At 63.7% G+C, this 57,671-nt stretch carries 48 protein-coding genes and 1 riboswitch (2 of these 49 running past the window's edge); of the genes, 13 read left to right on the plus strand and 35 right to left on the minus strand.

Annotated features, from left to right (window positions below; all coding sequences use genetic code 11):
* The 3 genes from asd to FFS60_RS04070 form a co-directional block, all read left to right on the plus strand.
* Window positions 1-606, plus strand: the 3' portion of a protein-coding gene (gene asd, locus FFS60_RS04060; protein ID WP_137821208.1) for an archaetidylserine decarboxylase. The gene continues 258 nt to the left of window position 1, outside the view; 606 of the gene's 864 nt are visible here — the last part of the coding sequence; the start codon falls outside the window, past its left edge; the stop codon is at window positions 604-606.
* Between the two features lie 189 nt (window positions 607-795).
* On the plus strand, window positions 796-2,622 hold the full coding sequence (locus tag FFS60_RS04065) for a molecular chaperone (RefSeq protein WP_137821209.1): 1,827 nt from the start codon (window positions 796-798) through the stop codon (window positions 2,620-2,622).
* Window positions 2,623-2,681: 59 nt separating this feature from the next.
* A complete protein-coding gene (locus FFS60_RS04070) occupies window positions 2,682-4,751 on the plus strand; it encodes an EAL domain-containing protein (protein WP_028630637.1) in 2,070 nt (689 codons plus the stop codon).
* 87 nt (window positions 4,752-4,838) lie between these two features.
* On the opposite strand, the gene serB is transcribed toward FFS60_RS04070, so the two are convergent.
* Complete coding sequence (gene serB, locus FFS60_RS04075) at window positions 4,839-6,053, minus strand: phosphoserine phosphatase SerB (RefSeq protein WP_028630636.1); 1,215 nt, start codon at window positions 6,051-6,053, stop codon at window positions 4,839-4,841.
* Window positions 6,054-6,189: 136 nt separating this feature from the next.
* On the opposite strand from serB, the gene FFS60_RS04080 reads away from it, so the two are divergent.
* On the plus strand, window positions 6,190-7,692 hold the full coding sequence (locus tag FFS60_RS04080) for an AhpA/YtjB family protein (RefSeq protein ID WP_137821210.1): 1,503 nt from the start codon (window positions 6,190-6,192) through the stop codon (window positions 7,690-7,692).
* A 297-nt stretch (window positions 7,693-7,989) separates the two neighbouring features.
* On the opposite strand, the gene FFS60_RS04085 is transcribed toward FFS60_RS04080, so the two are convergent.
* The 9 genes from FFS60_RS04085 to FFS60_RS04125 all read right to left on the minus strand — a co-directional run bounded on the left by FFS60_RS04085 (window position 7,990) and on the right by FFS60_RS04125 (window position 17,208).
* Entirely contained in the window at window positions 7,990-8,703 is a 714-nt protein-coding gene (locus FFS60_RS04085; RefSeq protein WP_137821245.1) for a membrane integrity-associated transporter subunit PqiC, read from the minus strand.
* Window positions 8,704-8,843: 140 nt separating this feature from the next.
* On the minus strand, window positions 8,844-11,102 hold the full coding sequence (gene parC / locus FFS60_RS04090; RefSeq protein ID WP_137821211.1) for a DNA topoisomerase IV subunit A: 2,259 nt from the start codon (window positions 11,100-11,102) through the stop codon (window positions 8,844-8,846).
* A gap of 7 nt (window positions 11,103-11,109) precedes the next feature.
* On the minus strand, window positions 11,110-11,634 hold the full coding sequence (locus FFS60_RS04095; protein ID WP_137821212.1) for a TIGR02281 family clan AA aspartic protease: 525 nt from the start codon (window positions 11,632-11,634) through the stop codon (window positions 11,110-11,112).
* On the minus strand, window positions 11,631-12,614 hold the full coding sequence (locus FFS60_RS04100; RefSeq protein WP_171016480.1) for an esterase-like activity of phytase family protein: 984 nt from the start codon (window positions 12,612-12,614) through the stop codon (window positions 11,631-11,633). The genes FFS60_RS04095 and FFS60_RS04100 overlap by 4 nt, the downstream gene beginning before the upstream one ends.
* Window positions 12,611-14,500 carry a DNA topoisomerase IV subunit B gene (gene parE, locus FFS60_RS04105; protein ID WP_137821213.1) on the minus strand — a complete coding sequence of 630 codons (1,890 nt, stop codon included), beginning with the start codon at window positions 14,498-14,500 and terminating at the stop codon, window positions 12,611-12,613. The genes FFS60_RS04100 and parE overlap by 4 nt, the downstream gene beginning before the upstream one ends.
* 14 nt (window positions 14,501-14,514) lie before the next feature.
* A complete protein-coding gene (locus FFS60_RS04110; RefSeq protein WP_171016481.1) occupies window positions 14,515-15,132 on the minus strand; it encodes a YqiA/YcfP family alpha/beta fold hydrolase in 618 nt (205 codons plus the stop codon).
* Between the two features lie 58 nt (window positions 15,133-15,190).
* On the minus strand, window positions 15,191-16,006 hold the full coding sequence (gene cpdA / locus FFS60_RS04115) for a 3',5'-cyclic-AMP phosphodiesterase (protein WP_028630628.1): 816 nt from the start codon (window positions 16,004-16,006) through the stop codon (window positions 15,191-15,193).
* Between the two features lie 138 nt (window positions 16,007-16,144).
* The gene (locus tag FFS60_RS04120) at window positions 16,145-16,600 is read right to left on the minus strand and encodes a DUF1249 domain-containing protein (RefSeq protein ID WP_028630627.1); all 456 of its coding nucleotides are present in this window, start codon (window positions 16,598-16,600) and stop codon (window positions 16,145-16,147) included.
* Window positions 16,591-17,208 carry an NUDIX domain-containing protein gene (locus FFS60_RS04125; protein WP_028630626.1) on the minus strand — a complete coding sequence of 206 codons (618 nt, stop codon included), beginning with the start codon at window positions 17,206-17,208 and terminating at the stop codon, window positions 16,591-16,593. The genes FFS60_RS04120 and FFS60_RS04125 overlap by 10 nt, the downstream gene beginning before the upstream one ends.
* Window positions 17,209-17,403: 195 nt before the next feature.
* Here FFS60_RS04125 and FFS60_RS04130 point away from each other — a divergent pair, with 195 nt between their 5' ends.
* A complete protein-coding gene (locus FFS60_RS04130; RefSeq protein ID WP_028630625.1) occupies window positions 17,404-18,144 on the plus strand; it encodes a DUF3298 and DUF4163 domain-containing protein in 741 nt (246 codons plus the stop codon).
* Here the strand turns inward: FFS60_RS04130 and cytX are convergent.
* Both cytX and thiC read right to left on the minus strand, forming a co-directional pair.
* Window positions 18,101-19,402 (minus strand): putative hydroxymethylpyrimidine transporter CytX, encoded by a 1,302-nt coding sequence (gene cytX, locus FFS60_RS04135; protein ID WP_137821214.1) that lies wholly within the window; start codon window positions 19,400-19,402, stop codon window positions 18,101-18,103. The genes FFS60_RS04130 and cytX overlap by 44 nt on opposite strands.
* Window positions 19,403-19,528: 126 nt before the next feature.
* On the minus strand, window positions 19,529-21,412 hold the full coding sequence (gene thiC / locus FFS60_RS04140) for a phosphomethylpyrimidine synthase ThiC (protein WP_028630623.1): 1,884 nt from the start codon (window positions 21,410-21,412) through the stop codon (window positions 19,529-19,531).
* 88 nt (window positions 21,413-21,500) lie between these two features.
* Window positions 21,501-21,607, minus strand: a riboswitch (TPP riboswitch).
* Window positions 21,608-21,825: 218 nt separating this feature from the next.
* Between thiC and FFS60_RS04145 the strand changes: the two genes are divergently transcribed.
* The 3 genes from FFS60_RS04145 (at window position 21,826) to FFS60_RS04155 (ending at window position 26,096) form a co-directional block, all read left to right on the plus strand.
* On the plus strand, window positions 21,826-23,265 hold the full coding sequence (locus tag FFS60_RS04145; protein ID WP_028630622.1) for a TolC family outer membrane protein: 1,440 nt from the start codon (window positions 21,826-21,828) through the stop codon (window positions 23,263-23,265).
* A gap of 223 nt (window positions 23,266-23,488) precedes the next feature.
* Window positions 23,489-25,444: an FAD-dependent oxidoreductase gene (locus FFS60_RS04150; RefSeq protein ID WP_137821215.1), complete on the plus strand. Its 1,956-nt coding sequence runs from the start codon at window positions 23,489-23,491 to the stop codon at window positions 25,442-25,444.
* Window positions 25,445-25,505: 61 nt separating this feature from the next.
* Window positions 25,506-26,096 carry a cupin domain-containing protein gene (locus FFS60_RS04155; protein ID WP_036997819.1) on the plus strand — a complete coding sequence of 197 codons (591 nt, stop codon included), beginning with the start codon at window positions 25,506-25,508 and terminating at the stop codon, window positions 26,094-26,096.
* Window positions 26,097-26,166: 70 nt separating this feature from the next.
* Here FFS60_RS04155 and waaA read toward each other — a convergent pair whose 3' ends face one another.
* Window positions 26,167-27,432, minus strand: coding sequence for a lipid IV(A) 3-deoxy-D-manno-octulosonic acid transferase (gene waaA, locus FFS60_RS04160; RefSeq protein ID WP_137821216.1), 1,266 nt, complete (start codon window positions 27,430-27,432; stop codon window positions 26,167-26,169).
* Between the two features lie 36 nt (window positions 27,433-27,468).
* Window positions 27,469-28,353 carry a LysR family transcriptional regulator gene (locus tag FFS60_RS04165; RefSeq protein WP_028630618.1) on the minus strand — a complete coding sequence of 295 codons (885 nt, stop codon included), beginning with the start codon at window positions 28,351-28,353 and terminating at the stop codon, window positions 27,469-27,471.
* Between the two features lie 92 nt (window positions 28,354-28,445).
* On the opposite strand from FFS60_RS04165, the gene FFS60_RS04170 reads away from it, so the two are divergent.
* From FFS60_RS04170 to FFS60_RS04185, 4 genes are all read left to right on the plus strand, one after another.
* The gene (locus FFS60_RS04170; protein WP_028630617.1) at window positions 28,446-28,778 is read left to right on the plus strand and encodes a multidrug efflux SMR transporter; all 333 of its coding nucleotides are present in this window, start codon (window positions 28,446-28,448) and stop codon (window positions 28,776-28,778) included.
* 73 nt (window positions 28,779-28,851) lie between these two features.
* The gene (locus tag FFS60_RS04175) at window positions 28,852-30,027 is read left to right on the plus strand and encodes an FAD-binding oxidoreductase (protein WP_137821217.1); all 1,176 of its coding nucleotides are present in this window, start codon (window positions 28,852-28,854) and stop codon (window positions 30,025-30,027) included.
* Complete coding sequence (locus tag FFS60_RS04180; protein WP_028630615.1) at window positions 30,024-30,833, plus strand: aldo/keto reductase; 810 nt, start codon at window positions 30,024-30,026, stop codon at window positions 30,831-30,833. Before FFS60_RS04175 ends, FFS60_RS04180 begins: the two co-directional genes overlap by 4 nt.
* A 26-nt stretch (window positions 30,834-30,859) precedes the next feature.
* Window positions 30,860-31,765 carry a hypothetical protein gene (locus tag FFS60_RS04185; protein WP_028630614.1) on the plus strand — a complete coding sequence of 302 codons (906 nt, stop codon included), beginning with the start codon at window positions 30,860-30,862 and terminating at the stop codon, window positions 31,763-31,765.
* Between the two features lie 59 nt (window positions 31,766-31,824).
* Here FFS60_RS04185 and FFS60_RS04190 read toward each other — a convergent pair whose 3' ends face one another.
* The 6 genes from FFS60_RS04190 to msbA form a co-directional block, all read right to left on the minus strand.
* On the minus strand, window positions 31,825-33,030 hold the full coding sequence (locus tag FFS60_RS04190) for an acyl-CoA dehydrogenase family protein (protein ID WP_137821218.1): 1,206 nt from the start codon (window positions 33,028-33,030) through the stop codon (window positions 31,825-31,827).
* Window positions 33,031-33,040: 10 nt separating this feature from the next.
* A complete protein-coding gene (locus tag FFS60_RS04195; RefSeq protein WP_137821219.1) occupies window positions 33,041-34,321 on the minus strand; it encodes an acyl-CoA dehydrogenase family protein in 1,281 nt (426 codons plus the stop codon).
* Between the two features lie 105 nt (window positions 34,322-34,426).
* On the minus strand, window positions 34,427-35,848 hold the full coding sequence (gene hldE / locus FFS60_RS04200) for a bifunctional D-glycero-beta-D-manno-heptose-7-phosphate kinase/D-glycero-beta-D-manno-heptose 1-phosphate adenylyltransferase HldE (RefSeq protein WP_137821220.1): 1,422 nt from the start codon (window positions 35,846-35,848) through the stop codon (window positions 34,427-34,429).
* A gap of 45 nt (window positions 35,849-35,893) precedes the next feature.
* Complete coding sequence (locus FFS60_RS04205; RefSeq protein ID WP_137821221.1) at window positions 35,894-37,330, minus strand: PIG-L deacetylase family protein; 1,437 nt, start codon at window positions 37,328-37,330, stop codon at window positions 35,894-35,896.
* A gap of 4 nt (window positions 37,331-37,334) precedes the next feature.
* Complete coding sequence (locus FFS60_RS04210) at window positions 37,335-38,231, minus strand: GNAT family N-acetyltransferase (RefSeq protein WP_028630609.1); 897 nt, start codon at window positions 38,229-38,231, stop codon at window positions 37,335-37,337.
* Between the two features lie 61 nt (window positions 38,232-38,292).
* A complete protein-coding gene (gene msbA / locus FFS60_RS04215) occupies window positions 38,293-40,089 on the minus strand; it encodes a lipid A export permease/ATP-binding protein MsbA (RefSeq protein WP_137821222.1) in 1,797 nt (598 codons plus the stop codon).
* Between the two features lie 32 nt (window positions 40,090-40,121).
* On the opposite strand from msbA, the gene FFS60_RS04220 reads away from it, so the two are divergent.
* Window positions 40,122-40,742, plus strand: coding sequence for a lipopolysaccharide kinase InaA family protein (locus tag FFS60_RS04220; RefSeq protein WP_137821223.1), 621 nt, complete (start codon window positions 40,122-40,124; stop codon window positions 40,740-40,742).
* Window positions 40,743-40,795: 53 nt separating this feature from the next.
* On the opposite strand, the gene FFS60_RS04225 is transcribed toward FFS60_RS04220, so the two are convergent.
* The 15 genes from FFS60_RS04225 to glnE all read right to left on the minus strand — a co-directional run.
* The gene (locus tag FFS60_RS04225) at window positions 40,796-42,013 is read right to left on the minus strand and encodes an O-antigen ligase (protein ID WP_256658035.1); all 1,218 of its coding nucleotides are present in this window, start codon (window positions 42,011-42,013) and stop codon (window positions 40,796-40,798) included.
* Complete coding sequence (locus tag FFS60_RS04230) at window positions 42,013-43,014, minus strand: glycosyltransferase family 2 protein (protein ID WP_137821224.1); 1,002 nt, start codon at window positions 43,012-43,014, stop codon at window positions 42,013-42,015. The genes FFS60_RS04225 and FFS60_RS04230 overlap by 1 nt, the downstream gene beginning before the upstream one ends.
* 1 nt (window position 43,015) lies before the next feature.
* The gene (locus FFS60_RS04235; RefSeq protein WP_137821225.1) at window positions 43,016-43,894 is read right to left on the minus strand and encodes a glycosyltransferase; all 879 of its coding nucleotides are present in this window, start codon (window positions 43,892-43,894) and stop codon (window positions 43,016-43,018) included.
* A gap of 11 nt (window positions 43,895-43,905) precedes the next feature.
* On the minus strand, window positions 43,906-44,862 hold the full coding sequence (locus FFS60_RS04240; RefSeq protein ID WP_137821226.1) for a glycosyltransferase: 957 nt from the start codon (window positions 44,860-44,862) through the stop codon (window positions 43,906-43,908).
* Window positions 44,859-45,767: a glycosyltransferase family 2 protein gene (locus FFS60_RS04245; protein WP_137821227.1), complete on the minus strand. Its 909-nt coding sequence runs from the start codon at window positions 45,765-45,767 to the stop codon at window positions 44,859-44,861. Before FFS60_RS04245 ends, FFS60_RS04240 begins: the two co-directional genes overlap by 4 nt.
* Window positions 45,757-47,514: a carbamoyltransferase gene (locus FFS60_RS04250; protein WP_028630602.1), complete on the minus strand. Its 1,758-nt coding sequence runs from the start codon at window positions 47,512-47,514 to the stop codon at window positions 45,757-45,759. The genes FFS60_RS04245 and FFS60_RS04250 overlap by 11 nt, the downstream gene beginning before the upstream one ends.
* A 4-nt stretch (window positions 47,515-47,518) precedes the next feature.
* On the minus strand, window positions 47,519-48,976 hold the full coding sequence (locus FFS60_RS04255; RefSeq protein WP_137821228.1) for a lipopolysaccharide kinase InaA family protein: 1,458 nt from the start codon (window positions 48,974-48,976) through the stop codon (window positions 47,519-47,521).
* On the minus strand, window positions 48,973-49,728 hold the full coding sequence (locus FFS60_RS04260; RefSeq protein WP_137821229.1) for a lipopolysaccharide kinase InaA family protein: 756 nt from the start codon (window positions 49,726-49,728) through the stop codon (window positions 48,973-48,975). Before FFS60_RS04260 ends, FFS60_RS04255 begins: the two co-directional genes overlap by 4 nt.
* The gene (locus FFS60_RS04265) at window positions 49,725-50,462 is read right to left on the minus strand and encodes a lipopolysaccharide kinase InaA family protein (RefSeq protein WP_137821230.1); all 738 of its coding nucleotides are present in this window, start codon (window positions 50,460-50,462) and stop codon (window positions 49,725-49,727) included. The genes FFS60_RS04260 and FFS60_RS04265 overlap by 4 nt, the downstream gene beginning before the upstream one ends.
* Complete coding sequence (gene rfaP, locus FFS60_RS04270) at window positions 50,459-51,274, minus strand: lipopolysaccharide core heptose(I) kinase RfaP (protein ID WP_137821231.1); 816 nt, start codon at window positions 51,272-51,274, stop codon at window positions 50,459-50,461. Before rfaP ends, FFS60_RS04265 begins: the two co-directional genes overlap by 4 nt.
* Window positions 51,271-52,392: a glycosyltransferase family 4 protein gene (locus FFS60_RS04275; protein WP_137821232.1), complete on the minus strand. Its 1,122-nt coding sequence runs from the start codon at window positions 52,390-52,392 to the stop codon at window positions 51,271-51,273. Before FFS60_RS04275 ends, rfaP begins: the two co-directional genes overlap by 4 nt.
* Window positions 52,392-53,453: a lipopolysaccharide heptosyltransferase I gene (gene waaC, locus FFS60_RS04280; protein ID WP_137821233.1), complete on the minus strand. Its 1,062-nt coding sequence runs from the start codon at window positions 53,451-53,453 to the stop codon at window positions 52,392-52,394. Before waaC ends, FFS60_RS04275 begins: the two co-directional genes overlap by 1 nt.
* The gene (gene waaF / locus FFS60_RS04285) at window positions 53,454-54,497 is read right to left on the minus strand and encodes a lipopolysaccharide heptosyltransferase II (protein ID WP_137821234.1); all 1,044 of its coding nucleotides are present in this window, start codon (window positions 54,495-54,497) and stop codon (window positions 53,454-53,456) included.
* A 93-nt stretch (window positions 54,498-54,590) separates the two neighbouring features.
* Window positions 54,591-55,514 (minus strand): branched-chain amino acid transaminase, encoded by a 924-nt coding sequence (locus FFS60_RS04290; RefSeq protein WP_028630594.1) that lies wholly within the window; start codon window positions 55,512-55,514, stop codon window positions 54,591-54,593.
* 42 nt (window positions 55,515-55,556) lie between these two features.
* A protein-coding gene (gene glnE, locus FFS60_RS04295; protein ID WP_137821235.1) for a bifunctional [glutamate--ammonia ligase]-adenylyl-L-tyrosine phosphorylase/[glutamate--ammonia-ligase] adenylyltransferase crosses the window boundary here: on the minus strand, window positions 55,557-57,671 show its 3' portion. The gene runs 819 nt beyond the window's last position; the window shows 2,115 of its 2,934 coding nt (coding positions 820-2,934); the start codon falls outside the window, past its right edge — the gene reads right to left on this strand; it ends in the stop codon at window positions 55,557-55,559.

Here is a 57,671-nt window from a genome sequence, read left to right on the forward strand (position 1 = left end):
TGCCCGGCCGATGGCGCCATCAGCCAGATGGGTCCGATCGAGCACGGCCGCTGCTTCCAGGCAAAAGGCCACAGCTTCAGCGTACTGGAGCTGCTGGGTGGCGACGCCGAGCGCGCCGCGCCCTTCATGGGCGGCGAGTTCGCCACTGTCTACCTTTCGCCCAAGGACTATCACCGTGTGCATGCGCCCCTGGGCGGCACGTTGCGGGAGATGGTCTATGTACCGGGTCGGCTGTTCTCGGTAAACCAGAGCACCGCCGAAAACGTGCCTGAGCTCTTCGCCCGCAACGAGCGCGTGGTGTGCATCTTCGATACCGAGCGCGGCCCGATGGCCTTGGTGCTGGTGGGCGCGATGATCGTCGCCTCGATCGAAACCACTTGGGCCGGCCTGGTCACGCCGCCGAAGCGCGAGCTGAAGACCTTCAGCTATGACGAAGCGGCGCGCGCGCCCATCAAGCTGGAGAAGGGCGACGAGCTCGGTCGTTTCAAGCTGGGTTCCACCGCGATTGTCCTGTTCGGCCCGGACCAGGTTCGCTGGTCCGAGAACGCCTGGCCCGGCAGCCAGGTACGCATGGGCCAGTTGCTGGCCCTGCCCAAGGACGCCTGATCGAAGCGAATCCTGGCCGGACCGTCCGGTTCGGCCAGGCGCCTATCAGCCAATCACTGCGCACGGCCAAACGGCCAACCCGTCCACAGGCCGACCCTTTGGATAGGCTGCCAGCGCGCAAGGATGCTGATAGAGTGCTGAGATCCAGCCCAATACACCCCACACGAGAAATCGGAGAAACCGATCCGGATGGACCACCAGAGCCCTCACCTGCTGTTGCGTGCACCCGCGCCTAGCAAACAGAGCCTGTCCTTCTGCGATGCCACCCCTCGTGAGCTGAAACGCTGGATCTCCCACCTGCCCAAGGCCAACCTCGGCGAAACCGCTCGCCAGCTCTATCAGGCCCTGGTGGAACTCAACCAGTTGATCACCCCGACCGAGAACCGCCTGCAACTTCTCGAGTTGATGCGTCCGGAAGTGCATTTCGTCTGCCAGCACCTGGAACGGCACTTCATTGGCCAGTCCATCGTCCTGGACGAGCGCCCGCGCAAGGTTGCCAACCTCTGCCAGGCCCTGCAGAACCACCTGGCCATCGGCTACAAACTGATCATCGTGCAGGAGTCGCCGCGCCCCAGCCGTGACCGCGAGCGCGCACAGCTCCTCGCCATTGCCCTGCAACGGGCAACCCACAGCCTGAACGGCCCACTGATCCGCTCCAGCCAGCTCTACTGCCCGGTCCCCGAAGGCCTCTGGCTGGAACTGCACCAGCTCTATCAGTTGGCTCAGAGCCGCCAACTCCATCGAGTCGCCGTGCGCGACCCGCTTGCACGCCACACGCAAGGGCTCAGCGTTGAGCAGACCTACCTGGTGGCACTGCTGCTGGGTTGCGCCCGCTGCAACCAGATGCGCCAGAACGGCATCGCCCGCCTGGCGGAAATCCTCGAACCCTGGAGCACGCTGGTGAAACTTCAGCCGGCCGAGCTGCCCTCCAGCCTCTTCGCCGTGGCACCCCAACTGGACGGGCCACCGCGCTACAAGTCGCTGTTCCAGGAAGTCGACCCACGCACGCTGCTGGGCCTCGACCCGCTGCCGCTGGTGGATGCCATCAAGGAATACCTGATCCTGCCAGCCGAACAGCGCAACCAGGCGCGCCTACCGCTGCCTGAGGGCCTGACCCTCGATCTACTGCAGCACCTGAGTTCAGCCTGGGGCGATATTTCCGAGCGCACCTTCCAGCGCAACCCCGGCCAGGGCGGCCTGACCCTGTGCATCGGCATGAGCGCGCTACACTTCTTCCTGGCAGGCAGTCGCTCTTTCAGCGAAGTGCTCAAGCTGCCCGAGGATGTCGGCCAGGCGGTGTTCGACACGCTCGGCAAGAAACCTGCAAAAGACATCTGGGCCAACGCCTTCGACGCGCAACCCACCCAGGGCTGGCAGCCGGGCATGCCGATGGAAGAAATCGAATACACCAGGCCCGTTTCCGATAGCAGCCCCCCTCCGCCCCAGGCCAGCACGGCACCGGAAAGCTATCCGACCTTCAACGTCGCGGTGGTCAACCACAGCCCAGGCGGTTACTGCCTGAGCTGGCCCAAGGAAGTCCCCAGCCAGCTACAGGCCGGCGAGCTGCTCGGTGTTCAGGACGCGCCCGACCAGGGTTGGAGCATCGCCGTAGTGCGCTGGATTCGCCAGGTGAGAGGCGGCGGCACCCAGATGGGCATCGAACTGGTGGCACCCCAGGCGCAGTCCTGCGGCGTGCTGCTGATGCGCAAAGGCGAACAGAACAGCCATTACCTGCGCGCCCTGCTGCTGCCGGCCATTGGCGCGATTTCCCGTCCAGCAACCCTGATCACCCCGCGCCTGCCCTTCCAGGAAGGCAACAAAGTGCAGATCAACCTGCACGGCGATGAACACCGCGCGGTACTCACCCGACGCCTGACCAGTACCGGCAGTTTCAACCAGTTCGAGTACCGGATTTTCGAACAACCGACACCGCCGCAAGGGAAACCTGTCACAGGTCCAGGCAGCGTGACGCAAGGCAGCGAGGAAGATTTTGACTCGCTATGGAAGTCGCTGTAGATTCCCGACTCACCACCATTCGTCGCCTATTCGCGCTCGTTCGGCGCTAAGCACAGGCCATGGCCATCGAAAAGAAAACGATCCGCCTGCTGATCCTGGAAGACTCGCAGAACGAAGCCGAGCGCCTGGTCAGCCTGTTTCGCAACTCAGGCCGCGCGACTCGCGTTCATCGCATCATTTCCGCTGACGACCTCAACGAGGTCCTGCAACAAAGCTGGGACCTCCTGATCGCCGCGCCCGACAGCGAGCACCTGAGCCCGGGCGAAGCCCTCAACAGCATCCGCCGCCAGTCCAAGGACATCCCGTTCATCCAACTGGTGCAGGACAACGACTCCGACCTCATCACCGAAGCTCTGGCGCTAGGCGCCCAGGACGCCCTGCCCCAGGGCGAAGACGAGCGCCTGGTACTGGTCGCCAACCGCGAGCTGGCCAACCTCGAGCAACGCCGCGCCCGCCGCGCCGCCGAAGTCAGCCTGCGGGAAGCCGAGAAACGCTGCCAGCTGTTGCTGGACAGCTCGGTTGACGCCATCGCCTATGTCCACGACGGCATGCACATCTATGCCAACCGCGCCTACGTCGAGATGTTCGGTTACGACGATGGCGACGAACTCGAAGGCATGCCGATGATCGACCTGATCGCCGGCGTCGACCAGGCCGGTTTCAAGGACTTCCTGAAGAACTACCGCGACGACGAAGGCAGCGGCGAACTCACCTGCAATGGCTGCAAAGTGGACGGCCAGAGCTTCCAGGCACGCATGAATTTCTCCCCTGCCACCTACGATGGGGAGCCCTGCATCCAGGTGGTCATCCGCGCCGAGACCGACAGTGCCGAGCTGGAGGAAAAACTGCGCGAGATCAGCAGCCAGGACCTGGTCACTGGCCTGTTCAACCGCTCCCACTTCAACGAAATGCTCGACACCGCGGCCGAGCGCGCGGTCAAGACCAGTCAGCCTTCGAGCGTCGCGTACATCCGCGTAACCCGCTACTCCAGCCTGCTCGCCGAAGTCGGCATTGCCGGTGTCGACCTGTTGCTCACCGACCTCGCCAATCTGCTGCGTGCCCACTTCGCTGGCGATGCGCAACTCGCCCGTTACGGCGACGACGTATTCGGTGTCCTGCAACAGGGCATTACCCCGGAACAGGCCGAGGAAAGCCTGCAGAACCTGCTGAAGAAGATCGACGTCCACCTCTTCGACGTCAGCAACCGCACCGTGCAGGTCAGCCTGTGCATCGGCGTTGCCGGCCTAAGCGAGACTACCCCCAAGGCCCAGGACGTGGTGGACCGCGCCCATCGCTGCGCCGACGAACTGGGTGACGAGAACGGCCTCAAGCTGTACAACCCAGCCGATGAGCTGGCCGCTGCGGCCAACCGTGGCAGCCTGGTGGCAATGGTCCAGCAGGCCCTGGAGAACAACAGCTTCCGCCTGCTGTTCCAACCGATCATCAGCCTGCGCGGCGACAGCTTCGAGCACTACGAAGTGCTACTGCGTCTGCTCAGCCCCCAAGGCGAGGAAGTGCCGCCCGCCGATTTCCTCGACGCCGCCAAGGAAGCAGGCCTGGCGGAGAAGATCGACCGCTGGGTGATCCTCAACTCCATCAAGCTGCTCGCCGAACACCGCACCAAGGGGCACAACACCCGACTCTTCGTCCACCTGTCCGGCGCCAGCCTGCAGGACCAGACGCTGCTGCCGTGGCTCAGCGTGGCGCTGAAGGCGGCGCGCCTACCGTCCGATGCCCTGATCTTCCAGTTCAGCGAGCCCGACGCCATCGCCTATCTGAAGCAAGCCAAGGCGCTTACCCAAGGCCTGGCCGAACTGCACTGCCAGGTCGCCCTAAGCCAGTTCGGCTGCGCGTTGAACCCGTTCAATACCCTCAAACATCTCTCCATCGACTTCGTGAAGGTGGATGGCTCCTTTACCCAGGACCTCAGCCGTGCAGAGAACCAGGAGGCCCTCAAGACCCAACTGGCAAGCCTGCACGCCCAGGCCAAGATGACCATCGTGCCTTTCGTCGAGACAGCCAGCGTCCTGGCCACCCTATGGCAGGCCGGCGTGAACTACATCCAGGGTTATTACCTGCAAGGTCCCAGCCAGGCGATGGACTACGACTTCTCCTCCGGAGACGAGTAGCGCATTCATTGGCCCGCCAGGCCAAGGCCAGCCGTTAGCCCACGAAAAAGCCGCCCTAAGGCGGCTTTTCTATTTCCGGCACGACATTCAGTCCCTGCCGTCGCGGTCGCGGAAACCCAGCAGGTAGAGGATGCCATCCAGGCCCAGCGTGGAAATGGCTTGCTTGGCCGACTGCTTGACCAGCGGCTTGGCGCGGAAGGCCACGCCCAGCCCAGCCAGACCGAGCATTGGCAAGTCATTCGCACCATCGCCGACAGCGATGGTCTGCTCCAGGCGCAAGCCCTCTTTCTCCGCCAGCTCGCGCAGCAGATCGGCCTTGCGCTGGGCGTCGACGATGGGCTCGATAGCCACACCGGTCAGCTTGCCATCGACAATCTGCAGCTCGTTGGCGAACACATAGTCGATGCCCAACTTGGCCTGCAATTGCTTGGCAAAGTAGCTGAAGCCGCCAGAGAGGATAGCGGTCTTGTAACCCAGGCGCTTGAGCTCGGCGAACAGGGTTTCCGCGCCTTCGGTGAGTCGCAGGGAGGCGCCGATCTCTTCCAGCACGTCCTCGGGCAATCCCTTGAGCAGCCCCAGACGCTCCTTGAAGCTGGCACGGAAGTCCAGCTCGCCGCGCATCGCACGCTCGGTGATCTCGGCAACCTGGTCGCCCACACCGGCAGCCTTGGCCAGTTCGTCGATCACCTCGGCCTCGATCAGCGTCGAGTCCATGTCGAACACCGCCAGGCGACGGTTGCGACGGAACAGCGAATCACGCTGGAAGGCAATGTCGACATTCAATTCCTGAGCCACGCTGAGGAACTCGGCACGCAGGGCCACCGGATCCGCCGGCTCGCCGCGCACGGAAAACTCGATGCAGCCCTTGCTTTGGTCCGCGGGCGTATCCAGATGCATGCGGCCCGACAGACGGTCGATGTGGTCGATATTGAGGCCGTATTTGGCAGTGATGGAGCTCACCCGCTGCAACTGCTCGGCGGTCACCTTGCGGGTCAGCAGGGTGACGATGTAACGGCTCTTGCCCTGGCCGTCCACCCACTGCTGGTAGTCCGCCTCGGGTACCGGGGTAAAGCGCACCTGCTGATCCAGCTTGTAGGCAGTGAACAGCACGTCCTTGAGCACGGCCGAGGCTTCGGCGTTATCCGGAATTTCCACCAGGATGCCGAACGACAGCGTGTCGTGAATCACCGCCTGGCCGATATCCAGGATGTTCACACCGCCCTGGGCCAGCGCACCGGTAATAGCCGCCGTCAGACCGGGACGATCCTCGCCCGTGATGTTGATCAGGACAATCTCGCGCAAGGCGCACCTCACTCAACGCATGAAAAGGCGCACATTCTACCCACTTTCGCAGCCCCCGCAGCATGCCCGGCGCTTTGCCCTGCAAGGGGCGCTCGCTATACTGCGCCACAATTTCGTCCGAGAAGAGCCGCGCTCTGTGAACCGGCCCACGCCTGTCAAACCCGACAATTTCTTCCTGCTGATCTTCCACGCCCTGCGCCAGCGGCGCGTGCCGATTGCCTTGCGCATTGCCAGCCACAGCCTGTTGCTGGTAGCCCTGGCCCTGGTGATCTACGCCTGGGTCATGGGTATGCAATTCAAGCAGGCCATGCAACAGCAAGCCGATGCCCTGGGCCAGAGCCTGACCGCGCAGACCGCGGCCTCGGCCACCGAGCTGCTGGTGTCCAACGACATCCTCAGCCTCAACGTGCTGCTCAACAATCTGGTGAAGAACCCGCTGGTGGCCCACGCGGCGATCTACAGCGTGGACAACCGCATCCTTGCTGAAGCCGGTTCGCGGCCCAAGCAGGGCCTGTTGGGCGAGACCGAGGGCCTGTACTCCACCCCCATCACCTTCCAGGAAGTGATCGCCGGCCATCTGCGCCTGAGCCTGGACATGGAGCAATTCCAGCAGCCGATGACCATCAGCCTGCAGAGCATGGGGCTGCTCAGTCTGATCCTGCTGGCCCTGACCCTGTCGCTGAGCCTGCGTCTTGGCCGGCACATCTCGACGCCCCTGTTGCAACTGCGCGTCTGGCTGCGCGACCCGGATGACCCTGCCCCAGGCGCCGGTCGCCAGGACGAGATCGGCGACCTGGCTCGCCAACTTCAGGCTCGACTGGTGCCGGAGAAGCCGGAACCCATCCCGGAGGAAGACTACGCCGAGGTCGACGAGGACTACCTGGAGGACGAGCAGGACGACCAGGAGCACTTCGAGATCCGCGACCTGCGCGATGACAGCTTCGACGGCGAGGACGAATCCCCGAGCGAGCTGTTCACCCCGGACGAGGAGGACCCTTTCGCCGACCTGCGCGAGGAAATGGCCGAGCCCGCTCCTGCACCCGCGCCCGTTGCTCCGGATGAACGGCATAGCAGTGCCGTCCTGGCCATTCAGCTGGGCGCCCAGGACCAACTGCGTCGCCTGCCACGCGCGCGCCTGATGGATCTGCTGCAACGCTATCGCGACTGCCTCGACCAGGCCTCCCGCCTATACCACGGCCAGTTGCTGACCCTGAATGACGGCAGCAGCCTCATGCTCTTCCACAGCCAGGACGGCGGCGAGGATTACCTGACCCACGCGCTGTGCTGCGGCGAGCTGCTGCGAGCCCTGGGACATGCCCTGCAGATTGAAGTTGCCGACAGTGGCATCACCCTTCAACTGCAGCTGGGACTGACTCTGGGTGACGATCTGTCCGGCCTCGGCCAGGGCGATCTGCTGCTCAACGACACCACCCAGAATGCGCTGGCGCTGAGCCAGCACAGCCGCAACTTGCTGCTGGTGGAACGCGCCGTTGCCGAGGACGACCTGGTTCGCCAGCGTGCCCGCATCCGCGCTATCACCAGCCCGGAAGGTGCCTGCTGCGTCGAGCGCCTGCTGGAACCCTATCCTTCGCTGCTGGAGCGCCAATTGGCGCGCATGCACGAAGCCCGGGCACACTGAACACCCGAACGGCGAGAAAGCCCGCGGATGCGGGCTTTTTTGTGTCCGATCGAATCGTACTGCCTGGCGATTGAGTTTCCTCAAAGGGCAATTACCAGGGCGGCAGGGACTGTTGCGGCTGGGCAACGCGGCGCGCCATGTATCGATTCCAGACGGGACTCCTTGCAGGGCCGCGCTGCACGAGGAGCCACGATACGGGGCCGCATATCCGCTGCCAGAGCTGGTCGGCAGCGGAGAGCCTCGATGAGCAGGCAGAAAGAAGCCCGCATGTAGCGGGCTTCTTTCAACATCCGGCGATCAGAAGCGGAAGACTTCCACGTCGGTGCGCACTGGCGCCGCCATGGGGATCTTCGGCGGCAGGGCCTCTTTGGCCTTTGCCGGGGCCGCAGGAGCAGCCGGTTTGCGCGGGGCCTCAACGGCGACTGGCTGACCTTCCAGCGGCTTGACCGCTGCAGCCAATTGCTCGGCCAGCTGCTGCAGCAATTGGCTCTGGGCCCGTACCTGATCGGCTGCGGTGCCGACATGCGGCTCTTCCAGGCGCACCAGGCGGCTGTCACGCAGCTGACCGGCGCGGTCCAGCAGGCGCCATTGCGCCTCCAGCACAGCCGGGCGCTGGGGGCCAGAATCCAGGCGACTGATGGTCAGCAACACCTGAACTTCGGGCGTAAAGCCGGGATTGCCGGGAGCCAGCACCAGGCGCTGGCTGTCCAGGCGCCAGGACAACTGACGCAGCAGCACCTGGTCGATGTCCGCGGCCAGGCTGCCGGCCCAGCGGCCATCAGGGGCTGCAGTCAGGCTGCCATCGGTCTGGCGCTGCAGGAGGGTTTCACGCTGAAGGTAGTCCGCCACGGTCACCGGACCGAGCAGTACCTGCATCCCAGCCTTTTTTGACGGCACCTCTGGGGTGCCGGCATCGAGTTGGAACATTGGAATCGGGGGACTATGCACACAGCCGGCGAGGCCCAGAAGGCCCACCAGCATCACAGCCAGGGGAAAACGCACGGTCATCAATCTCACCCACGGCCGCCTTTTGGGCAGCCTGCAGTCGAATTCATTCGTCCTCACCACCATCAGGGAATGGCGAGGGGACATATCATCCGTCAATGTGACGCAGGACTCCAGAGCCCCACGTCAATTCGCCGCCTCCAGCGTCAGGCCAGCGGCTCCACCTGCAGCGCATCGACCCGCTGGAAGCCGCGCGGAAGCTTGTTACCACGGCGGCCGCGCTCACCCTTGTAGTGTTCCAGATCGTCCGCCTTGAGTGACAAGGTGCGCTTGCCAGCCTGCAGAACCAGGGTTGCACCAGCCGGCAGCACCGCCAGATCGGTGAGGTACTCCTCACGGCTGGCCACGCGATCGCCGGGGATGCCGATGATCTTGTTGCCCTTGCCCTTGGCCAGTTGCGGCAGATCGGCAACCTTGAACAGCAGCAGGCGACCTTCGGTGGTCACCGCCGCCAGCCAGTCTTCTTCGACGCTCTGCACCGGCCGCGGCGGCACCACCTTGGCACCGTTCGGCAGGCTGAGCAGGGTCTTGCCGGCCTTGTTCTTGGCCTGCAGGTCCGCACCCTTGACCACGAAGCCGTAGCCAGCGTCCGAAGCGATGACGTACGTGGCGGCGTCCTCAGGCAACAACACGCACTCGAAACTCGCCCCCGGCGGTGGCGTCAACCGGCCGGTGAGCGGCTCACCCTGGCCACGGGCCGAAGGCAACGAGTGGGCCGCCAGCGAGTAACTGCGCCCCGTGGAATCGATGAACACCGCGTACTGGTTCGAACGACCCGGCGCAGCGGCCTTGAAACCATCCCCGGCCTTGTAGGACAGTCCGGTGGCGTCGATATCGTGCCCCTTGGCGCAGCGTACCCAGCCCTTCTCGGACAGCACCACGGTCACCGGCTCGGTAGGCATCAGCTCGGTTTCCGACAGGGCGCGCGCCTCGGCGCGAGCGACAATGGGCGAACGACGATTGTCGCCGTAGGTCTCGGCGTCCTTGATCAGTTCGTCACGCACCAGCTTCTTCAGTTTGGCGTCGCTGCCCAGCAGGGCCAGCAGGCGCTTCTGCTCCTTCAGCAACTCGTCCTGCTCGCCGCGAATCTTCATCTCTTCCAGTCGCGCCAGCTGACGCAGACGGGTGTCGAGGATGTAGTCGGCCTGGATCTCGGTGAGGCTGAAGCGCTCCATCAACACCGACTTGGGCTGGTCCTCGGTACGGATGATGTGAATCACTTCATCCAGGTTGAGGAAAGCGATCAGCAAGCCGTCCAACAGGTGCAGGCGCTTTTCCACCTTGTCCAGGCGGAACTGTAAGCGCCGGCGCACGGTGCCGATGCGGTAGGTCAGCCATTCGCTGAGCAGGGTCCGCAGGTCCTTGACCTGGGGCTTGCCGTCCAGGCCGATGACGTTGGTGTTGACCCGGTAGCTGGACTCCAGGTCGGTGGTGGCGAACAAGTGCTGCATCAGCTCATCGGCATCCACGCGATTGGAGCGCGGGATGATGACGATGCGGGTAGGGTTCTCGTGATCCGATTCGTCACGCAGGTCGGCCACCATGGGCAGCTTCTTGGCCTGCATCTGGCCGGCGATCTGCTCCAGGACCTTGGACCCGGAGACCTGGTGCGGCAGCGCGGTGACCACGATGTCGCCGTCTTCCACTCGGTATACGGCGCGCATGCGCACCGAACCACGACCGGTTTCGTAGATCTTCAGCAGTTCGGCACGGGGCGTGATCACCTCCGCTTCGGTGGGGAAGTCAGGCCCGAGAATATGTTCGCAGAGCTGCTCCACCGTGGCGTTCGGCTCATCCAGCAGGCGTACGCAGGCGGCGGCCACTTCCCGCAAGTTGTGCGGCGGCACATCGGTAGCCATGCCCACGGCGATGCCGGTGGTGCCATTGAGCAGCAGGTTCGGCAGGCGCGCCGGCAGGGTGGCGGGTTCGTTCAGGGTGCCGTCGAAGTTCGGCACCCAGTCCACGGTTCCCTGCCCGAGTTCGGACAGCAGCACTTCCGAGTAACGCGACAGGCGCGCTTCGGTATAGCGCATGGCGGCGAAAGACTTGGGATCGTCCGGGGCACCCCAGTTCCCCTGGCCATCCACCAGCGTGTAGCGATAGCTGAACGGCTGGGCCATGAGCACCATGGCCTCATAGCAGGCCGAATCGCCGTGGGGGTGGAACTTGCCGAGCACGTCGCCGACGGTACGCGCCGACTTCTTGTGCTTGGAGTCGGCGTCCAGGCCCAGCTCGCTCATGGCGTAGATGATGCGGCGCTGTACGGGCTTCAGACCGTCGCCAATATGCGGCAGGGCGCGGTCCATGATCACGTACATGGAGTAGTTGAGGTAGGCCTGTTCGGTGAAATCGGCCAGAGAGCGGCGCTCAACGCCTTCCAGGCTCAGATCGAGGGATTCGCTCATGCGTGCCTCACGGAGAAGTGACTTGGCGCAGCACCAGGGTGCCGTCGCGCTGGGTGAATTCGAGTTGTTTGAGGGCGCTCATGCCGAGCAGCACCTCATCGCCGTCCATGCCCGGCACAATGATCGCCGGCACCTGGGTCAGGCGGATGTCACCCAGGCGCAGTTCCTGCAACTGGGTGCGCCGGCCGGTGACACGGCCGTTGGCGGTACTCAAGGTGACAGACGCACCGGGCGCCAGGCCGAGGCGCTCGGCCAGCCGGGCGGGCACGGCCACCTGGGTAGCACCAGTGTCGAGCAGGAAGGTCACGCCCTGGCCGTCGATGCGGCCATTCAGCAGATAGTGGCCCTGGCGACTGCTCGCCAACCGCACTTCGACGTAGCCGTCGCCGTGCACCGACGTAGGCTCGCGATTGGGGTTGTGCTGACGTTCCTCCCAGATGCCGAAGAAACGCGCGGCCAGGATCAGACCGATGCCCCAGGCGAGCACCAGCATGACCCTTCCCGCACGTCTGCCCGGCGTCTGCGTGGTCATTTCGCGCTCCAACCGCCCTTGGGCGCGGTGAAGCGCCAGACGATGGGACGACGTTCGCCATCGGCGCGGATCTTGCCACCGTTATCGAGGCCGACCCAGGCGCCTTCGGCATCTATCCACAGGCCTTCGGACACACCGAAGGGCACACCGTAGCGGCGGGTGTCGGCCAGTGCTTCCTCGGCGAAGGACCAGCAGCGCTCGACCTCTCCATTGCTCGGCTTGCGCCGGCAAATCTGGTGCGCCAGACGCTCCAGGGTAAAGAGTTTCTCTTCATGGAAGGCCACGTCGGAAAAGTCGCGCGGCATCTGCTGTTCGCTGCCAATAGGTGCTGGCGGACGTTCAGTACCGGCTTCGCTGAAGATCACGCAACCGCCGGTGCAGCGCCAGGTGGATTGTTGTTTGTGCAGGACCATCAGGCCACGGCGCTCGCGCTCGGCGGCGAGCCAGAGCCGCTCGCCCTTGGGATCGACAGCGATCCCCTCCAGCAGGGCGTTGAAGTGCAGCAACATGCCGCTGGCGCGGGCCTGGCGGACCAGGTTGTCCGGCAGCAGCAGCCAGTTGGGCTCTCCGGCCACGGGCACTTGCAGTACCGCCGCATGGGTCTCGCTCACCAGGTAGCGGTTACCGGCGGCATCGCAACTGATGCCTTCAAAGTCCAGCTCGTTACCCCTCACCATGCTGATGAGCCAGGAACGCGCGCGCACGCCCCAGGGCAGGCTGCTCGGCGGTGCCGGCGGTGCATGGAATATTTCGGCCTCGGCCTGGAGCACGCCGCCAATGGGCTTGAGCCGATACAGCTGGTGGTCGACGCGGTCGGACACGGCCAGCAGCTCATTGCCACAGCGCGCCAGTCCGGAGAGGTTGCCCTGGGGCATGCCCTCCACCGGGTACTCGGCAGCCAGACGCAATTGCTCCGGGTCGTCAGCGGCCCAGAGCGGTGCACAGGACAGCAGGCCAAGGAGAATCAGGGCTCCCCTCACACCATGACCTCGGCCAGGTTGCCCTTGGATTCCAGCCAGGACTTGCGGTCACCGGCACGCTTCTTCGCCAGTAGCATGTCCATGATTTCCACCGTGCCTTCGGTGTCTTCCAGGGTCAGTTGGACCAGGCGGCGGGTGTTCGGGTCCATGGTGGTCTCGCGCAGCTGCGGCGGGTTCATCTCGCCCAGGCCCTTGAATCGGGTGACCTGGGGCTTGCCACGCTTCTTCTCGGCCACCAGGCGGTCGAGGATGCCGTCACGCTCAGCTTCGTCCAGGGCGTAGTAGATCTCCTTGCCCAGATCGATGCGGTACAGGGGCGGCATGGCCACGTAGACGTGCCCGGCCTCGACCAGTGGGCGGAAGTGACGGACGAACAGGGCGCACAGCAGGGTGGCGATGTGCAGACCATCGGAGTCGGCGTCGGCGAGGATGCAGACCTTGCCATAACGCAGCTGGCTCAGGTCTGCAGCACCGGGATCGACGCCGATGGCGACGGCGATGTCATGGACCTCCTGGGAGGCCAGCACTTCACCGCCGTCCACTTCCCAGGTGTTCAGGATCTTGCCGCGCAACGGCATGATCGCCTGGAATTCTTTGTCCCGCGCCTGCTTGGCCGATCCGCCGGCGGAGTCACCCTCCACGAGGAAAAGCTCGGAGCGCATCGGGTCCTGGCCGGCGCAATCCGCCAGCTTGCCTGGAAGGGCCGGGCCTTGTGTGATGCGCTTGCGTTCGACCTTCTTGCTCGCTTTCAGACGACGGCCGGCATTGCTGATGGCCAGTTCGGCCAATTGCATGCCCAGCTCCGGGTGAGCATTGAGCCAGAGGCTGAAGGCATCCTTGACCACGCCGGAAACGAAAGCGGCCGCCTCGCGGGAAGACAGGCGCTCCTTGGTCTGGCCGGAGAACTGCGGTTCTTGCATCTTCATCGAGAGGACGAAGGCGATGCGCTCCCAGACGTCCTCCGGCGCCAGCTTGACCCCTCGCGGCAACAGATTGCGGAACTCGCAGAACTCGCGCATGGCGTCCAGCAGGCCCTGACGCAGTCCGTTGACGTGGGTGCCGCCCTGGGCGGTCGGGATCAGGTTGACGTAGCTTTCCTGAACGCTATCGCCGCCCTCGGGTAGCCATAGCAGCGCCCAGTCCACTGCCTCCTTGTTTCCGGCCAGGCTGCCGCAGAACGGCTCGCTTGGCAGCCGTTCGAACTCGCTGACGGCATCCTCCAGGTAGGAACGCAGGCCATCTTCGTAGTGCCACTCGACGCGCTCGCCACTGGCTTTGTCTTCGAAGGTGACCGACAACCCCGGGCAGAGCACTGCCTTGGCCTTGAGCACATGCTTGAGGCGGCTGACGGAGAACTTGTGTGAGTCAAAATACTTGGCATCCGGCCAGAAGTGCACGCTGGTGCCGGTGTTGCGTTTGCCGACGCTGCCCACGACCTCCAGCTCGCTGGCCTTGAAGCCATCGGCGAAGGTCATCATGTACTCGTTGCCCTCGCGCTTGACCCGCACTTCGACGCGCGTCGACAGGGCGTTCACGACCGAGATGCCTACACCGTGGAGACCACCGGAGAACTGGTAGTTCTTGTTGGAGAACTTGCCGCCGGCATGCAGCTTGGTGAGGATCAGCTCGACGCCGGGCACCCCTTCTTCGGGGTGGATATCCACCGGCATGCCGCGACCGTCGTCGATCACCTGCAGGGAATTGTCCTCGTGGAGGATCACCTGCACGCTCTTGGCGTGGCCGGCCAGGGCCTCGTCCACGCTGTTGTCGATGACTTCCTGGGCCAGGTGGTTGGGGCGAGTGGTGTCGGTGTACATGCCCGGTCGCTTGCGCACCGGGTCGAGGCCGGAGAGGACTTCGATGGCATCCGCGTTGTAAGTAGCCATGGATTCCCTTTCAGTCAGAGGTCGGAAAAGTCGATGTCACGCCACAGCTGCGCGGGAAAGCCGGCAAAGGCCAGCAAGGCGGGCAGATGGGCAGGGAAGTTCTGGAAACCGTGGTCGCCGCCTGCCTCGATGCGCAAGGCGCAGGCGCGGTAGTAGCGCTCCGCCTGGCGGTAGTCGAGGGTTTCGTCGGCCGTCTGCAACCACACCTGGTAGCGGGCCGGATCCTGTGGTGGCGGCACTTCCAGTTCGGCCAGTGCCATCACGTGCTCCAGCGTCAGCTCCCAGGTTTCGTCGCTGTAATAGTTCTTCTGTGGACCAAGCCGGCCTTCGAACAACCGATGCGGGGCTACCGCCGGGTTGATCAGCACGGCCTTCAGGCCGTGGCGCTCGGCCAAGTGGGTCGCATAGTAGCCGCCCAGGGAGCTGCCGACCAGCACCGGGCGCCCCAGCTCGGCAATGGCGGCCTCGAGCTGGCCAATGGCCTGGCGCGGATGGTGGTGCAGTGCGGGTACCTGCAGTTGCCCGGCCAGCCCGAGGCGTTGCATGAGCACGCTGAGCTGGCGCGCCTTGAACGAAGACGGCGAGCTGTTGAATCCGTGGATATAGAGAAGGCTGGGTTGCGAGCTGGACACGCGGCTTCCTGGCAGGTCGGGGGAAAGTTGTACTTCTTGCCGTGCCGCGGCGCGAAGGTCAATAACCCTTGACGCTGTAATCCACTTCGAAGGTGATTCCGGTGACCCGCGAAACTCCGGTTTCAACGCGTCCGTCGCGCATCAGGCGCAACCAGCGATACCCCGGCGCCTCGTTGCCGACGCAGAAGTCCTCGCTGCCCGGCGCGAACTGCACGCAGGTGGACGGCGACGCCAGCAGGCGCACGCCATTGCGCAGTTGGTCGAACTCCTGGTGGACGTGACCCCAGAGCAGCACCCGCACCTGTGGATAACGATCCAGCACGGCGAACAGGCTCTCGGCGTTGCGCACGCCGATAGGGTCCATCCAGGCGCAACCGATAGGTACCGGATGATGGTGAAAGCTGACCAGCACATGACGCTCGCCGGCACCTTCGAGGGCGCTTTCCAGCAGCTCCAGTTGCTCGGCGGGGAAATGTCCGGGCACGGCGCCGGCGATGGTGGAATCCATCAGCACCAGGCGCCAGTGGGGGAAGTCGACGATGGGTTCCAGCGCCGAGGTTCCAACGCAAACCTCCTGCATCACCGGGACTTCGTCATGGTTGCCGGGGAACCACCGGGCCGGCGCAGGGATGTTCGCAACCAGCTCGAGAAAAGCTTGGTAGGACGCTGCCGAACCGTCCTGGGACAGGTCGCCCGTGGCCAGCACCAGATCGATACTCGGCTGCTCCTGCAGCACCTGTTCAATCACCCGCTGCAAGCTGTCGCGGGTCTCCATGCCCAGCAGCTTGCCGTTCGCTTCAGCGAACAGGTGGCTGTCGGAGAGCTGCACCAGCAGCACCGACTCGTCAGCGGCAAGAGGGAGTGGATTGGGCAAGGCCTTCTCCTTGGGCGAGGTGTTCGGATTATGGTTGCTGCGCGCACAACGGGTAAACCCGCGAAGCGGGAATGGTTCACAGTTAACGGCTGTTGATCGCAGTAGGCCGACGAGTCGCCAGCCAAATTCGAAGCGAACCTAGAGGACGACCGGTTCCAGCTCGTGGCCACAAGCCAGGCAATGACTCAGCCATTCACCGAGGAACAGGTTGAGTTGGCTCTTCTCGTCGGGCTGGTGCATATCGGCATTGGGATAGGCATACACGCTACGAAAACGCCGTGCATTCTCGGCACCGACCACTTCCGCCATGCGCGCGTCATGGTAGACCCGCACCTCCAGTTGCGGCGACGGCAACCAGGGCAGGCTGTGCTCCTGCCGCACTTGCAGCGTGGTGGTGTAGGGGCAGGCTTCGACCACTTCCAGGGCCAGCACACCGAGCAGGCGCTCACCCTGGCTCAACGCGACGCGACGGGAACCGCGCACCTCACGCATCTGCGGGAGCAGACGCATCAGGCGCGCGTAGTTCGCCTCGCAGGCGGCTTGCAGCCCGACGAGATCGACCCGGTAGCGATCGCGCAGCAGATTCACGTCCACAACCCCCTGACTTCAGTACGGTTCAGCGCCAGCCACTGCAGGGCCAGCATGCTTGCGGCGTTGTCCAGCCGCCCTTCGCGCATCAAGGCGAGGGCGTCTTCCAGCGGCAGTACGTGCACGCGGATGTCTTCGCCCTCTTCCGCCAGCCCGTGTACCCCCCCTGCGCCGCTGCTTTCGCATCGCCCGAGGAACAAATGCACACGCTCATTGGAGCCCCCTGGTGAAGGATAGTAGGTGGTGATCGGCCATAGCGAAGTCAATTGCAGATCGGCTTCTTCGATGGCTTCCCGACGGGCGACATCCTCCGGCTCTTCGTCCTTGTCGATCAGCCCGGCCACCAGTTCCAGCAGCCAGGGGCTCTCGCTCTTGCCATAGGCGCCGACACGGAACTGTTCGATCAGCACCACTTCATCCCGCTGCGGATCATAGGGCAGCACGCAGACAGCATCATGACGGACGAAGAGTTCCCGATGGATGACCGGGCCCATGGCGCCGGAGAACAACCGATGACGCAGACTCAGACGGTCCAGGCGGTAGAAACCCTGGAAACAGGTTTCTCGTTCGACCACCTCGACGGCGTCGGGGCCCGGTTTGAAAGTTTCGGCCATGGGAAAGTCTCATTGATTGCGGAAGGCTTTGATCCGCGCATCCTACCCCTTGGCCGCATGGGCTGCAGCCTCTTTGCAGATGGGGCGCAGGCTGGGAAGATGCGCGGCGAAAGGCTGCCCCGCCAGCGCGAACTCATGGCCGGGGTGGCAGTCGAAGCCTGCACTTTTCCGGAACAAGCCCCGACGATGAAACCGATGCCCCTTGCCAGACTCCTCGCCGCCGCCAGCCTCGGCGTCCTGCTCAGCGCCTGCCAGATGCTGCCCGGTGGCAGCGACAAGCTGGAGCCGCAGCGCCACGCCTGGGAACACCTGAAACCCGGCTGCCAGGGCGAGGCTTGCCCGCTGGTGAACATCGACACCATCAGTTTCGAAGGCGAACCGCAGCTCAATGCGCTGATCAACCAGCGCCTGCTGCAGATGACCCAGGACAGCCCGGGAGCTCCGTTACCGGCTTCGCTCGAATCCTACGAGAAGGATTTCCTTGCCAGCGCCGACCCGGGCTGGAGCAGCTACCTGCAAGCCAAGGTGCTGGAGCAGCACGACAAACTGGTGCTGGTGGAACTATCCAGCTACCTCTTTACCGGCGGTGCCCACGGCATGCCGGGGCGCGGCTTCATCAATTACGACCGCAAGCTGGAGAAGCCGCTGAGCCTCGGCGACATGCTGCTCCCCGGCCAGGAAGACGCCTTCTGGAAGGTCGCGGAGCAGGCCCACCGCCGCTGGCTCACAGCCAACAAGCTCGACCAGGACCCCGACTTCATCAAGACCTGGCCGTTCGAACGCACTGCCAACGTGGGCCTGGGCTTTGGCGCCATGCTGCTCAAGTACGACGTCTACAGCATCGCGCCCTACTCCAGCGGTCATCCGGAGATCCGCATCCCCTATCCGCAACTCAACGGAATACTGAAGCCCCAGTATTTCCCCGGACGCGGTTGAAGCGCCCCAACACCCACTGCAACCCGCCGGCCGCCAGCAACGCCGGCAGGGTTGCACCCAGTTCCGGCCAGCGATTGGCCAACAGGTGATAGATCGCGACGCCGCAGCCCCAGGCCAGCAGCGTGTCCCAGCGCAGCGCCACACGCGGTGCCAGCTCGGCACGACGACGACGCAGGATGAAGTGATCCACCAGCACCACGCCGAACAAGGGCGCGAACACCGAGCCAATCAGCAGCAGGAAGTTCTGGTACTCGGCCAGCGGTGCGAACCAGGCGATCAGCGTGCAGAGAACGCCGATGGCCAGGGCCAGTTGCTCCACCTTGAGCGGTAGCAGAATGCCGCTGGATACCGCCGCCGAGTGGATATCGGCGAAGGCCTTTTCCGACTCGTCCAGCAGGATCAGCAGCAGCGGAATGCCCATGCCGGCGCCAGCCAGGGCCAGGAGCAAGGTGTTGGCATCACTGCCCTCGGCAAAGGCCAAGGTGTAGGCCACGCCCAGGCCCATCAGCCACAGGCAGCCGATGAAGAAGCCCAGCGCGGAACCCACGAATACGCCACCACCGCGACGGCCGAAGCGCGAGTAGTCGGCGATCAGCGGCAGCCAGGACAACGGCATGGCGATGGCAATGTCGAACCCCAGGGCGAAGCTCATTGAACCGTCGCCGGCGCGCGCCATCAGGGCCGTGAAATCGGCACGATTCAACAGGTCCCAGGTCAGCCAGACGCAGGCGCCCAGCAGCAGCCAGATGCCCCAGCGCCGCAGGATACGCCGCACGAAGGCCAGCGGGCCGGCTACCGCCAGCAAGGTGGCCAAGGCGCCAAACACCAGGGTCCAGAGTGTAGGCGAGGCCCACAGGCTGTCTTGGCCCAGGCCGCGAGCCACCAGCAGTCCAGCGGCGTCACGCATGACGATGATCTCGAAGGCGCCCCAACCGACCAGTTGCAGCAGGTTGAGCAAGGCCGGCAGGGTTGCACCCGCCGAACCCAGGCTGAGCCTCATAGATGCCATGGCGGCCAGGCCCGTGTCGCTACCGATCATCGCCGCCGAACCCAGTAGCAGCACCCCGACACCGGTACCGAGGAGGATCGCCAGCAGCGCGTCGCTGGTACCCAGACCCGGCGCCAGCAGCGCACCGGTCTGCAGCACCATCAAGCCGAGGCCGAGGGAGAACCAGAGAGAGAACAGATCGCGCGTGCCGAGAACGCGCTGGTCGAAGGCGACCGGAATGGACGGCGAGTAGCTGGAGGGGGTGTTCACGTTGGCAGGCGTCCCGCTTGGACTGTAGTTATCGAGTTATCCACAAACCGAAAAGCCGGGCGCGAGGCCCGGCTTCCAGCTTGGGTGTGACAGGTCAGCGCCTGTCCAGGGTCACATGGCAGGTCGTTACACCTGCTTGTAGATCACCGAACCCTCTTCCTTGAAGCGTCCAGACTGCTCGGCGAAACCGGCCTCGATGGCCTTCTGTTCGTCGGTCAGGCCGTTTTCCTTGGCGTAGTCGCGGACTTCCTGGGTGATCTTCATGGAGCAGAACTTCGGCCCGCACATGGAGCAGAAGTGTGCCACCTTGGCCGAGTCCTTCGGCAGGGTTTCGTCGTGGAAGGCACGCGCAGTATCCGGGTCCAGGCCAAGGTTGAACTGGTCTTCCCAGCGGAACTCGAAGCGCGCCTTGCTCAGCGCGTTGTCGCGGATCTGCGCACCCGGATGGCCCTTGGCAAGGTCGGCGGCATGGGCGGCGATCTTGTAGGTGATGATGCCGGTCTTCACGTCATCCTTGTTCGGCAGGCCCAGGTGTTCCTTCGGGGTCACGTAGCAGAGCATGGCGCAACCGAACCAGCCGATCATCGCGGCACCGATGCCGGAGGTGATGTGGTCGTAGCCGGGCGCGATGTCAGTGGTCAGCGGGCCGAGGGTGTAGAACGGCGCCTCGTCGCAGCACTCCAGTTGCTTGTCCATGTTCTCTTTGATCAGGTGCATCGGCACGTGGCCGGGGCCCTCGATCATGGTCTGCACATCGTGCTTCCAGGCGATCTTGGTCAGCTCGCCCAAGGTTTCCAGCTCGCCAAATTGCGCGGCATCGTTGGCGTCGGCGATGGAACCCGGACGCAGGCCATCGCCCAGCGAGAAGCTGACGTCGTAGGCCTTCATGATTTCGCAGATTTCCTCGAAATGGGTGTAGAGGAAATTCTCCTTGTGGTGAGCCAGGCACCACTTGGCCATGATCGAGCCGCCACGGGAGACGATGCCGGTGACGCGCTTGGCGGTCAGCGGCACGTAGCGCAGCAACACGCCGGCGTGGATGGTGAAGTAGTCCACGCCTTGCTCGGCCTGCTCGATCAGGGTGTCGCGGAACAGCTCCCAGGTCAGGTCCTCGGCGATACCGCCGACTTTTTCCAGCGCCTGGTAGACCGGCACGGTGCCGATGGGTACCGGCGAGTTGCGGATGATCCACTCGCGGGTTTCATGGATGTGCTTGCCGGTGGACAGGTCCATCACGGTGTCCGAGCCCCAACGAATACCCCAGGTCAGCTTTGCCACTTCTTCCTCAATGGAGGAGCCCAGGGCCGAGTTGCCGATGTTGCCGTTGATCTTCACCAGGAAGTTGCGGCCGATGATCATCGGCTCCAGCTCCACATGGTTGATGTTGGCCGGGATGATGGCGCGACCGCGAGCGATCTCCTCGCGGACGAACTCGGGGGTGATTTCGTTCGGGATGCTGGCACCGAAGCTTTGCCCCGGATGCTGATCCTTCAGCAAGCCGGCGGCACGCGCCTCGGCCAGCTTCATGTTCTCGCGGATGGCGACGTATTCCATTTCGGGCGTGATGATGCCCTGCTTCGCATAGTGCATCTGAGTGACGTTGCGACCTGCCTTGGCCCGGCGCGGGTTGCGCACGTGGGCGAAGCGCATCGCCGACAGCTCGGCATCCGCCAGGCGACGCTGGCCAAATTCGGAGGTCAGGCCGGGCAGGCGTTCGGTGTCGCCGCGATCGTCGATCCACGGCGAACGCACATCCGCCAACCCCTTGCGCACATCGATGGTGACGCTCGGGTCGGTGTAGGGGCCGGAGGTGTCATAGACGGTAACCGGGGCATTGATCTCGCCACCAAAGGCGGTCGGCGTCACGTCCAGGCTGATCTCGCGCATGGGCACGCGGATATCCGGGCGGGAGCCCTGCACATAAACTTTTTGCGAACGGGGGAAAGGCTGGATGGATTGCTGGTCGACCTGGGCGCTTTCGCTCAGGTTCTTTTGTTGTTTTGCGGTCATCGGCTGGCTCCTGGGGAAGATGTCGGAGCGAACCTGAAGGCAGAGTGCACCGTGGCTGGTGCCGAGAGGGCCTCCCGGAGTACGGGGTGGGGAGGCACATCTTGTTCCCTACGCAGGCCTTAACCTGATCAGGTTCAACGGGATCCGGAACTCTCCGATCTCAGCCTCCGATTCGAGGCACCCCGACAAGAACTCGCGCAGTCTAAACAAGCCTGATGGATAAAACCAACCCGGCGGTCAGAATAATATGACCACTGCGTCGTGAAGTGACGCAACGCGCTCAAACGCAAACGATTGTTGCAAGCACGCAACATAGCTTGTCGCAAACTACACTTCGGCCGCCGGTGGGGCGTCTTGACCCGCCTCCAGCGGCCCCGTAGCCTTGCCCGACACCTCAGAATCCAGGATTGATCATGCTGAGCAGACTCTCGCTGGCCATCGCCGTGGCATCCGCATTTGCCGGAACCGCCTGGGCCGTAGATGCCCCCCTGTCAGCCAAGACGGACCTCGTGACCGTCTACAAGGACGCCGTCGACAACAATGCCGACCTCGCCGCCGCTCGTGCCAACTACGAAGCGCAACGCGAGGCCGTACCCCAGGCTCGTTCCGGCCTGCTGCCGCAGATAAACGGCGGCGCCACGGCCGACGACACCCGGACCAAGCTGGACGACCCTTCCAGCACCTCCTCGCGCAGCGGCCTCGCCTACCAGGCGACCCTGAGCCAACCGATCTTCCGTGCCGACCGCTGGTTCCAGCTGAAGGCCGCCGAGTCCAGCACCGAACAGGCCTCCCTGGACTTCTCCGCGACCCAGCAGAACCTGATCCTGCAGACCGCCGAAACCTACTTCGCCGTGCTGCGCGCCCAGGACAACCTGGCTTCGACCAAGGCCGAGGAAGCGGCGTTCAAGCGCCAGCTCGACCAGGCCAACGAACGTTTCGACGTCGGCCTCTCGGACAAGACCGACGTACTGGAAGCCCAGGCCGGTTATGACACGTCCCGCGCCAACCGGATAATCGCCGAACGCAACGTGGAAGACGCCTTCCAGGCCGTGGTGACCCTGACCAACCGCGAGTACGCCTCGCTCGAGGGCATCCTCCACACCCTTCCGGTCGTGGTGCCTGCGCCCAACGACGCCAAGGCCTGGGTCGACACCGCTGCCCAGCAGAACCTCAACCTGCAGGCCGCCAACTACGCCGTCGATGCCGCCGAAGAGACCCTGCGCCAGCGCAAGGCCGGCCATGCACCGACCCTGGACGCGGTCGCCAGCTACCAGAAAGGCGACAACGACAGCCTGGGCTTCAGCAACACGCCCGGCAGCACCCAGCAATTCAGTGGCGACGTCGAACAGCGCAGCATTGGCCTGCAGCTGAACATTCCAATCTACAGCGGTGGCCTGACCAGTTCTCAGGTGCGCGAGTCCTACCAGCGCCTGAATCAGACCGAGCAGCAACGCGAAAGCCTGCGCCGCACTGTGGTGCAGAACACTCGCAACTTCCACCGCGCGGTGAACACCGACGTCGAACAGGTGAAGGCACGCAAGCAGTCGATCATCTCCAACCAGAGCGCCCTGGAAGCCACCGAAATCGGCTACCAGGTGGGTACCCGCAACATCGTCGACGTGCTTGACGCCCAGCGTCAGTTGTACAGCTCCGTGCGCGACTACAACAACGCCCGCTACGACTACATTCTCGACAACCTGCGCCTGAAACAGGCCGCCGGCACTCTCAGTCCGGGCGACCTGGAAGCCCTGGCCAGTTTCCTCAAGCCGGACTACGACCCGGACAAGGACTTCCTCCCGCCCGATCTGGCCAAGGCGGCAGAAGCGAGCCTGCGCGGCGACCCGGAGTACTGAGTCCTGCTGCAACACCAAGAAGCCCGGCATCACCGCCGGGCTTTTTCATTCTGTGCGCTGACGCGAAGTCTCCCTGTGAGCACCACCGCCTGCCGTCAGAAAACTCTGCAATCTCGGATTGAGTCCAACCCGACAAGTAAATAAACGAGTTGATTTTTTACTGTTAGTAAATTTTCATGGCGCAACGAGAACGAGTCGGACCATCAGGTCCTCAGGAGCCTCCATGTCCAGCGCCACCTTCCCACGCCTCTTCGAGCCCCTGGAAATCCGCGGCAAACGCCTGAAGAACCGCATCATGTCCAGCGGACACGACACCTCGATGCCCGCCGACAACCTGGTCAACGACCAACTCGTCGCCTACCACCGCGCCCGAGCCAAGGGCGGCGTTGGCCTGATCGTGCTGCAGGTGGCCGGGGTGCACGACAGCGCGCGTTACACCTCCCACGTACTGATGGCCACCGACGATGCCTGCATCAAGGGCTACCGCCGCCTGGCCGAGGCCTGCCATGCCGAGGGCACCGTGGTGTTGTCCCAGGTGTTCCACCCGGGCCGGGAGATCATGGAGTCCGGCGACGGCCTGCTGGCAGTGGCCTGGTCTGCCTCGGCCTCGCCCAACGAGCGCTTCCGGGTAATGCCGCGAGCCCTGGACCAGCCGATGATCGACGAGATAGTCGCCGGCTACGGTGCCGCCGCCCGCCGTCTGTACGAGGCCGGACTCGACGGCGTGGAAATAGTCGCCAGCCATGGCTACCTGCCAGCGCAATTCCTGAACCCCCGGGTAAATCGCCGCGAGGACGGCTACAACGGCGATCTGGACGCCCGCCTGCGATTCCTCCGCGAAGTGATCCTGGCCGTGCGCACCCACTGCAACGAAGACTTCATCGTCGGCCTGCGCATCTCCGCCGACGAACGTGACCCGGAAGGCCTGACCGAAGACGAATCCCTGGCCGCCGTGCTTGCACTGCAGGGGCAGCTCGATTATGTGCACCTGGTCGCCGGTACTTCGGCTTCTTTCGGCGGCGCCATCCACATCGTGCCGCCCATGGCGATCGAGGCCGCCTACCTGGCGCCCACCGCGGGAAGCTTCAAGGCACGCCTGGACATCCCGCTCTTCGTCACGGGGCGAATCAACCAGCCCCAGGAAGCGGAAACCATTCTTGCTCGCGGGCAGGCCGACGTCTGCGGCATGACCCGCGCGCTGATCTGCGACCCGCAAATGCCAAACAAGGCCGCCGCTGGCCGCAGCGATGACGTTCGCGCCTGCATTGCCTGCAACCAGGCCTGCATCGGCCACTTCCACCGCGGCTACCCCATCTCCTGCATCCAGCACCCGGAAACCGGCCGTGAACTCACCTACGACGCGCCCAAGCCGGCCAGCGTGCGCAAGCGTGTGATGGTGGTGGGCGGCGGCCCCGCAGGAATGAAGGCGGCCGCAGTGGCCGCCCAACGCGGCCACGAGGTAACGCTGTATGAAGCCGGGAGCCAACTCGGCGGCCAGGTCCTGCTGGCCCAGCTGCTGCCCCGGCGGGCGGAGTTCGGCGGGGCAGCCACCAACCTGCAACGGGAGATGGAACTGGCCGGTGTGCAGGTGCAACGCAACGTCCGCGTCGACCGCAGCCTGGTAGAGCGCGAACGTCCCGACCTGGTGATCCTCGCCACCGGCGCCAGACCCTATTGGCCAGCATTCGAGCGCGGCGGCGAGCTGCAGGTGGTGGACGCCTGGCAGGTCCTGCGCGACGAAGTGCAGTTGGGTCGATCGGTGCTGGTGACCGACTGGCGCGGCGACTGGATTGCCCCCGGCATTGCCGAGCGCCTGGCGCGCAATGGCCATCAGGTGCGCCTGGCGGTGAACGGCCCTCACTGTGGCGAGAGCCTGCCGCTCTATGTGCGCGACCAGATGGCCGGCGAGCTGCACAAGCTGGGCATCCCGATCACGCCCTATTCGCGCCTTTACGGCTGCGACGACAGCACGGTGTACATGATGCACGCCACCTGCGGCGTGCCGATGCTGTTCGAAGAGGTGGACACCCTGGTGCTCTGCCAGGGCCACGAACCGGTGGATGATCTGGGCAGCGAACTGGAAGGCCTGGTGGACTTCCGCCGAATCGGCGACTGCCTGGCCCCGCGCACTGTCGAAGAAGCCATTTACGAGGGACTGAAGCTGGCCTGGGATATCTGAGTGTCGCCGGCGATCGTCGCTGCCATACAATGCCGCGATCCCGTGCCCCATGGAGGGAACCATGAGCCCCAGCCTGCCATCGCCGAACGCCAACGCCGAGAGCCAATTCCTCGGCACGCGCATCCGCGCGCTGCGCAAACGCCGGGGCATGACCCTCAGTGAGCTGGCCGAACAGAGCAAGCTCACCGCCGGCTATATCAGCCAGTTGGAACGCAACCTGGCGTATCCCTCGATCCCGGCACTGTTCAATATCGCCCGTAGCCTGGGCGTGACCATCCAGTGGTTCTTCGCCAGCGAAGCTCCCACCAGCGAAGCCGACCGTGGCTACGTGGTGCGCCGCAATGCCCGCACCAGCCTGCACTACGAAGACGGCATCACTGACGAATTGCTCAGCCCGCAGCCGCTGCGCCAGTTGGAGATGCTCCACTCACGCTTCCCCCCCGGTACCTACAGTGAAGAGAGTTACAGCCACGAGGGCGAGGAAGCCGGCTACGTGTTGAGCGGCGAGTTCGAGCTCTGGGTCGGCGAGCGCCACTTCCACCTGCAGGAAGGCGACAGTTTCAGCTTCTCCAGCCAGGAGCCGCACCGCTACGGCAATCCCGGCGAGAAGGATGCGCTGATCCTGTGGGTAATCACCCCGCCGACATTCTGAGGCGCTGCATCTGTAGGGGCGAACTCATTTGCCAAGCAGGCCGGAGGTCTGCCCTTCAAGCCCTGCGGGGTCACAGCAACCGCGCAATCCCGCCCAATAACCGCTCCAGCGCGCCCTGGTTGGCCTTGAGCACACCCAGCCCCGCTTCACGCATGGCCTCGGCACGGCCGGTATCGATCCAGAGCGCCCCCACCTGTGCCGCCAGCTGATCGGCATCAGCCACCTCGGCCAGCGCCCCGGCGTCACGCAGCTGCGCGGCGATTTCGAGGAAGTTGAACAGGTGCGGCCCCGACAGCACCGGCTTGCCCAGCGCTGCGGGCTCCAGCAAGTTGTGGCCACCATTGGGCACCAGGCTGCCACCGACGAAGGCGATGTCCGCCAGCGCGTAGAGGAACAGCAGTTCGCCCATGGTGTCGCCGACCAGCACTGAATCGGTTTGCGCCACCAACGCGCCGCTGGAGCGGCGAACGGCCGCCAGGCCTTCGCGACGGCATAGTTCGAACACCGGACCGAAACGCTCCGGATGACGTGGTACCAGGATCAACAGGGCATCAGGACGCTGCGCCAACAGCGTCTTGTGGGCGGCGAGAACGACTTCGTCCTCCCCCGCGTGGGTACTGGCGGCAATCCACACCGGCCGGGCTCCGGCGCCCCACTGGCTGCGAAGCGCGCCGGCACGTTGCAACAGCGCCGGGTCAATGCGCAGGTCGTACTTGATCGAACCTGTGACGCCCACACATTCAGAACGCGCGCCCAGGGCGCGGAAGCGCGCAGCTTCAGCCTCAGTCTGCACCGCGATCCAGCTCAGCTCGGCCAGCATGGGCGCGGTCAGTTTGCCAAAGCGTGCATAGCCGCGCGCCGATCGCTCGGAAAGCCGCGCGTTGGCCAGCACCACCGGAACGCCACGGCGGGCGCACTGGTGAATGTGGTTGGGCCAGAGTTCGGTTTCCATGATCACCGCCAGCTTCGGCCGCACCCGGTCAAGGAAGCGCGCCGCTGCCCAAGGCAGGTCATAGGGCAGGTAGCAATGTTGCACCCGGTCACCGAACAGGGCACGGATGCGCTCGGAACCGGTGGGGGTCATGCAGGTGATCGTGATGGGCAGGTCCGGGTAGCGCTCCAGCAGGGCACGGACCATGGGCGCTGCGGCGATACTTTCGCCCACCGACACCGCATGGACCCAGATACCCCCCGGCCTGATAGCCGGCAGGCCGAAGGCGAAGCGCTCGCCGATACGCCGCGCGTAAGCGGGCGCTCGCCAGGCACGCCAGGCCAGGCGCAGGGCCACCAGCGGCAGACCGAGATGAAACAACAGGGTATAGAGGGTGCGATTCATGGGCGCGGAGCTTAGCGTGACTCGCCGCTGATCGCACTAGCCCATAGCCTGCAGATGCTCTGCCAGGCTATCGGCCAGCCAGAGCGCCGCCGGCCCCAGGGCCGTATCACGACGGCAGACCAGCTCCACCACCAGTGAGGGAGGCGTCCAGTCACTGCGCAGCTCCACCAATTGCCCCTGATAGGCCGGGTACTGCGCCACGTGACGCGGTAACCACGCCCAACCCAACCCCCGCATTACCAGCTCCGCCATGACGTAGAAGCTGTCGGCGCGCCAGACCTGCGGGCCGAGTTGCTCCCCGCCCGTATAGTGGCTGTCCTGGGGTGCCATCAGGATCTGCCGGTGCCGCACCAGTTCGCGCCGCTCCGCATGGCCTTGCGCTGCCAGGATGTGGCCGGCGCCGCAAACCGTAACCATTTCAATGGTGCCCAGCCGCTGGCGCTCCAGCGCGTCGGGCATTTGCTCGTGGTGGAACAGCAGGCCGAGGTCGGCACGGCGCTCCAGCAGCTTGCGCGCCACGTCGCCCTGGGCGCTGCTGGCCAGCTGCACTTCCAGCATGGGAAAGGCCGTCCCCAGAGCCTCAAGGCTGGCCAGGACCGGCTGATAGGGCATGGCTTCATCCTGGGCCAACCTCAGTCGGGCTTCTTCCCCCCCGGCCAACCCCAGGGCCCGTGCATCCAGGCGCTGGCACTGGCGCAGCACTTCCCGAGCCTCCTCCAGCAGCGCACGGCCAGCCGCTGTCAAACGTGGCTGGCGGCCGCTGCTGCGCTCGAACAACAACACGCCCAGGTCTTCCTCCAGCAGCGCGATGCCGCTGCTCACGGCGGACTGGGCACGCCGGAGCTGGCGCGCGGCGGCGGAAAAGGACTGACCTTCGGCGACGCCGACGAACAGGCGAATCTGCTCCAGACTCCATTGCATGGCGAAAAACCTATCTCCAATACAGATAGGTAATCACTTTATCCCATCAGCGGAAGTCTTAGAATTCGCGCCATTACACAGGAGGCCCGACCATGACCGGCTACATCTACCTTGCTATCGCCATTGCCGCCGAAGTGATCGCCACCACCTCGATGAAAGCCATCGACGGCTTCAACAAACCTCTGCCACTGATTCTGGTGATCGGTGGCTACGCCATCGCCTTCTGGATGCTGACCCTGGTGGTGCGCAGTATCCCCGTGGGCATCGCTTACGCCATCTGGGCCGGACTCGGCATCGTGCTGGTCAGTGTCGCCGCCCTGGTGCTCTACCAGCAGAAGCTGGACGTCCCCGCCGTGCTCGGCATGGGGCTGATCGTCTCCGGCGTCGTGGTGATCCAGCTCTTCTCGAACAGCACCGGGCACTGAAGCCAGTTGCTCATCGGCGGAACGACAGGGGCGCTATACTGCGCCCCTGTTTTTTTCGAGGCGCCTGCGACCCATGGCCGAATCCCTTTCCACCGATGTGCTCATCCTGGGCGGCGGCATCGCCGGCCTCTGGCTCAACGCCCGTCTGCGCAAGCAAGGCTTCGCCACCCTGCTGGTGGAAAACGCCAGCCTCGGCGGCGGACAGAGCGTGAAGTCCCAGGGGATCATCCACGGTGGCGCCAAGTACGCCCTGCACGGCGCCCTGACCGGCGCCTCCGAAGCCATCGCCGACATGCCACGGCGCTGGCGCGAGGCCCTGGCCGGTAACGGCGAACTGGACCTCAGCGGCGTACGCCTGCTCTCCGATGCCCATTACCTCTGGTCGCCCGGCACCCTCGCCGGCAACCTCACCAGCTTCTTCGCCAGCAAGGCGGTGCGCGGCCGCGTCGACCAGGTCAAAGGCAGCGACCTGCCACCGGCACTGCAGCACCCGAAGTTCAAGGGCAAGGTCTACCGCCTCGCCGAACTGGTACTGGATGTCCCCAGCCTGATCACGCGCCTGGCCGACCTGGCTGGCGACAGCCTGCTGGCCGCCCACGAGTTCGAGCCCCTGAACGACGACGGCCAGCGTGTCGGATTACGCATCGACGGCCGTGAAGTCCGCGCACAACGCATCGTCTTCAGCGCCGGCGCCGGCAACCAGGCACTGCTCGAGACCCTGGGCCTGAGCCAACCAACCATGCAGCGCCGCCCACTGCATATGGTGATGGTCAAGGCGCCCAGCCTGAAACCGCTCTACGCCCACTGCCTGGGCGGCGGGCCCAAGCCACGTATTACCGTCACCAGTCACCCGGCCGCCGACGGCCAGTGGGTCTGGTACCTGGGCGGCGACCTGGCCGAGGCCGAGGGCGTGGCGCGCAACGAAGCGGAGCAAATTGCCGCTGCCGAACAGGAGCTGCGCCAGTTACTGCCCTGGGTCGACCTGTCGGCTGCACAGTGGGCCACCCTGCGGGTGGATCGCGCCGAGCCGGCCCAAAGCGGCCTGGTACGCCCAGACAACGCCTTCCTCAGCGAACACCGCCACTTGCTGGTGGGCTGGCCGACCAAACTGGCCCTGGCGCCTGACTTCGCCGACCGCGTGCTGGCCGCCTTCGAGCGCGACGGCCTGCGCCCGGCCGCACACCACGCGCTGCCCCCCCTGCCTCGCCCGCCCGTGGCGCAACCGGCCTGGGAGGAGCTGCTGGGATGAACGGTCTGCACACTTTCCACCGCCCGCTGGGCAACACCGGCCTGGTGGTTTCCCCACTCGGCCTGGGCACCGTCAAGCTGGGGCGGGACCAGGGCGTGAAGTACCCCAACGGTTTCACCATCCCCGACGATAGCGAAGCCCTTCGACTGCTGGCCTTGGCCCGCGACCTCGGCATCAACCTGATCGACACCGCGCCAGCCTACGGTCGCAGCGAGGAGCGCCTGGGTCCGTTGCTGCGCGGTCAGCGCCAGCAATGGGTGATCGTCAGCAAGGTGGGCGAGGAGTTCGAGGGCGGCGTCTCGCGATTCGACTTCAGCCCCGAACACACGCGCTTCTCCGTCGAACGCAGCCTGAAGCGCCTGGAAACCGACTTCATCGATCTGGTTCTGGTGCACTCTGACGGCAACGACCTGGCCATCCTGCGTGACAGCGGCGTCTACGAAACCCTCGCCGAACTCAAGCAAGCCGGAAAGATCCGTGCCTTTGGACTGTCCGGCAAGACCGTTGAGGGTGGCCTGCTGGCCCTGGAACAGGGTGATTGCGCCATGGTCACCTACAACCTCAACGAGCAGGACGAGAAGCCGGTGATCGACTTCGCGGTGCAACAGAACAAGGGCATCCTGATCAAGAAAGGCCTGGCCAGCGGCCACGCCTGCCTCGGCGCAGGCATTGACCCGGTGCGTGCCAGCTTCGAACTGATCTTCGGTCATCCCGGGGTGACCAGCGCGATAATCGGGACCATCAACCCGCTGCATCTGTCCCATAATGTCGCGACGGCCGCCAACGTCATCGGGGGTCGTTGCTAGCCGACCCCTACCCTGAAGGAGCCGACATGCCGCGAATCCTCGCCCGCAAGGACCCCAACGCGTTCAAGACCCTCCCGTTGCATGTCGAAGCCAGTGCCGACGCCCTGAACTACCAGAGCCTGGGTCGCCCGCTGAACTTCACCCAGATGCTGGAGCGCCGCCGCCCGGTGCAGGTCAACGACAGCCGGCGCTTCGCGGTGGAGCTGGCGAACCTCGGCGTTTCGGTGCGGCTGACCCTGAACCTGCAAGGTCGCGATTACTGGCTGCTGGTGCGCCAGCGCCGGCAGGACCGCGGCGACACTGTTCTCAAGCTGATTTCCGGCTACGTCCCGGCCCATGAGCTGAACCTGCCGCTGCTCACCGCCATTCAGGAAGTCGCCGAGGAATGCCTGATCGAGACACCGGAAGGCTGGCTCGCCGGACGCTTCGCCGATACCTGGCTGCCCACGCCCTATCAGCGGCACCTGCGATACCGCGAAGCCAACCACTTCCGCCTCAGCCCCCTGTCCGGGGCAGCGCGCCCCGTGCGCAACGGCAAATTGACGTTGCTGGAGCGCCCCGAAGCCTATGTCCACCTGCCTACCGCATCCCTGCAACTGGTCTACGACCTGCGCCTGGACTTGCCGCGGGAAAGCCACCAGATCAGCCTCTTCCATGTCGACGAGGTGCTGCAGGGCGGCCAACTGGTGGCCAGCCTGGAGCGACGTCGACCCGATATCTACCTGCTGCCACTGCGCCAGGGCCTGCCCACCGGCGAGCTGCTGACCCTGCGCAACGGCGAGTTCAAGGCCGCCAGTACGCGTGGAGTCTGGCTCTCGGAGAGTTTCGCGGAGCAGGACGGCTGGCTGGTGCACGAAGAGCGTGTGCGCTGGCGGGACTGGCTGGCGCGGGTAGGGACGGCCCAACCGTTGGGAAAGAGGGTCGCCTGCTGAACGATGGGGCGCCCAAGCCGCCCCATCGTCGCTGAAGCCGTATCCCATTAGGGCCATCGTCATTTCAGCTCGCTTGAACTCTTGCCCAGCAATCGCCTCGCCACGATCAGCAGTTGGATCTGCTGGGTACCTTCGAAGATGTCGAGGATCTTCGAATCCCGCGCCCATTTCTCCAGCAGTTCGTCTTCGCCATAGCCCAGGGCACCGGCCAGCTCCACGCACTTGAGGGTGATTTCGTTGGCCACGCGCCCGGCCTTCGCCTTGGCGATAGAGGCTTCCTTGGAGTTAGGTAACCGGTTGTCGGCCATCCAGGCGGCCTTCAAGGTCAGCAGGCGTGCGGCCTCCCACTCGGCCTCCAGGCGGTAGAGCGTCGCTTCGGCGTGGCTGGCGGCAAGCAATGGTGTGCGGTAGTCGAACCGGCAGCCGGCTCCGGCCAGCAGCTCGCGCGTCCGGTCCAGGGCCGCTTTGGCGACCCCAACCGCCATCCCTGCCACCAGCGGGCGGGTGTTGTCGAAGGTTTCCATCACCCCGGCAAAACCCTTCTGCACATCGATCTCGGCATTGCCCAGCAGGTTCGTCGCCGGCACCCGGCAGTCGTTGAAACTGATCGACGCGGTGTCCGAGGCCTTGATACCGAGCTTTTTCTCCAGGCGTGTAACGCGCATGCCGGGAGTCCCCTTCTCCACCACGAAGGACTTGATCGCCGCACGCCCCAGGTTGCGGTCCAGGGTCGCCCACACGACCACCGCGTCGGCACGCTCGCCCGAGGTGACGAAGATCTTCTCGCCATTGAGCACGTAATGGTCGCCATCCTTCACCGCCGTGGTGCGGATCGCCGCCGAGTCCGAGCCGCAACCAGGTTCGGTGATCGCCATGGCCGCCCAGGTGCCGCGGAAACGCTCGAGCTGCTCCGCGTTGGCCACGGCGGCTATTGCAGCATTTCCCAGGCCTTGGCGTGGCATGGCCAGGAGCAGGCCGACATCGCCCCAGCAAAGCTCCATCACGCCGACCAGCGCGGAAAGGTTGCCGCCATTGCGCACCCCCTCTTCCGCACCGACGCCACGCTTGCTCGCAGAACCCGCGCCCACGGACTCCGGAGAACCGGCGTTCATGCCGTCCAGCAGCGCGGACAGCAGGTCCAGCTCACGGGGATAGGCATGTTCAGCCTTGTCGTACTTGCGCGATAGAGGCCGAAAGTACTCGGCTGCAACCTGATGGGCCTGGTTGCTCAGTGCGCGGAGTTTCTTCGGGAGTTCCAGATTCATGCTGCCATCCTCACAGGTGCAGGCCGCCGCTCATCAAGGCAACGGCGCGCAGGTCGCGGTACCAGCGCTCGGCCGGGTGTTCCTGGGTAAAACCATGGCCACCGAGCAATTGCACGGCGTCGGTGCCGATCTTCATGGCCTTTTCGGCGCAGAGCAGGCGTGCCAAGTAGGCCTCGCGCTGGTACGTCTCCCCCCGGTCAGCCAGGGCGCAGGCACGCCAGACCATCAGGCGCATGGCATCCAGTTCGATGGCGATGTCCGCGACCATGAACGCCACGCCCTGGCGGTGGCTGATGGGCTCGCCAAAGGCCGTCCGCTCATTGCAGTAGTCGATCACATAGTCCAGGGCGGCCTGGGCGGTCCCCAGGGCCAGAGCGCACCAGGCCAGGTGGCCAAGATCGAGAAATCGCCGGTAGTCGAAATCGATGGCAGCCAGCCGATTCTCGGCCGGAACCTTCACCCCCTTCAGGCGGACTCTCGCCGTACCACAGGCCTTGAGGCCCATGGCCGGTTCCGGGCGCAGGTCAAGCCCCTTGCTGCCGGTCTCGACGAGAAACAGCGCCACGCCGCGGCCCGTATCAGCGGCAACGATCAGGCGGCTGGCATCCAGCCCGTCGAGCACCAGGCACTTCTCGCCACTGAGCACATAGTGTTTCCCCCTGCTCCGCGCGCGGGTGGCCAGCTTGTGGGGATCGAACAACACTGCGGGCTCGCTCACCGCAATGGCCATGCGTGGCGCTGGCTGTTCTCCAATGAAGGCCGGCAGCCAGGCGGCTTGCTGTTCTGGCGATGCCCAGCGACGGATGCAGTTGGCCGCCGAAAGCGGCGCCAGGATCGCGGCGGCCAGGCTCAGATCGCCCTTGCTCAAGGCTTCGGCCATCAACGCGTTGGTAAGGACAGTGCGCTCTCCGGCCAGGCCGCCCTGGCTCTCGCCCACTCCGTAGTGGACCAATCCGAGCGCGTGGGCCTGGTTGAGCAGGTCGGCCGGCACCGTGCCGCGCGAGTCTGCGCCGTGAGCGGCTGGGCGCAAGGTTTCCAGGGCGAAGGCTTCCAGCATCTCTACCAGCATCCGCTGCTCGTCGGACAGGGAGAGATCGAACAATTCACCCGAACTGGCCGAGCGCGGGGCTTTGCGTGCATGTCGCGCGGCCAGCATGAAGCCGGCGCGGGTACCGCCGTAGAGAAGTTTCTCGAATGCCTTGCGCAGCTTGAGACGATCAGGCCAATGGGCCTGGGCCACACGATTGAGCAAGGCCAGGGCACGGCCCTGTGCGTTGGGGGACATCGGCATCGCACTCCATGCAGGATAAGGATGCCGGGATGATGGGTGGCATCGACCCGGACGCCTATGACCGGGCCGACACCAGCGACTGGCAATGCTGCCAGTGAGGAAGGACTACTTGCTGCGGATTTTTTCGACGATCGCCGTAGTGGAGCTGTTCTCCACCAGGCCAAGCACCCTTACTTCACCGCCGTAAGCGCGGACGATATCGGCGCCGACCACCTGGTCAATGCCATAGTCGCCGCCCTTGACCAGCACATCGGGCTTGACCTGGCTCAGCAGCCGCTCGGGGGTGTCTTCGGGGAAGCTCACGACCCAATCCACCGCACCGAGACCGGCCAGAACGGCCATGCGGCGCTCGACGCTGTTGATCGGTCGGCCCGGTCCTTTGAGACGACTGACCGAGGCGTCATCGTTGACCGCCAGTACCAGGCGATCGCCTTGGGCGCGGGCCTGTTCCAGGTAGGTCACATGGCCGGCGTGGAGAATGTCGAAGCAGCCGTTGGTGAAGACGATCTTCTCACCATGGGCGCGGGCATCCTCGATGGCCAGCAGCAGTTGATCCAGACTCAGCACACCGCGCTCGGAACCCTGCTCGCGCTGCACTGCGCGACGCAGTTCCGGCGCGCTGATAGCCGCTGTACCCAGCTTGCCGACAACGATACCGGCAGCAAGGTTGGCCAGGGCCACGGCCTGCGGCAGCTCTTCGCCAGCGGACAGCGCAGCAGCCAGGGTGGAAATCACGGTGTCGCCGGCGCCAGTGACATCGAACACTTCGCGGGCGCGAGCCGGCAGGTGCAGCGGGGAGTGGTCGGGGCGCAGCAAAGTCATGCCATGCTCGCCACGCGTGACCAGCAGGGCGCCCAGGTCCAACTCCTGCATCAGCGCTGCCCCTTTGGCAACCAGTTCGGCCTCATCGGCGCAGCGACCGACGATGGCTTCGAACTCGTTTAGGTTCGGGGTGATCAGGCTGGCGCCACGGTAGATGCTGAAGTCCTTGCCCTTGGGATCGGCCAGCACCGGGACACCGCGACGACGAGCAGCCTGGATCAGCACCTGGTGGTTCTTCAGCGCGCCCTTGCCGTAGTCGGACAGCACCAGCACCTTGGCTTCGGGCAGCAGGCGCTCGACTTCCGCGGCCAGGGCCTCGGCGTCGGTCTGGAAGGCTTCTTCGAAGTCCATGCGCAGCAACTGCTGGTGACGGCTCATGACCCGCAGCTTGACGATGGTCGGCTGCTCGTTGAGACGCTGGAAGTGCACATCGACGCCAGCGGCGTTGAGGCTGTCGGTAAGGCTGTCGGCTGCTTCGTCGACGCCAGTAATACCCACCAGCATGGCCGGAGCACCCAGCGCAGCGATGTTCAGAGCAACGTTGGCGGCGCCGCCGGGACGGTCCTCGATCTGATCCACCTTGACCACGGGCACCGGCGCCTCGGGCGAAATGCGCGAGGTGCCGCCATGCCAATAACGGTCAAGCATGACGTCGCCCACCACCAGAACGGGGGCCTGATCGAATCGGGGCATGGACAGCTTCATGGGGTCTCCGGACGTCAAAAACGGCGCGGATCATACCATAGCAGCTCAGTTGGCCCGAGGCTCTCGATCGGACGTCGGGCGCACCCAGAACAGCTCGTGGCGGCGTACTGCCTTGCGGAAGAAATCGTCCTGGCCGACCTCGGGCCAGCGTCGGCCCGCCAGTAGCCACTGAATGACACGACGCAAGCGCTTCTTGAACGGCAGGGGCGCCTGCAAATCGTGCTGCATGGCCAGCGCCTGGGCCTTGTCCATGCGGGTAGAAGCCCCGAGCCGGGGACTCCATAACCCATCGGCCGGCAACGGCTCCTGCCGTGGCGGCAGGCTGATGCCGTTGCCCGCAGGCCCCATGGGCCAGCGGTCGTTGTCGTAGAGATGGTTGGCGTACAAGAGCTGGATACTGGGTTGCCAGCCGCTGCACTCGACCGCCTCGGCCAAGGCACGGCTGGCCTGAATGTGGTCGGGGTGCGGGTCCAGTTCCGGATGAGGCAGGACCACTACCTCGGGGCGGAAGCGCTCGAGCAGGGAGGCCAGATCGCCTACCAGGTTGTTCCAGGTCGGCACACCGTCCAGATCGCCTGGTAGTGCCAGGGGATTGAAGCGTCGCACGCTGCGGATATCCGCTTCGCCGGACTCCCGCGACGCGAAAGGCTTGTTCGGCTCGGTTTCCATGGCCGCCAGCTGCATGCAGTAGTACCCCAATTGCACACAGCGACTGGCCGGTACGCCACCCCAGAGCGGCACCGCCAGGCTACTCCAGCTGCGCAGGCGCCCTTTCAAGCGCGCCGCTGCGGCCTTGTCGAGCCCCAGCCTGCGGTAGTTCTGCGCCTCGATCTCACCCTGGGTCAGGGTCACGATACTGACCTCGGCGCAGCGGCTGTAAAGGCCGAAGGCCGCCAGCTCGGCATCGTCGGCGTGGGGCGCGATGATCATCACGCGCCGCGAGGCGTAGTCCGGATTGTCGAAGGCATGCAACCTGACCTCAGGACCCAGGCGACAGAATCGCCCCTGCAGGCGCAAACGTCCCTCGCGCAGGGCTGGTAACAGGCCGGACAGATTGAGATAGCGAAGACCGCGCGCACCACGCTCGAAGTCCTGACGATCCACGGACTGGCCGTCCTGGATCAGGACGTGGGGATCCAACCAGCGCCCCAGCCAGGTGCTGCGAAGTTCGACAGCAAGGATCAGCGTGTCGGCGCTAGCTGGCAGTTGGCCTGGGCCCAGCTGCAGTTCGCACTTGTGGATAACGCCTTCGACGCAAGGTGAAAAGCCGGGAAAATCGTAGCGATAGTCTTCTCGCGGCGAATAGAAGAGATGGTCGGCAAACCAGGCCTCATGGGCGATCCAGGCCAGGACCAACAGCACCGGGAGGCTGTTCCAGTTGCCGAACCAGTCGAGCGCCGCCATGACCAGCAGGGCTGCGACCATGAAGAGACGCTTGCCGCGGCGGTGCCGACGCAGCAGTTGCTGTTTGCGTGTTTCCATTCACTTACACCCGAAATGCGGCAACCCTGTCGCACCAACGATCCTTGTATTCGCGGTCGGCTCGACCGAACGAGTAGCGGAGCATCTTGCCCCTGGCCCGGGCATCCTCCCAGGCGGCCTGGGTATTGATGAAGCTGAGAACGCTACCTGGACTGAGATGGTGCGCACGAGGATCAACGCCGCCGTTGATGTACTCGTAACTGATCCAGTCTGGCGACTCGGCCCTGTACAGAACCTGAACGGCAACCGGGGCGCCATTGAGCAGCAGCAACGAGCCACTGAGGTACTCATGCAACAGCCTGAAGACCTCAGCCAAGTGGCCTTTGCCCGGAACTTCGAAACCCCAGCGTCGTTCGAACAGCTCGGTGTAGATCGCCGCCAGCTCTGCAGGCGCGAAGCCCGCCACTGGCCTCACTTCGCCACCCGCCTCCTCGAAAAGGCGCAGCTCGCGGCGCTGGTTGTAGCGGAATTTCTTCGACCAGGCTTCGGGGGTGCGAGCCATGGCCAGCTGCGCTTTCTGCGGACGCAGGCTGCGGAAACCGGACAGATTGAGTTCGGAGAGATAGGCGCACTCGTGACGAAGCGCGATCCCCGCACCAGGAGCCACCGGCAGTATGACCTCGGCGTTGCCCAGGTCGAACAGGTTGCGCATTCCCTTGCGCTTCAGCACCTGCCGGGAGAGCGCCAGACTCCGCCCCCAGGTAGGAATGGCAGCCTGGAGCTCGCCACCTGCACGGTACCCGAGGTAACGCACTGGAATGCCCGCCAGCGCGGACAAACGCTCAACGACCTGCGGGTGAGTGATGACGCTGCCGCCAAAACGCTCCCAGACACCACGGTAGGAACCGGCATCGACCGACTCCCATCCACGCTCCCGGTACAGCCTGAATCTATTGAGCAAAACCTTGCCTTGCCGAGTGAAGCCCCGGCCCTTCCTTGATTAGCGATGAAGTGGATGCCGCTCAGCCGGCCTCCGACTGAGCCTCGTCTGCGAACTGGTTGGCATGCAGCCGGGCGTAGTAACCGTTCATGGCCAGCAGCTCGGCATGGGTGCCGCGCTCGACGATTCGTCCCTGATCCATGACCAGGATCAAGTCCGCCTTCTCGATGGTCGAAAGCCGATGGGCGATGACCAGGGTGGTGCGGCCATCCATCACACGATCCAGCGCCGCCTGGATATGCCGTTCCGACTCGGTATCGAGGGCTGACGTGGCTTCGTCGAGCACCAGCACTGGAGCATTCTTCAACAACGCCCGGGCAATGGCCAGTCGCTGGCGCTGCCCGCCGGACAGCAGCACACCATTCTCGCCCACTTCGGTATCGAAGCCTTGCGGCAGCCTGTCGACGAACTCCTTGGCGTAGGCCGCCTCGGCCGCACGCTCGACATCCTCTCGTGGCGAGCCGGCAAGATCGCCGTAAGCGATGTTGTTGGCTACCGAGTCGTTGAACAGGGTCACCTGCTGGGTCACCAGGGCGATGTGGCGACGCAGGTTGCGCAGGCGATAGTCCTCGATGTCGACGCCATCCAGCAGGATTTGTCCGTGTTCATGGTGGTAGAAACGCGGGATCAGGTTGGCCAGGGTGGACTTCCCGCTACCGGAGCGCCCCACCAGGGCGACCATCTGGCCCGGTTCGGCCTCGAAACTGATGTCCTGTAGCACGGGCTTTTCGGTACCGGGGTACTGGAAGCTGAGATTGCGCACTTCCAGTCGGCCACCGACGTGATCCTTTTCGATGGTTCCGTTGTCGACTTCCGGCTTCTCGTCAAGTTGCTCGAAGATACTCTCGGCGCCAGCCAACCCCTTCTGAACGGTCGAACTCACTTCGCTCAACTGGCGGATTGGCTTCGGCAGGAGTCCGGCCAGAGTAATGTAGGCCACCAGATCGCCCGCGGATGCATCGCCCCGGAGGAAAAGGACCAGGAACATCAGCAGCGCCATTGCGCTGTAAATGACCAGTTGCAACATCGGGGTATAGACCGCCCCGGTCTTGATCATCTTCAGTTGCTTATCGGTATTACCGTTACTGGCGTCCAGAAAGCGCTGCTGCTCGTAGGGCTCACCGCCAAAGCTACGCACCACTCGATACCCCTGGATGGTCTCGGAGGATATGTGCATGACGTCGCCCATTGCGACCTGGATCTTCTTGCTCTGCTTGCGAAATTTTCGACTGGCGCTGCCGACCATGAGCGCGATCAGCGGCAAAATCGCAACCATCACCAAGGTCAGCTTCCAGTTCATCCACAGCAGCGAGGCAAACAGAAAGATCACCGTCATCCCTTCGCGAATTACTACCTTGATCGCATCGGTGGCAGCACCCGTCACCATGGTCACGTTGAACGTAATGCGGGAAATCAGATGGCCCGAGTTGTTGTTGTCGAAGTATCGATTGGGCAGAAGCAATAACTGATTGAACAGAGCCACTCGCAGGTCGTGCACCAGTCCCAGTGAAACCTTGGCCAGGAAGAAGTTGCCGAGAAACGAGCCGATGCCCTGCCAGAGCGCGATCAGCACGATGAGAACCGGCACGGCCTGCACCAGATCCATATCCTTGAGATAGGGGACATTCGGAAGCAAAGCAGCGTGCGGGTCGGTCAAGCCATCGACGAAATACTTGAGCACGTACCCCAGCATTGGCTGGCTCGAAGCGAAGATCAGAAATCCAATGATGCTGAGCAGGAAGAAACCCACGTACGGCCTGACATAGCGCAGCAACCGCAGATAAACCTGGAGATCCGATTGCTGGTTAGAATTGGCCACTCTCGATCCCTATAGCTACTCAGAGAAAATTGATGCGGATTGTACCAGCGAACGAAATGCAGCAGTGGCTCGACCAAGGCGAGGTTCTGGAGAAGGACGGCCGCGGTCCCAAGGTCCTGCGTCAGCCGGATGGCCAACTGCTGAAGATTTTCCGGCCACGTCGCCGGCTCTGGCTCGCCCGCGTGCGCCCTGCTGCACAACGCTTCGCCCGCAATGCCGAATTGCTTGCCGAGCGCGACATCACAGCGCCCAGGGTCAACGAATGCATGTGGTTAGACAAGGTCCAGGCCGTCAGCGCCTGCCTCTATGAGCCCCTGCCCGGACGCTCGCTGGACCAGCTGTATCGCCACGCGCGCCCTGAGTTCGACGCGTTGCTGCCCGAACTCGCAAATTTCATCCATACCCTGCACCGGCGCGGTATCTACTTCCGCTCGCTTCACCTGGGCAACATTCTGCGCTTGCCGGAAGGCGGTTTCGGCCTGATCGACTTCCTGGACATGCGCTTCAAGCGTGGCCCACTCAGCAGTCGATTGGCACGAAGGAACCTTGAGCACCTCAGAAGTTATCTACGCCGCAGCCAGATCGAGGACTTCCCCTGGCAACGCCTGCTGCAGGCTTATGGGCGGGACCTGGCCGATATCCGTTCGAAGTAACAACGAGGCCCATCAGGAGGGCAGTACTTCGATCCTGCCCTTACCCATGCCCTTCAGGCGCCGCCAGACATCTGAACCGACGGTACCCGGTCCCGCCTGGCCTGCCTGGCGAGTGCGTCTATGACCAACACCAGCGCTATGGGCAGCCAGGTCACGAACCAGATGGGCGATGGTTTTACCCAGGGAACAGTCCCCTCCGTCAACACTACAAGCCCCGAGTAAAGCCACAGGGCAATTGCCGCCCTGCCAAGGGTGGTATTGCGGTGGATGAGTGCGATCCAGCCCGTCCAGCACCAGATCCCCACCCAAAGCAGCAATCCTAGGACACCAAATCTGATCCCGATATCCAGGAACAGGTTGTGGGGGTGTCGAGCGCTGGTTTTCAACGCTGCGATCTGGATCCAGTACTCCTGGAAACCCAGGCCATGCACCCAGTTGTCCAGCAATAAGGAAAGCCCTCCCATCCACAATTCCGGCCGATACGAAAAGCCTCGATTCAATATGAGCGCGGGCTTGAGGACCAAAACTACAGCAATCAACAGCACGGAAATTGCCGCCATCACGTAGGCGGTCTTGCTCCGCAACAACAAGCCCACTAATACGAAGGACAACATCAGGCAAACCCAGATCCAACGGCTCTGGTTGAAGTAAAGAAATGCAGCGTACCCCAGGAGAGCCAGAAGAACTAAAGAGATGACCCAAACACTGCGCTTGGCTTCAAGCCCCAGCATTGCCGTCAGGATCGCCAAAGCTCCACAAGCCTGCGCGGCCGGAATCACGACTCGCCAAACCCCGAACGACACTACTCGATAGTAGAAAATATGGCCCTGTACGAAATATGTGTAGAAGCAGGTAAACCCTGCAGCCAGACCGCCAAATACACAGCACAGCAGCAAGAGATCCCGAAACCGCTCTTTGAGGTGCATGGCGGCGACCATGACGCCCAATAGACTAAGGGCGATGTAAAAGGGCAATTTTAGGTCGCGAACATCGTCCCATCCGTCAGAACTCATAACAACAACGAACACGTACCAGATGGAAATCGCGAGATAGAGCCCGGCAAAAACCTTATGAATCTTCGGATAGCCCCTGTGGAATAGGCAGAAGTGCCAAAACGCTGGAATCCAGAGAAACAAAATGACGAGCCGGTGATAGTACGTATTGCTTGGCAAGACCCAAGGAGCACACAGGAAACAAACCACCCCCAAAACTGCCAGACGAGAAAGCCAACTCCCCAACCGCTCTCTATCCATAACAAAGAACTCAGCCATCACTTAAATAAATATTGTTTTAGCGCACCCAGGTATATTCTGATGCAATTCAAAAATCCAAACTTTCTGAAGACCCCGAACAATACATGAAAATTTAAAAGCCCCGACGCAAGGATATGTGCCCGGGTCTCAGCACGGCTCCTCCTGAACAGACGACTCCTGTTCCTCCGCTCCAGGCGACGCAACTCCTTTTTCACAAAGTTATAGAATCGCTCGTCGCCTTCTTGGCAAATCCTGTCTGCCTCCAGCACGACCCTTTCATATACGGCTTCCTTGTAAGCCAAAAACTCTACGTTATGCGTGGCGCTTGCGTGGTGAACCCTGGTCAAGGCAAGTGCCTGTGGACTGTCCAGAAACGCTATATAGGCGCCATGCAGGATGCAACGCAGCCAGTAATCCCAATCTTCGAGCGCGCGCATCTCGACATCGAATAGACCGACCTTTTCGACAAGCGTTTTCCTGACCACCGCCGCATGAATGGCCATGTTGTTCCCCCTTAGGAACACGGGGAGAGCAACCTCATAACGACCATTTATAACTTTCGACCACTCTTTGGTAGAGGACAGATCAAGCTTGGTAAACAACCTGTCTTCATACATTTCCTCGAAATAGCGGAACCGCGAATAGGAAATGTCTATATGCGGGTTATTCTCGAAGTGCTCAACGTGAGCTCTTAACTTATCCGGCGTTATAAGATCGTCCGCATCGAGAAAAAGGATGAGGTCTCCTTGAGCAAGCCGAATCCCAGTATTCTTGGCCGCCGAGGTCCCTGCGTTGCTCTGATGTACATAACGGACTCGGGGGTCCTCGGCCATCAGGCCAGACGCAACCGTTTCAGTGCCATCGATAGAGCCATCATCGACGATTATGGCTTCCCAGTTCTCGTAACTCTGCTGTCGAAGGCAGTCGACGGTGCGCGTCAGAAAACGGGCGTAGTTGTAGCAGGGGATTACGACGGAGACCTTGTGATCGACCGGCTGGCTGCGAGGTGCTGTTCCCATATCAGCCCTTCCGAGAAAGCATGCGCAAGAGCCCCCGCAGTGTCTTCAGGTTCCATGCACTCAAGGGCAGACCGGCAAGCAACTCGCGGGCAAGTACCTTGTCCTGGCGGGCGCACTTGAGCAGCATCGAATTGCGGAAGCGCGCGCAGACCTCGGGATAAGCAGGGTGGTCACTGAAGCGCGCATAGGTCTTCAGTACGTTATCCACCATGAAGCGGTAGTTCTTGTAAGTGTTGGTGTCGTGTACCCGGTAGAGCGCCAGGGGCTCGCCCAGGATATCTATGAAGTATCCAGCGTGAGTGATCTTCAATTCGATCATCAGATCCTCGAGACGGACGTCTGGCTCGAACCCGCCGACCCGCTCAAGCGCCTCACGACGAAACAGTAGCGTGGGAGCCGGCGCCCCTGGCTTGCGATCAAGAAACACATCCTCGAAATCCAGACGCCGCAACGGAAGCCCACGCGGCTTGCCGCTGGGGATCCCGGCCGCATCGATCGTCTGGATATCCCCTGCGCAAATACCTACTTCTGGCTTGTCGACAATGTAGGCGACCTGCTTGGCGATCCGGTCCGCAAACATGATGTCGTCAGAGCCGAAGGGGGCGATCAGGTCGCCCTTTGCTCGTGCGATGGTTTCATTGAGGGTTCTCGACAATCCCTTGTTAGCCTGGCAGCGAAAGTCAAAACCATGCACTGCTTGCAGCGCCTGGATGCGTGAGACGCTATCGTCACGGGAACCATCATCCACCACCAGCAGTTCAATGTTCGGATAGCTCTGCTCCAGCACACTGCGAATGCTCGCCTCGATATAGGGCGCGTGGTTGTATGAGGCGATGATCACGCTCACCAACGGCTGGTGGGCATCGTTCGTCAAAGACATTGCGGAACTGCTCAATTTGGGTTGATCCGGGACCAGAAAGCCTGCCAGACGGAAATGGGCTCGATTGACGGCCAGGGCTCTTCCAGCACGTTGAGGAGATGCTCTGCCAATAGGAGGTGAGAGAGGTGTTGCTCGACGAATCGTCTACCCGCCTCGGCTATGGACTGCTCCAGACTCGAATCTTCGCGTAGCCTGGCCAGATGCCCGCGCAATTCGTCTACGTCAGAATACAAAAGCAGGTGAACACCATCTTCAAGACCGATAGCAGGTTCCTCGCTGCCTTGCCGCCAGGCCAGCAAGACACAACCGCAGGCCATGGCCTCGAAATTTTTCGCCATGTACTCACCAAGGCCGACATCTGCGCTGATGAAGTAGCGGATGCGATTCAGCATCTTCCGGTAGGGCTCCCCCGGAGCGGTACGCAGTAGCTGCAGCGAATCCTCGGCCGCCAGGCGGTCCAGCAACCGCTTCCGGTCTTGGTAGGCAGCGCTGGCGGTCCGGCCGATGAAGCCCAGTTCAATATCCCGCTCCCCCCCTTCGAGGAAAATCAATCGGGGGTCATAGCCCTTGGGAATGAAGTGGACCTTGAAACCTTCGCCCCTCAATCGCTCAGCAACACTGGCTCCGGTCACGACGATTCGTGCGTTGGGCAACGCTCTGTAGAAGCGGCTGAAGCGACCGCGCCAGCGGGAACTGTCCAGATAGTTCTGGCACGCGTCTTCCTCGTAGATCAAGAGGCCGGAAAGCCTGCTGAGGAATCGGGTCTGCCGATGGATGTTCTTGAAATGGAGATCGACAAGGATCCGATCATAAGCGGACAGATCCACACCGCTCAGCGTGCGGCGCAAATTGCGCTGTGCGTCCTTGTCGAGGATTTTCAGGTCGAGATCGACTTGCTCCCGGAGGCGTCCATAAACGCAGGAAAAGTCGGGCTCTCGTCCGGCAGAGCTGAGCGCCAAGACTTTCATGGGTTTCGGCGCAGCCACATCCGGGCGGCCTTGCGGGTATAGGACCACTTCAGCAGCACCCGCCAGTCCGTTCGCACTGCCTCGCGATAGTACTCGCGGGCGCTTGCCTGATCGCCCGCAAGCAGACAGGTGCGGAACAGCGACAAGCAGCGTTGAGCACGATAGGCGGGCTTGATCGAATGCAGGCTGGCCGGCAGTTTCGCAAAGACTTCATCCACCAGCGCAAGACCCACTTTGCGAGCTGCTTCGGCGTTGTGGCGCAGGCTGCCGGGGTGCTTGTGGATACGTGCGAGCATCAGGTCGAGGACTTCTACCTGACGCTGGGTCAGGCAGTAGGCGAACACCGGGATGTCCTCGCTGTGTCGCAGGTGTTCAGGATAAGGCCGTTCCAGCAGCAGCTCGCGTAGGAACACGCAGGCACCGTGGCTGAGGGCGATCTTCTTGTCCAGCAGGTAATCCTTCAGCCGTTGCAAAGCGTCGCCGGGAACGCTGCTGGCGGGATGTCCGCGTTCGCGGCCGTCGGGCTGGACGGCGACATGGCCGGCTAGCCAGAGACCGACCTCGGGCTGCTGGCGTAGCCGCTCGCAGAGGTCAGGCAGCACATCGGGCGCCAGCTCGTCATCGGCGTCCAGCAACAGGACGTAGTTACCCTGGGCCAGTTTCACACCGTTGTTGCGTGCGGCTGAGGGGCCGGCATTGGTCTGTCGAACGCCCTGGAAGGCCGCACCGTAGCGCTGGCTCAGGGCGGTGAAGACTGCCGGGGTGTCATCGGTGGAGCCGTCGTCCACTACCCAGAGTTCGACCTCCGGGGTAGCTTGGGACAGCACCGATTCCACGGCACGCGGGAGCACGCCCGCGTAGTTGTAGGTAGGGATGATGACGCTAAGCAGCGGCTTAGCCGACATTGTCATACCAGTCCTTGCCTTCCTTGACGACGAGGATGTCTTCCATGATCAGGTACTGCAGGTCCGAGCCGTAGAACATGTTCAGCGCATCGGTGGGCGAGCAGATCATCGGCTCGCCGCGACGGTTGAGCGAAGTATTCAGGGACACGCCGTTTCCGGTGAGGACTTCCAGTTCCTTCATCAGGTCATACCAGCGGGGATTGTGGCGACGCTCCAGGACCTGGGCACGGGACGTGCCATCCTCATGCACCACTTCGGCCACGCGGGTCTTCCACTCTTCGTTGACTTCGAAGGTGAAGGTCATGAAGGGCGACGGGTGATCGACCTTGAGCATCTGCGGCGCAACGGTGTCCAGCATCGACGGGCAGAAGGGGCGCCAGCGCTCACGGAACTTGATCTGCTCGTTGATGCGGTCGGCCACGCCGACCGCACTCGGGCAACCGATGATGGAACGGCCGCCGAGGGCGCGCGGGCCGAACTCCATGCGGCCCTGGAACCAGGCCACCGGGTTGCCGTCGACCATGATCTTCGCGATGCGCTGCGGCGTGTTCTCGATGCGCTTGAACACCGGCTTCTGCGGGTGCCTGGCACAGGCGGCAATGACGTCTTCGTTGCTGAACGCCGGGCCGAGGTAGACGTGTTCCATCTTCTCGACCGGCACGCCGCGCCTGACCGAGACGTAGGCAGCGGCACCCACCGAGGTGCCGGCGTCGCCAGACGCGGGCTGGACGAACAGCTCCTTCACTTCCGGACGGGCGATGATCTTCTGGTTCAGCTTGACGTTCAGCGCGCAACCGCCGGCGAATGCGATCTTGCCGGTCTGGCGGATGATGTCGCCCAGGTAGTAATCCATCATCTCCAGCGCCAGTTTCTCGAAAAGAGCCTGCATGCTGGCGGCGTAGTGGATATAGGGGTCGTCGGCGATGTCGCCCTGGCGTTTCGGGCCCAGCCACTCGATCAGCTTGGGCGAAAAATAGAAACCCTTGCCGTTTTCCTTGTAGCGTCGGAAGCCGATGACGTTGGCGTAGTCGGTGTTGATGATCAGCTCGCCGTTCTCGAACTTGGCCAGACGCGAGAAGTCGTACTTGGCGGCGTCGCCGTAGGGCGCCATGCCCATGACCTTGAATTCGCCGTCAAGCATCTCGAAACCGAGGTACTCGGTGATTGCGCCGTAGAGGCCACCGAGGGAGTCCGGATCGTAGAACTCCTTGATCTTGTGGATCTTGCCGTTCTCGCCCCAACCGAAGAAGGTCGTGGCGTACTCGCCCTTGCCGTCGATGCCGAGGATCGCGGTTTTTTCCTTGAAGCCTGAGCAGTGGTAGGCGCTGGACGCGTGGGCCAGGTGGTGTTCCACCGGCTCGATCTTCACCTTCTTGGCATCGAAGCCCAACTGCTCCAGGCACCAGACGATCTTCTTGCGGTAGCGCTTGTAGCGACGGTTGCCCATGAGGATGGCGTCCAGCGCACGATCCGGGGCATACCAGTAGCGCTTGGCGTAGTGCCAGCGGGCCTTGCCGAACAGGCTGATGGGCGCGAAGGGAATGGCCACGACATCGACGTCGGAAGGCTTGATACCGGCCTGTTCCAGGCAGAACTTGGCCGACTCGTAGGGCATGCGATTCTTCGCGTGCTTGTCGCGCACGAAGCGCTCTTCTTCGGCGGCCGCGATCAGCTTGCCGTCGATATAGAGCGCGGCGGAGGGATCATGGCTGAGGGCGCCGGAAAGGCCGAGAATCGTCAATGCCACGGGGTTAGCCTCTTTCAGGGCAGGTGCCTGGCACCTGCGGTAATCGTTTATCCAGTAGCTGGTGCAGCGCCGATTCGGCCGGCCAGTTCCGCAGGAAGCGCGCGCGGTCGCGAGCATAGGCCCGGGCGAAGCTGCGCTCGCTGCGATGCTGGTACACGGCATCGAGATCGATCAGGGTCCAGCGGCCGTCCTGCCAGAACAGGTTGTAGCCCTTGAAGTCGCCGTGACTGATGCGCTCGCGGATAAGCGCAGCGAACAATCGGTCGAGAGCTTGCAACTCGACTTCCGGCAGAGCACCAGCCCCATCAGGATTGTCCAGATAGGGTCGAAAACGGGCGATTATATCTTGCCCGGAGAGATATTCGGTAATCAGGTAGGCCCGGCCGCGCATCCAGAGAAACCGCCGTTCGAGCACGGCCAGCGGACGTGGCGTGGCGATGCCAAGGAACTCCAGACGGTTGCCCTCGCGCCAGCTGTGCCAGGCGCGACTCGGGCGCCAGAAGCGCGTCAACCAGTGCAGCAGGCCCTTGATGTTGTAACGCTTGACCAGCAGTTTGCGTCCGTCGATCTGGACTTCCGCTACCGTGGCGGTAGCCCCTTGCTTCAGCGAGCGACCCTGCTCAAGCGCTGCGTCCGGCGCCTGCAGCAGCCTTTCGAGCCCTGCTTCCGCCTCGCGACGGACCGCGCGCAGGCCGAATGCGCCGCGAACGACACTGAACAGGCTGCAATCGCGAGCGATCTTTTTCATGTAGTCAGCCAGGCGCCAGCGTCGCACCCGGGCGATTTCTTTCTCCAGGGCCTCCAGCGGCAAGGCATGCTCGCCGTTGACCAGCAGGTAGTGCACCAGCAGCTCTTCCAGGAAGGGGTCCAGCTCCGCCGGCAATTGGGCAAAGAAGATGCCCAGGTTGGCCAGGACCTTGTCCCTCGGCAGAGGATTGCCGGGGTTTTCAGCGCGGATGCCGCCGCCGTCGATCACGTGCAGCTTGTTGTCCTGTCGCAACAGGTTGTCCAGGTGCAGGTCTTCCTGGACGAGCCCGACCAGGTGCAGTCGGGCAATGACTCCGAGCGCCTCGCCCAACACGGCTTGCTGACCGTCGGACAACGGGGCATCGCGCTCCACCTGGCGCCAGGCATCCCAGAGGCTTTCCGCTGATTCCAGATACTCGAACAGCAACCAGCCACCCTGCCCTGGCTGCTGCCCTTCATTCAGAAGCGCCGGGGAATCGATGCCCTGTTCATGCAGGGCGCGCGCGCCCGCCAGCTCGCGCTGGAAATGCCGCTCGGCCTTGGCGCCGACCAGCAGCTTGGCCAGCACCTTGCGGCCCTGCCACATCGCCACGCCCACGTAACGCTGCCCGGGCAGAACCCGCAGCAGGCTCTGCAGCTCCAGGCCGCCAGCGACATCAAGGCGAATGGGAAGCTGCGGGGTTCTCCCCGCACGGGCCAGGTCAGCCAGAGTCATTGAGCGCGTTCCTTGTCACGCCGGCGACTGGCGAGGCGTGCCAGCCAGTCATTCACGTCCGCCGAATCCTGCCCGCGCTCCAGGTAGCCAGACAGCAGTTCGCGTACCTCGACTTCGCCCCAGGCATCAGCCCGGCGCACCAGGGCCTCCAGGTCCTTGACCCGGTCGCGGCGCCCCAGCAGCAAGGGCCGGGTCTTTTCCAGGTCGATCAGACAAGCCTCGAATCCGGCCTGGGTCTCCCGCAGGAATACGTGCTTGGGATAGAAGCAACCGTGCACCTGGCCGGCGCCATGGAGGCGCCGCGCCAGATCCGCCACCGCGACGATGATCGCCAAGCGCTTCCCGGCGGCCATTGCGGGCCACGCATCCAGCCAACCGGCAAGCTCGCGCCAACCATCCAGGGCACGAGTCAGCAGGATGGCGCGACGCTCGCCCTCAACCAGGCGGTAGCCGAAGAAGGCCGCCTGCAGAGCCGGAACGCCCAGTTTCTGGTAGCGGCAAATGTTGCGGAACTCGCGAGCGAAGGTGGGCTCGCCAAAAGGTCGCAGCAGGTTGCGGCTAAGGAAGTTGCTCTGTCGCTTGAGGTAGTAGGTGGCCTCACCCAGGTCCAGGCGGAACACACTGCTCCAGCCACCACGACCGGTGTTGGGCTCATCGACCGCCTCCAGGCGCAAGGCCCAGAGCGATTCGAAACTGTCCAGGCCGTGGCGGGCGAGAATCTCGCGATCCGCCGCGGCGATGAAGTCGCTCATTCGCGCCCCTCGAAGAACTTGAGGATCTTCCGCACTTGGCGCTTGTCGCGGCTACGCAGGCGCGATTGATCCCGGTATTGCAGGTAGAAGCGCAGGCGCTGGCTGCGACTGAGGTGGTACTTGGCCACCTTGTCCAGGCAGGCCAGGTCCTTGATCACCCGATAGCGCAGGAAGGGTCCCCACCAGAACGTGCCGGTTGGGCAGTCGATCAGGAACAGCTCGCCAGCTTCGTCCACCAGCAGGTTGCGCCACTTCAGGTCGTTATGGGCGAAGCCGTGCCGATGCAGGCTTCGGGTGGCCTTCGCCAATTGCCGGCTGACGCGGTCGACCCAGCGCGGATCGCTCAGGCGCGGATCGCCCTGCTTGGCCATTTCCGCCATGTCGACCGTGCCTTCGAGTTCCCGGGTGATCAGCGCACCACGATGGAAGGCGCCGGCACGACGTTCCTGCCCCCACCCCACCACAGGCGCAGTGGGAATGCCCCATTTGGTGAAGCGCTTGAGGTTCTGCCATTCGGCCTTGACTCGCGGCCGACCGAACCAGCGACGCAAGCCTTTGCCCGCGGCCCAGTAGCGTTTGACGTAGTAGCGCACGCCACGGTGTTCCACCCGCAGCACCTCGGACAGCGGGTCGCCGGTGATCCAATCACCTTCCACGGCAAATACCTTGTCGAGGTCACCGAACAGCTCTGCGACCTCAGTCTCCAGCCCCTCGGCCAGTTTCCATTGGCTCACGCCTCTCCTCCCCCGGCGTACTTGCGCTCATAGCGCGAGAGCAGGCGCTCGGCCTTCTGCTCGAGCCAGGCCAGCAGACCGATTTCATCCCTCAGGACCTGGCGCAGAGGCTGGCGGAAGTAGGCCTTGAGGAAGCGCAGCTTGTCACGCCGGGTCAGGCCGATGTTCAGCGCCGAGAAGTAGAGTCCGGCCAGGTCCTTGTCGCGCCAGCGCCTGGGAGTTGCGGCACGGGTTTGCGCACGATGCAGGTCAATCAGCGACAGTTTGAAGTCGTCGGCGGTCACCGGTCGTGCCGTGTGCAGCAGGAAGTGGCAGATATAGCAGTCGCGATGATTGACCCCGGCCCGGTGCATCGTGCCGGTCATGCGCGCCACTTCCTCGATCAGCGCCCACTTCAGCCGTACCGGCGGCGGATTGCTTGGCCAATCGACACAGAAGTCTTCGAGGCTGACCGTGGGTGCCAACTCTTCCGTGACAATGAAGGAGTGCTGGCTCGCCGGATTGCTGCCGCGCTCGCCAAATGCAACGGCGGTCATGGTCGGTACACCGGCCTCGTGCAGGCGCTGGATGGCCGTCCATTCCTGGCCAGCGCCCAGCACGGGCGCCTTCGCAGTGATCAGGTTCTTGAGAATCTCACCCCAGCCGATGCCGCGATGGATCTTGACGAAGTAGCCGCTGCCGGCCACTTCGGTGCGCAGGGTGCGACGACCTTCCAGCTCTCGATAGACCTGTCCCTGGAGCGCTTCCACTTCGACGAAGGCATCACGCCCGGCCCAGAGGTGCTCGAAAGGTGGCTTCAGGACAAGCTTCATGGGCGCTCCGCGAGAATCACATCCGCTGCGTGCTGCGGCATGCTGTAAAGGTCGGCGCTGTCGGCAAAGGCCAGGCCGTTGGCGCTCCAGCGCGCGCGGGCCGCCGAGTCGGCGAGCATCTCGACAAGCGTGCGATTGAGGCCGTCCTGCTCGAAGGGGCTGGGCAGCACGCGGCCGCTGTCCGCCTCGGCGATGTAGTGGGCGTAGCCGCAGACGTCGGTGACCAGCACGGGCAGTCCTGCAACCAGCGCCTCCAGCAATACAGTGCCGGTGTTCTCGTTGTAGGCCGGGTGGATCAGCAGGTCGGCACCCAGCAGGAAGCGCGGGATATCGCTGCGCCCCTTGAGGATGTCCACCTGGTCGGAAATGCCCAGGGTCTTCATCTGCAGCAGGAAAGGCTTGGGATCGTCCTGGCCGATAACGATCAGGCGAGTGCGCTTGCGCAGTTCACGCGGCAGCGCGGCCACGGCCTTGAGACTGCGATCCAGGCCCTTGGTCTTGAAGCCGGAACCGATCTGCACCAGCAACAGATCGTCATCGCTCAGCTTGAACTCACGGCGGAACTCAGCGCGGATGTCCGAGGCGTTGGCCGGTGCGCGGCGATCGGCGGCAATACCCGGCGGCAGCAGGTGGAAGCGTTTGGCCGGCGTGGCGTAGTGCTTGACGAAGAGCGGCTGCTGCACCTCGGAGATCATCAGCACCTCGGTCTTCGATTCAGGGGCGAACACCGCGCGCTCATAGTCTGAGAAGTGTTTGTAGCGACCCCAGCGGCGGTAGAGACCATTGCGCAAGGTCTGCGCCTTGTCCTCGAAGCAAGGGTCAGCGGCGTAGTAGACATCCAGACCCGGCATCTTGTTGAAGCCGATTACCCGATCCACTGGGCGGCGCGCCAGGTCGGCCTCGACCCAGGCGGTGAACTTCTCGTTGCGCTTGTGGTTGAACAGCGCCTTGACGGGCGCAATCAGCACTTCGAAGCCTTCCGGGACGTCGCCCTCCCAGATCATGGTGTAGACGCGAATGGCATGACCGCGACGCTGGCACTCCAGGGCGATGCGCATGAAATCACGCTGCAGGCCACCGAAGGGGAAGTACTTGTAGAGCACGAATGCCAGTTGCATCAGTGGATATCCTCAGTCAGCAGAAGGGCTTCCAGCTGGGTCGCCACGCGCTGCGGATTCAGCCGGGTGAAACAAAGCGGCTGTTCACCTTCCAGATCGAACAGGCGGCGATCTTCCACCGTCGGCTTGTAGGCACAGACCTTCTTCAAGCAGGGCGCGCAGGGGAAGTCGCTACCCAAGTGGATCTGCGACCGCCCATAAGCGCCGGTGAAGCCCGGGTTGGTCGGGCCGTAAAGTGACAAGGTCGGCACATCCAGGGCGGCAGCCAGGTGGCCGAGGCCGGTATCCACCGCCACGCAGGCGCGGGCGCCGGCCACGACCTTGGCCATCCCCGCCAGGGATAACTTGGGGAGCACTGCAGCCTTTTCCAAGCCTTCGGCAATGCGTTCGGCACGTGCTTTTTCCGTCGGATTGCCCCAGGGCAGCCGCACGTGCCAGCCATGGTCGCAGGCGCGCTCGGTAAGTTCGCGCCAATACTTTTCCGGCCAGTGCTTGGTCTCCCACGTGGTGCCATGGAGGAACAGCAGGTAGGGCGCACCGCTCTGAGCGTCGGCCAGTTGGGCGCGATTCAGACCGTAGTTGCCAACCCCTTCAGGCACCCGATAGTCCAGTGCCTGGGCGAACAACTGGCGCACGCGCTCGACAGCGTGCTGTCCCCAGGCCACCGGATAGCGGCGATCATAGAAGTGGCTGGCCACCGGCTCGCGGGCCGAGTCACGATCAAGCCCCACTACCGGTGCCTTGGTGTAACGGGTCAGCAGGGCGCTCTTCAGCAAGCCTTGTGCGTCGATCACCAGGTCATAGCGGGTTTCCCGCAGACGGCGCTTGAAGCGACGCCATTCGCCGCTTCTCAGGGTCTGCCAGAGGTTCTTGCGCCAGCGGCGGATCGCCACCGGAATGACTTGCGCCACCGCCGGATGCCAGGCCGGAATCTCGGCAAACCCCTCTTCCACCACCCAGTCGAACTCGATGCCGGGAATCGCCCGCGCAGCATCGGTGAGCGCCGGCAAGGTATGAATGACATCGCCCAGGGAAGACGTCTTGATCAGCAGTACCCGCACTCAGCGACTCTCCACCAGCTCGAGCGGGTCCGGCACCAGGCGGTCCAGGGCTTCGATCACCGGGCGCGGTTTGAGCTCACGCAGGCAGTTGTAGTGGCCGAAGCGGCAAGTGCGCTCGAAGCAGGGGCTGCACTCCAGACCGAGGCGGACAATCTCCACCTGCTCGGCCAGGGGCGGGGTGAACTGCGGCGAGGTCGAACCGTAGACCGCCACCAGCGGTCGCGCCAAGGCAGCCGCCACGTGCATCAGCCCGGAGTCGTTGGACACCACTGCGCTGGCGCAGGACATCAGGTCGATGGCCTCGGCCAGGCTGGTTTCGCCGGCGAGGTTGACCGCTTCTTCGCGCAGGCCCGGGATAAGGCGCATGCGGATGTCTTCGCCCCCCGGGTGGTCGTTCTTCGAGCCGAACAACCAGACCTGCCAGCCGGCCCGGATCTTCAGTTCGGCCACCTTGGCGTAGTGCTCGGCGGGCCAACGCTTGGCCTCGCCGAACTCGGCACCCGGACAGAGCGCCAGCACGGGGCGATCCAGATCCAGGCCGAACTTGGCCCGGGCGGCGTCGCGGCTGGCCGGATCGATCCGCAGCGAAGGGCGTGGATAGGGCTTGGGCAGCTCGGCGCCCGGTTCGAAGGCCAGGGCCATGAAGCGCTCGATCATCAGCGGGTAGCGCTGCTTGTCGAGAACACGAATGTCATTCAGCAGGCCGTAGCGCATCTCGCCCTTCCAACCGGTGCGTTTGGGGATGCCGGCGAACCAGGGCACCAGCGCCGACTTCAGCGAGTTGGGCAGGAGAATTGCCTGATCGTACTGCCCCAGCAGGGACTTGCCGATCTTGCGGCGAGTGGCGATATCCAGCACGCCGTGGCCGACGGGGAAACTCAGCGCCTGGCGCACTTCCGGCATGCGCTCAAGGATGGGCCGGCTCCACTCGGGGGCCAGCACGTCGATCTCGCAGTCGGGATGGCGGGCCTTCAGGCACTGGAAGAGTGTCTGCGCCATCACCATGTCGCCGACCCAGGAGGGTCCTACGATCAGTATTTTCATAAGGGCAGCTTCAAGCCTCAAGCGACAAGCCGCAAGCTCCAAGCGGTGCGAACCACTTGCAGCTTGCGGCTTGCCGCGTGCAGCTTAGTCGGATTACTTGACCAGGGTGCGCCACTCGCCGTGGGCGGAAGTCTTGCCGGTCACCAGGTCGAAGTAGGCTTTCTGCAGCTTCTCGGTCACCGGACCACGGCGACCGATGCCGATCTTGCGGCCATCCACTTCGCGGATCGGGGTGACTTCGGCGGCGGTACCGGTGAAGAAGGCCTCGTCGGCGATGTACACCTCGTCACGGGTGATGCGCTTCTCCACGACCTTGATACCCAGCTCGCCAGCCAGGGTCAGGATGGTGCTGCGGGTAATGCCATTGAGGCAGGAGGTCACTTCCGGGGTGTACACCACGCCGTCCTTGACCAGGAAGATGTTCTCGCCCGAACCCTCGGCCACGTAGCCCTCCGGGTCCAGCAGCATGGCCTCGTCGGCGCCGCCGGAAATGGCCTCCTGCAGGGCCAGCATCGAGTTGATGTAGTTGCCGTTGGCCTTGGCGCGCGTCATGGAAATGTTGACGTGGTGGCGGGTATAGGAGCTGGTACGCACCTTGATGCCGTTGACCAGTGCTTCCTCGCCCATGTACGCGCCCCAGTGCCAGGCGGCGACGATCACATGCACCTTCAGACCGGTCGCGCGCAGGCCCATGCCCTCGCTGCCGAAGAACACCATCGGCCGCAAGTAGGCGCTTTCCAGGCCGTTCTCACGAACAGCGGCGCGCTGGGCTTCGTTGATTTCTTCCTTGGAGAAGGGAATCTCCATGTTGAAGATGTGAGCGGAGTCAAACAGTCGGTCGGTGTGAGCCTGCAGGCGGAAGATGGCAGTGCCGTCCGGAGTGTTGTAGGCGCGTACGCCTTCGAACACGCCCATGCCGTAATGCAGGGTGTGGGTCAGGACGTGAGTGGTTGCTTCGCGCCACGGCACCAGTTCGCCGTCATACCAGATCACGCCATCACGATCGGCCATCGACATATTGCCAGCTCCTCAAGAATTCGATTGGTTCAGCCAGCCGGGTCAGTTCAGACCCAGTTCACGCCAGATCCGCATCACGCCATGGCGCTCCGCGTGGAACTGGTCCCCGCTCACTATCCCGGGCTGCTTCTGCAAGGCCTGGCGGTGGGCCGCTGAACGGTAGGCTTTGTAGGCTTCCTGCAGCAGGCGCACTTCGTCGCCGGCCAGCAGGTTTGCCTGCTCCAGGCCATCCAGAATGCGGATGTTATCGGTGTAACGCACCAGTTCAGGGTGCTGTCGCGACCAGGCCAGGGCCGCATATTGCACCATAAATTCGATATCGACGATACCGCCGGCATCCTGCTTCAGATCGAAGGAGGCCGCGGCCTCGAAGGCATTCGACCCTGTGCCGGCAGCGGTTTCGCGGGTGCCAAGGTTGCCACGCATCTTGGCGCGCATCTCGCTCACCTCTGCGCGCAACCCGGGCAAATCGCGCTCGCGGCCGAGCACCGCCAGGCGCACCTGCTCGAAGGCGGTGGCGACCCGCGGCGAGCCCACCAGCACCCGCGCACGCACCAGCGCCTGGTGCTCCCAGGTCCAGGCTTCGTTCTCCTGGTAGCGCTGGAAGGCGCCCAGGGAACTGACCAGCAGGCCTGCAGCACCCGACGGACGCAGGCGCATGTCCACTTCGTACAGGGCTCCGGAGGTGGTCTGGGTGGTCAGCAAATGGATGATGCGCTGCCCCAGGCGAGTGAAGAACTGCGCGCCGTCGATGGGTTTGTCGCCATCTGTTTCGGCCTGGGGATCGCCATCGTGGATGAACACCAGGTCCAGGTCCGAGCCATGGCCGAACTCGAGGCCACCCACCTTGCCGTAGCCGACGATGACGAAGTCCGGATCGCAAAGACTACCGTCAGCGCGCTTGGGCGTGCCGTACTTGGCCACGGACTGGCGCCATGAAAGGGCCAGCACCTGATCGAGAATGGCCTCGGCCAGCCAGGTCAGGTAGTCACTGACCTTCATCAGCGGCAAGGTGCCTGCTATTTCCGAAGCCGCCACCCGCAGACTGTGGGCCAGCTTGAAGTGGCGCAGGGCCTCCATCTGCTGCTCCAGATCGTCTTCGGGGATCCGCGTCAGGCGCTCGCGCAGCTCGGCCGCCAGCTCCGGCGCCAGCGGCGGGCGATAGAGGCGGCCCTCATTGAGCAGTTCATCCAACAACAGCGGGAAGCGGGTGATCTGCTCGGCGATCCAGGGGCTGGCCGCACAGAGTTCGATCAAACGCTGCAGGGCGCCAGGGTTTTCGGTCAGCAGCACCAGGTAGGCGGAGCGGCGCGCCACCTTTTCCACCATGGGCAGCACCCGCTCCAGCACCAGGTCAGGCGTGCGATGCTCCACGGTCAGGCTCAGCAGGCGCGGTATGAACGCATCCAGACGCTCGCGTCCGAGACGCTGCATGGCACGCACCTGCGGGCCATTGCGCAGGTCGGTAAGGCGGCGCCAGGCTGCGACGGGCTCGGCGAAGCCGGCTTCGCCCAGCTGACGGCAAGCACTCTCCTCGTCCAGCGCCTCCTCCCAGAGCGGGAGCCATTCGCCACCGATGCAGCTTTCACCGTCGCCGCCCTCTTCGTCATCCGGATCGGCGATCACTTGCTGAAAGTGCCACTCGACACGCCCGCGCCAGTGCATCAGGCGCTCGTGGAAGCTCGTCCAGTCGTCAAAGCCCATGATGAAGGCAACACGCGCTCGATCCAGCTCACTGTCCGGCAGCATCTGCGTCTGGCGGTCGGCGATGGCCTGCAAGGCGTGCTCGGTGTAGCGGAGAAACTCGTAGCCTTCCTTCAATTCGGCAACCACCGGTGGCGGCAGGTAGCCCTGGCCCTCCAAGGTCTCCAGTACCGTCAGCAGCGGTCGCTGCTGCAGGCTGAGGTCGCGGCCGCCGTGAATCAGCTGGAAGGCCTGGGCGATGAACTCAACTTCGCGAATGCCTCCGGAGCCGAGCTTGACGTTCTCGGTCATGCCCTTGCGCCGCACCTCCTGCTGGATCAATTGCTTCATCGAGCGCAGCGCTTCGATGGCAGAAAAATCCAGGTAGCGGCGATAGACGAAGGGACGCAGCATCTGCAGCAGGTAGGCGCCGGCCGCCTGGTCGCCGCCCACCACCCGCGCCTTGATCATGGC

The organism is Pseudomonas sp. D(2018) (assembly GCF_005502555.1).
Taxonomy (GTDB): domain Bacteria; phylum Pseudomonadota; class Gammaproteobacteria; order Pseudomonadales; family Pseudomonadaceae; genus Metapseudomonas; species Metapseudomonas resinovorans.

What these genes read in the sequence shown, in the direction of transcription:
- FFS60_RS04065 (WP_137821209.1), top strand. Translation starts at nt 796, where the DNA reads ATGGACCACCAGAGCCCTCACCTGCTGTTGCGTGCACCCGCGCCTAGC.
- FFS60_RS04070 (WP_028630637.1), top strand. Translation starts at nt 2,682, where the DNA reads ATGGCCATCGAAAAGAAAACGATCCGCCTGCTGATCCTGGAAGACTCG.
- parC (WP_137821211.1), bottom strand. Translation starts at nt 11,102, where the DNA reads ATGAGCGAATCCCTCGATCTGAGCCTGGAAGGCGTTGAGCGCCGCTCT.
- FFS60_RS04095 (WP_137821212.1), bottom strand. Translation starts at nt 11,634, where the DNA reads ATGACCACGCAGACGCCGGGCAGACGTGCGGGAAGGGTCATGCTGGTG.
- parE (WP_137821213.1), bottom strand. Translation starts at nt 14,500, where the DNA reads ATGGCTACTTACAACGCGGATGCCATCGAAGTCCTCTCCGGCCTCGAC.
- FFS60_RS04125 (WP_028630626.1), bottom strand. Translation starts at nt 17,208, where the DNA reads ATGGCCGAAACTTTCAAACCGGGCCCCGACGCCGTCGAGGTGGTCGAA.
- FFS60_RS04130 (WP_028630625.1), top strand. Translation starts at nt 17,404, where the DNA reads ATGCCCCTTGCCAGACTCCTCGCCGCCGCCAGCCTCGGCGTCCTGCTC.
- thiC (WP_028630623.1), bottom strand. Translation starts at nt 21,412, where the DNA reads ATGACCGCAAAACAACAAAAGAACCTGAGCGAAAGCGCCCAGGTCGAC.
- FFS60_RS04145 (WP_028630622.1), top strand. Translation starts at nt 21,826, where the DNA reads ATGCTGAGCAGACTCTCGCTGGCCATCGCCGTGGCATCCGCATTTGCC.
- FFS60_RS04150 (WP_137821215.1), top strand. Translation starts at nt 23,489, where the DNA reads ATGTCCAGCGCCACCTTCCCACGCCTCTTCGAGCCCCTGGAAATCCGC.
- FFS60_RS04155 (WP_036997819.1), top strand. Translation starts at nt 25,506, where the DNA reads ATGAGCCCCAGCCTGCCATCGCCGAACGCCAACGCCGAGAGCCAATTC.
- waaA (WP_137821216.1), bottom strand. Translation starts at nt 27,432, where the DNA reads ATGAATCGCACCCTCTATACCCTGTTGTTTCATCTCGGTCTGCCGCTG.
- FFS60_RS04165 (WP_028630618.1), bottom strand. Translation starts at nt 28,353, where the DNA reads ATGCAATGGAGTCTGGAGCAGATTCGCCTGTTCGTCGGCGTCGCCGAA.
- FFS60_RS04170 (WP_028630617.1), top strand. Translation starts at nt 28,446, where the DNA reads ATGACCGGCTACATCTACCTTGCTATCGCCATTGCCGCCGAAGTGATC.
- FFS60_RS04175 (WP_137821217.1), top strand. Translation starts at nt 28,852, where the DNA reads ATGGCCGAATCCCTTTCCACCGATGTGCTCATCCTGGGCGGCGGCATC.
- FFS60_RS04180 (WP_028630615.1), top strand. Translation starts at nt 30,024, where the DNA reads ATGAACGGTCTGCACACTTTCCACCGCCCGCTGGGCAACACCGGCCTG.
- FFS60_RS04185 (WP_028630614.1), top strand. Translation starts at nt 30,860, where the DNA reads ATGCCGCGAATCCTCGCCCGCAAGGACCCCAACGCGTTCAAGACCCTC.
- FFS60_RS04190 (WP_137821218.1), bottom strand. Translation starts at nt 33,030, where the DNA reads ATGAATCTGGAACTCCCGAAGAAACTCCGCGCACTGAGCAACCAGGCC.
- FFS60_RS04195 (WP_137821219.1), bottom strand. Translation starts at nt 34,321, where the DNA reads ATGCCGATGTCCCCCAACGCACAGGGCCGTGCCCTGGCCTTGCTCAAT.
- hldE (WP_137821220.1), bottom strand. Translation starts at nt 35,848, where the DNA reads ATGAAGCTGTCCATGCCCCGATTCGATCAGGCCCCCGTTCTGGTGGTG.
- FFS60_RS04205 (WP_137821221.1), bottom strand. Translation starts at nt 37,330, where the DNA reads ATGGAAACACGCAAACAGCAACTGCTGCGTCGGCACCGCCGCGGCAAG.
- FFS60_RS04220 (WP_137821223.1), top strand. Translation starts at nt 40,122, where the DNA reads ATGCGGATTGTACCAGCGAACGAAATGCAGCAGTGGCTCGACCAAGGC.
- FFS60_RS04225 (WP_256658035.1), bottom strand. Translation starts at nt 42,013, where the DNA reads ATGGCTGAGTTCTTTGTTATGGATAGAGAGCGGTTGGGGAGTTGGCTT.
- FFS60_RS04230 (WP_137821224.1), bottom strand. Translation starts at nt 43,014, where the DNA reads ATGGGAACAGCACCTCGCAGCCAGCCGGTCGATCACAAGGTCTCCGTC.
- FFS60_RS04235 (WP_137821225.1), bottom strand. Translation starts at nt 43,894, where the DNA reads ATGTCTTTGACGAACGATGCCCACCAGCCGTTGGTGAGCGTGATCATC.
- FFS60_RS04240 (WP_137821226.1), bottom strand. Translation starts at nt 44,862, where the DNA reads ATGAAAGTCTTGGCGCTCAGCTCTGCCGGACGAGAGCCCGACTTTTCC.
- FFS60_RS04245 (WP_137821227.1), bottom strand. Translation starts at nt 45,767, where the DNA reads ATGTCGGCTAAGCCGCTGCTTAGCGTCATCATCCCTACCTACAACTAC.
- FFS60_RS04255 (WP_137821228.1), bottom strand. Translation starts at nt 48,976, where the DNA reads ATGACTCTGGCTGACCTGGCCCGTGCGGGGAGAACCCCGCAGCTTCCC.
- FFS60_RS04260 (WP_137821229.1), bottom strand. Translation starts at nt 49,728, where the DNA reads ATGAGCGACTTCATCGCCGCGGCGGATCGCGAGATTCTCGCCCGCCAC.
- rfaP (WP_137821231.1), bottom strand. Translation starts at nt 51,274, where the DNA reads ATGAAGCTTGTCCTGAAGCCACCTTTCGAGCACCTCTGGGCCGGGCGT.
- FFS60_RS04275 (WP_137821232.1), bottom strand. Translation starts at nt 52,392, where the DNA reads ATGCAACTGGCATTCGTGCTCTACAAGTACTTCCCCTTCGGTGGCCTG.
- waaF (WP_137821234.1), bottom strand. Translation starts at nt 54,497, where the DNA reads ATGAAAATACTGATCGTAGGACCCTCCTGGGTCGGCGACATGGTGATG.
- FFS60_RS04290 (WP_028630594.1), bottom strand. Translation starts at nt 55,514, where the DNA reads ATGTCGATGGCCGATCGTGATGGCGTGATCTGGTATGACGGCGAACTG.